This is a genomic window from Lactobacillus kitasatonis DSM 16761 = JCM 1039, from assembly GCF_000615285.1.
Classification (GTDB): domain Bacteria; phylum Bacillota; class Bacilli; order Lactobacillales; family Lactobacillaceae; genus Lactobacillus; species Lactobacillus kitasatonis.
Genome location: NZ_BALU01000013.1, coordinates 1 through 57,671 on the forward strand (window position 1 = coordinate 1; position 57,671 = coordinate 57,671).

Genomic DNA, 57,671 nt, shown 5'->3' on the forward strand with positions numbered 1-57,671 from the left:
CGATGAAAATGCGGTTTTAAATCTTTTAGCTTTGGCAAAATAAAGAAAATAAACAGGGCTGGCTAGGTCCTTAAGCTGTAAGAGCTAGTCAATGTGATTACTCCTATTTGGAATATCAGAATACTAGTGAAGACGATAATAAATGAAACAAAGAAAGGAAAAATATATCTTTCTGATATGTAGGAAATTCATATTCTTCTACATATTTCTATGTTTTATATAGCAGATAAAAACTATGAGTAGAAGACCTAATTTCGGCGGTATGGGCATGGGCGGCATGAACATGCAACAAATGATGAAGCAAGCAAAGAAATTGCAAGCTCAAATGGCAGAAGAACAAGAAAACATTACCGCTCAAGAATTTACCGGTAAGTCAGCAGATGATATGGTAGTTGCTACATTTACTGGTGACCGTAAGCTTAAAGATCTTAAGATTGATAAAGAAGCAATCGACCCAGATGATCCAGATATGTTGCAAGATTTAGTGATCGATGCTGTCAACAAAGGCTTAGCTCAAATCGATGAAGCAACCCAAGCAAGTTTAGGCAAGTACACGAAAGGCTTGATGTAATTGCAATATCCATTACCAATAGCTCATTTAATTGATGCTTATATGAAGCTTCCAGGCATTGGTGAAAAAACTGCTACCAGATTAGCTTTTTACACAATGGATATGCCTCAAGAAGATGTAGAAGATTTTTCTAAAGCATTAATTCAAGTGAAAAAAGATATCCATCAATGTCCAATTTGTGGCAATATTACTGAAAAAGATATCTGTGATATTTGTTCTAACCCTAATCGTGATCAAACAACTATTATGGTGGTTGAACAGCCTAAGGACGTAATGGCTTTCGAAGATATGGGCGAATACAGTGGCTTATATCATGTGCTTCACGGCGTATTATCACCAATGGATGGAATTGGTCCAGAAGAAATTAATATTAAGTCTTTAATTACTCGTTTGCAAAAGCACGATGAAGTTAAAGAAGTAATTCTGGCTCTTAATTCCACTCCTGAAGGTGAATCAACTGCAATGTATATTAGCAAGTTGATTAAACCGGCAGGTATTAAAGTTACTCGTTTGGCTGCAGGTTTATCTGTAGGTAGCGATATTGAATATGCCAATTCAATTACTTTGAAACGGGCAGTACAAGGAAGAACGACTCTATAATGGCTAGAAAAAGAGATAAAATCAAAGAACTCGGCGATCAAAAACTGGTCTCCGAGATTGAAAAATTGCAAAATCAAATTGCTTTAGAGCAAGATTTAGATAAAACTACTTTGGATTTATCAGATGATAATTATATTCAAGGTAAGATTTTAAGAGCCAAGTATACTTTTTTGTATAATGAAGCTCGTCATCGAGGCACAAGATTTAGTGGTATCACTAATGCGATTACTCAATAAAATTAGCTCCAATTTTGGGGCTTTTTTATTTTGCTTAATAAAAAAAGACTGGGGCTGTTAATCTCTATGAAACTTCTGTAAAATAGACCTATGGAGGATTTTATGACAGGTTATTTTGTTAGTTTCGAAGGCCCAGATGGCGCAGGAAAAAGCACAGTTTTAAAGGAAGTATTGGCTAAAATAGGTCCACAGCTTAAACCACAATATCTTGTGACACGTGAACCTGGTGGATCAACGATTGCGGAAAAGATTCGTGATATTATTTTGGATCCAACCAATGATAAAATGGATGCAAAAACTGAAGCACTTTTGTATGCTGCAGCAAGAAGTCAACACGTAGAAGAGATAATCAGACCAGCACTTAAAGCAGGCAAAATTGTTTTTTCAGATCGTTTTGTTGATAGTTCTTTAGCTTATCAAGGTGAAGGACGCGACTTAGGTATTAAAGAAGTAAAGCAAATAAATGATTTTGCTACAAACAAGTTAGATCCAGATTTAACTTTCTTTATCGATGTTGCTCCTGAAATTGGTCTGCGCCGAATTGAAAAATTGCGCCCAGGTCACGAAGATCGCTTAGAGCAAGAAAACTTATCTTTTCACAAGAAAGTCTACCAAGGCTTTTTAAAGGTAAAAGAGATGTATCCAGAACGCTTTGTGACTATTGATGGAACTCAACCAATTGACCAAGTTGTAGATCAAGTAATTGCAACATTAAAGCAGCGAATGCCGGAGATATTTTAAGGACTGATTAGATGAAATTAGTAATCGCTATTGTTCAAAAAGAAGATTCAAATAATTTACAAAGAGCATTTGTCCAAAATGATTTTCGTGCTACTAAACTAGCAACTTCCGGTGGCTTCCTGAGTCAAGGAAACACAACTTTTTTAATTGGTTGTGAAGATGAAAAAGTAGACGATGTTTTAAAGATAATTAAGCAAGAATCTCGGGCAAGAGAAGAGATTGCAACACCACACATGCTTTCTACTGGATATGAGATTACTCAACCATTAAAGATTACGGTTGGTGGTGCAACTTGCTTTGTTGTCCCAGTTGATGAGTTTAAACGATTCTAATGATTGATATTACAAATGTGGGTACTAAACAAACCCAGTTTTTACGCCGAGCATATGAGCAAAAGAGATTAGCTCATAGTTATCTTTTTGTTGATAGTGATGAAAGTCGTGCACTTAACACAGCTTATTGGTTAGCATGCTTGTTTAACTGCACTGGTGAGAATAAACCTGATGGTACTTGCCAAAATTGTAGACAGATATTGTCAGGTAATCACCCAGATGTTTTGCTTGTGGGTCCTGAGGGTAAACAAACTCTAGGAATAGATCAAGTAAGACCGCTGAAAGAAGAACTAGCTAAGAGTCCAGTTGAAAGCAGTCGTCGTTTCTTCTTTATTAATGAAGCACAAAAATTAACTTTATCTGCTGCTAACGGCTTGCTTAATCTGCTAGAAGAGCCAGTTGCACCGGTTGTTACGATTTTAATTACTAATAATAGTGACCAAATCTTACCAACGGTTCGTTCAAGAACACAAATCATCAATTTTGATAATGGTGAAAAGCCTAGTGGCAAAACTGCAATGTTACTTGAAAATGGTTTTTCTAAAGATGAAATTGATGAATTAGGCAATTTAGAAAAAAGAGATCAGGAAATCAAATATTTCTATCAAGAAATGCTTGAGCATAATAGCTTAGCGTTAGTTAGCGCGCATAAATTATCCGAAAATGCTAAGCTGGGATCAGAGCAACGTTACATTTTGGTCAGGTTAAAGCTGCTGGCTGAACACGATCTGAACGATCCACGAAAGATGGAAATGGCTGCTCAGATGCTCAAGAATTTAATTGAGGTAGACAAAATGCGGTTGAGTAATGTTAGTCTACGTAATTCGTTAGATTATCTTGCTCTAGAATGGAAGTAGGTGTTTTAAGTTGGATCCATATTCAAAATTAAAAAAGGTAAAAGAAACTACAGAAAATATGGCTAAGACTATTGCAAGTCTTGAAAATGATATTTTAGATACATTAAAAGAAAATACTGAGCTGAAGGTTGAAAATCAACTATTGCATGAAAAGTTAGATAAATTAACCGCAAATCAAGCAGCACCTGAAACTAAAACGCAAAGTGGATTAGAATCACTGAAGAAGATTTATGATTCAGGCTATCATATCTGCAATATGTATTATGGTTCTCACCGTGATCCTAGTGCAGATTGTATGTTCTGTCTTGATATCTTAGACAATTTTGGCGAAAAAAAGGGTATTAAAAAGGACGGTAGATAAATGAAACGTCAAAGCAGCTATGCCAAAGATGAAGGAAAACTTTATTTAGTACCTACACCAATTGGTAATTTGAAAGATATTACTATTCGAGCAAAAAAGGTATTAACCGATGCCGATTATATTGCTGCAGAAGATACGAGAACGAGTGGCATTTTGCTAGAAAAAATTGGTGTCCACAATAAAATGATCTCGTTTCACAAATATAACTCTAAAGAACGTGCTCCTGAATTAATCAAGTTGATGAAGGATGGGGCCGTAATTGCGGAAATTAGTGATGCGGGGATGCCGGTAATTTCTGATCCAGGCTATATTTTGGTTCAAGAATGTATTAAAAATGATATTCCAGTAGTACCTCTTCCAGGTCCATCTGCCTTTGCAACAGCTTTGATTGCTTCAGGCTTTGATGCTCAGCCATTTACTTACTACGGCTTTTTACCAAGAAAATCATCCGAACAAAAGCCATACTTTAAACAAATGGAAGAAGCTAAGGCTACCTCAATCTTTTATGAAGCACCTCACCGTTTAGCTAAGACCTTAAAGAATTTAAGCACTGTTTTACCAGCGGATCGACAAATTGTGGCGGCACGAGAATTAACTAAAATTCACGAAGAATTTATTCGTGGCACGGTTAAAGAAGTAACTGAGTATTTCAGTGAAAATGCACCACGAGGCGAATTCGTTATCTTGATTTCACCAAATACTGAAGCACTTAAACAATTATCTTGGCCAGAATTGATTGATTTAGTAAACGATTTAGTAGACAAGGGCGAATCCAAAAAAGATGCGATTAAGCAAGTTGCCAAGGAGCACAGCGTTTCTAAGAATGAATTGTATGACCAATATCATCAAAGGTAATTACTAATGAAATATACTGAAGACTATCAAATCGAATTTAAAGATTGTGATGAAAATCGTCGCTTGAAGATACCGGCCTTAGTAGATCTCTTAATGCAGACTTCAGAACACCAATTAGATCAAAGTGGTGCCGGTACAGACGATTTATTAAAGCGCGGATTAGGCTGGGTAGTTACGCAATACCGCTTTGATATTAACCAATTGCCTAAGCCCGAAGACAAGGTGAAATTGAGTACGATAGCTAGCGGCTATAATCGCTTTTTTGAATATCGTGATTTTGGCGTAGACGATGAAGCAGGTAATTCGTTAGCTGATGTAAAGAGCCAATGGGTGATGCTAGATTTGAAGAAACGTCACATGGTTCCTACTGATTTAAAAATGATGGAAGATTGGGGGGTGCCGCTACTTAAAAAGATGCCCCGTTTTCCTCGCCTGCGACCACAAGAAGAATACGATCATGAGCGAGTATACCGTGCGCGTTACGATGATTTAGACACTAACCATCATGTAACTAACAGTCATTACTTCAGTTGGTTTATTGATATGCTGGACCGTGATTTTTTGAAAGATCATGAAATTAGTGCCATTGATATTAAATTTGATAAAGAAGTACATTACGGAAAAAATGTGCATTCTTGCATGACTTTAGTTCAGGATGATGAGATTACCTCATATCATGCCATCAAGACTGATGATGGAACTGAGCAAGCGGTTTGTGAATTAAAATGGCGTAAGATATAATAGATAAAAACATGACACTTGGGTCATGCTTTTTTTGTCGAGGGAGGACAGCAAATGAGTGTTAAGAAAATTTTACGAACTAATTTACAACAAATGATCTTTTTAGGGATCGTTGTGGCAATGAAAATTATCCTTGGACAATTTTCATTTGGACCAATTACTGTTAAGGTAGGCCTAGGTTTTATTGGGAGTGTATTACTAGGCTACTTTTTTGGCCCAGTTTGGGGAACTATTGGAGGCGGAATTAGCGACTTAGTTAGTTCAGCAATTTTTGGTAATCAAGGTGGCTTCTTTATTGGTTTTACTCTAACTGCTATGGCTGGACCATTGATTTATGCTTTGTTTTTGTATGATAAGCCAGTTAAAATTTGGCGGATAATCGCTTCAACCATTTTGGTTACACTTATCGTAAACATTGGCATGAATACATTATGGCTGCACATTATGTACAATCTAGATTTTAAAGCGGCTTTGATTCAGCGCTTACCTAAAGAAACGATCGTACCATGGATTCAAATGGTAGTAATCTACTTTGTATTGCAAGCTGTTTCTCGTGTTAAAGTAAAAAAATGATTTAAAGCGGAAAGAGAATAATAGTAATGAAAATCTTAAGTGTTTCTACAGCTACTAATCATTTGAGCATAGCTTTAAATGAAGGTCAACAAGTAATTGTTGAAAAAAATGAACGAGATGAACGCAATCACAGTGAACATCTTGATCCATTAATTGACGAAATTTTAAAAGAAAACAAATTAACTTTAAAAGATATTGATCGCTTTGCAGTCGCAATTGGACCTGGTTCATATACTGGATTAAGAATTGGGATTACAACTGTTAAGATGTTTGCCAGTATTTTAGACAAAGAAGTAGTTGGCATTTCAACTTTGCAAGCTTTGGCTAAGGGTGTTGCTGGGGATGCACTCGTCATCGCTGGTCTTGATGCGAGAAACGATAACTACTTTGCTGGTGGTTACAAGAGCGGTGATATTCCAGAAAATGTAATTCCAGATGGTCACTACAACATTGATGCTTTAATTAAGGCTATTCAAGAATATGCCGCTGAAAATGAAGTAAAGAAGATCGTATTCGTAGGATCAGGTCTTGAAAAGCAAGATGAAAAGATCAAGGCTTTAAATATTTCTTATGAATACGGTGATGATGATCAAAATGTAATTCGTGCCGGTTTAATTGGCAAGTTAGCTGTTTCAGCTACTCCAATTGATCCTGACAAGTTATTGCCACGCTACTTACGCAGAACTCAAGCGGAAGTTGATTGGCATAAGAAGACAGGCAAACCATTCGAGCCTGACAGTCATTATGTTGAAGAAGTTTAATCAATTTTTCCATCCACAAATTAATCGAATTGATATGAGTTTTACGCCATTTATGGCAAACGTGAATGGTAATATTTTGCAGATAATGCAAGCAACAGATGATAATATTCCTGATTTATTGGTTTTGGAAGAACAAGTATATTCGGGTCGAACACCTTGGAATAAATTCTCTTTTGAAACTGAATTAAGAAAAAGACGCAATTCTCTTTATTTAGTTGTTTATCAAGCGTCTACTTTGGTTGCCTTTATCGGGGCACGCTTTAGTCCTGAAGAAACTCATATTACTAATATTGCAGTTGCACCAGCTTATCAACATCAACACATTGGTCGCTATTTAATGCAAATGATGATCGATCGTGCTCGTGAAAATGATAGTGATAGTGTAACTTTAGAAGTTAAAACCGATAATGAAATTGCTCAAAGATTGTATCAATCATTAGGTTTTAAGGGGAATTTTATTCGTAAAGATTATTATCAAGATACGCATACTGATGCCATGAATATGGTGTTATGGTTGAAGCCACATCAGATTAAAAGAAAGAAGTTTACGTTTTGAGTGAAAAGAAAGATGTTCGCATTTTAGCTTACGAAAGTTCATGTGATGAAACTTCCACTGCCGTGATTAAAAATGGACGTGACATTGAGAGTTTGATCGTTGCAACCCAAATCAAAAGTCACCAACGTTTTGGCGGGGTAGTGCCAGAGGTTGCCAGTCGTCACCATATTGAAGTAATTAGCCAAATTACTAAAGAAGCTTTAAGTGAAGCAAATTGTGCTTGGAAAGATATCGATGCAATTGCCGTAACTTATGGTCCAGGCTTAGTTGGTGCACTTTTAATTGGTGTTAGTGCAGCTAAGGCTGCTTCAATGGCTACCGGTATTCCTTTAATCGGTGTTGACCACATTATGGGTCACATTATGGCTGCTCAATTGAAGGATGAGATCGAATACCCAGCCCTTGCTTTGCAAGTATCTGGTGGACATACCGAAATTGTTTTATTGAAAGATCCAGTTCACTTTGAGATTATCGGTGATACTCGTGATGACGCTGCTGGTGAAGCTTACGACAAGATCGGTCGTGTTCTTGGCGTAAATTATCCAGCTGGTAAGACAATTGATGCATGGGCACATGAGGGTAAAGATACCTTTAACTTTCCACGTGCAATGATGGAAGATGATGACTATGACTTCTCATTCTCTGGTCTTAAGTCTGCTTTCATTAATACTTGTCACCATGCAGATCAAATTCATGAAAAGTTGAACAAGTATGATTTGGCCGCAAGTTTCCAAGCCGCAGTTATTGATGTACTTGCTCATAAGACTATCCGTGCAATTAAGCAATACAAACCTAAGACCTTCATTATGGGCGGTGGGGTTGCCGCAAACCATGGTTTACGTGACCGCATGAGTGCTGAAATTGCTAAGTTGCCTAAGCAAGACCAACCTAAGGTTATCTTGCCTGACATTAAGCTTTGTGGTGATAATGCCGCAATGATCGGTGCTGCCGCATATAACCTTTACAACGATGGTCAATTTGCTGATTTGACTTTGAATGCTGATCCATCATTGGAATTACCATATGCTAAAAGCATGTTAAATTAATTTAGAAAACAAAAGCAAAAAATAGAACTGTTCAACGAACAGTTCTATTTTCTACGTAAAGTCAAGTACCATAAGGTATTTGGCTTTTATTTTTGAAAAGCAAATAATTATTAAAATAATCTTTTAATAAGCTAGAAGAGTATAATAAATTTGATCGATTAATTACGATAAAAGTCTTTTTTGATTATGTTTGGCTACGTCGTAATCATATAGTTGATCATTACTGATCAGCGCATACATAGTCCTGATTAGTTTGTGTATAGAGGCAATAGCTATCTTTTTGAACCCTTTGGTTTGAGAGGATAGCTTTTTGTTTTCATAGTAATCAGCTATATAACAGTGCTGTGTTTTAGCTGCCTGGTCGATTTGGCCGATAGCCCGATAAAGAATCTTACGTGCTACGGTATTACCATGCTTAGTAATGCTTAAACTGGCGTCCATTTCACCAGATTGATAACGTCCCGGATTAATTCCAATAAAAGCATTGATTTTGTTAGGATTACTAAATCTACGCAAGTCTCCTAATTCTCCCAGTATCCTTACTGCAGTAGTTTGAGCAATACCTGGAATACTTTCTAATATCTCCAAGTCACGATTAGGCAAGCTTTTAGCTAGCCTTACCATCTGATTTACTAGGTTTTGTCTTCGCTTATTCAAATCTATTAAACGTTGAGTATAGTATCTTACCTTATCAGATTCAACGCTTTTACAGGGAGCTACAGGATAAGTCTTTTGAGATAGAGCAATTAACTTTAAAGTAAATTTATTAGCCTTTTTAACTTGAAATCCTGGCAATTTTATAAGTTTGGTGTAGATTTCAAGTTCTGTTAGATCATTTACTATCTCACAGTGAGGATACATTTTAACAATTGACCAATAATTGAAGCCTTTAGCCGTGTTAAATAATTGTTCAAGCTCTGGAAAAGTAAATTGTAAAACTTTATGAAGCCGGTTTTTAGCCATTACAATATCACTGGTCAATTGATCATAAAAACGACTTAGAGCATTTAATTGATGATATTGCTCAGCTTGCAGTTGACTAACTGGATGATGATATAGCCTTTGAATTAAAGCTAAGTGATAAGCATCCGTTCTATCAGTTTTATTATGTCTAAGCCCTAAATCCATCTCTTTCTTAGCCTTTAATGGATTCAGAACTACATATTCGTAGCCATAATCATCTAAGAAAGTCTGCAGTCTTCTTGAATATACGCCGGTGGCTTCGAAAATAATTTGAGGATGTTGAGTGAAAGCTTTCAGATCATTGAGCAGTTCTAAGAAACCAGGCCGATCATTAGTAATTGTTGTAATAGATTTACTATCATTGATTAATTCACAAACAGTTGATGTACTCTTGCTTACATCAATGCCAAAGATAACTTTCATTTATAAAACCTCCTAAATATAGCAGTAAAGCTATTTTACTTAAGAAATCAGGATCTAATTTTTCTACTTTAATTCAAGTATTATCAACGTTTAATTTAGATATTTTCTTAAAAATAATGGTGCGAATAAAGCTGAAAAGATTAAATAAAAGTTTAGTGCATATTTATTAGGTAACACAAAGAAGCCTATGAATTCTTGTAGTTTTTTCATAGGTTGTTATACTGAAAGTGATTATTTGATTTCAACTAAAGTCTTTGATTCCTAGTGGCTACGTTGTAATCATATAATTGATTCTTTGTAACCAGTGCATACATGGTTCGAATTAGTTTATGTACTGATGCAATGGCAATCTTCTTGAAGCCGCGGCTTTGAGAAGATTTTTTTCTATCATAATAGTCAGTAATATGACAGGGCTGGGTAGTCTTTACTGATTCCATTTGACCGATACTTAAATACATGATCTTTCTGGCAATTGAATTGCCGTGTTTGGTAATACTTAAATGACTGTCTAATTCACCAGACTGATAGATGCCAGGATCAATGCCGATAAAAGCATCAATTTGGTTAGGACTGTCAAATCGTCTTAAATCACCTAATTCAGCCAATAATCTTAAGGCTGTTGTTTTGGCAATACCAGGAATGCTTTGATAAATGGTTAATATACGGGTATCAGCCTGATTTTTACTGGCTAATTTATACAGGTAGGCCAGTGCTTCCTTTTTCTCCTGATCAAGAGAAAAAAGACTGGCAATATTTCTTTGAATAGCACGGATAACAATACTATCCTTATTGTCATAGGCACAAGTTAATCGAGCCAAAGAGATTAAGCGTTGCGTAAGGTATTCGGCTTTTTTCTGGCTTAATCCCGATATAGTTTCTAATTCGCCCAAAATATGTTCCTTGTTACTATCTAAAACAGCTTGTGCATGCGGAAATAAGGCAACTACTGACCAATAAATTTTACCTGTAGGATGACACATGAGATTTTCAATTTGTGGGAAAGTTGTCTGCAGATTACGATGAAGCTGATTCTTGGCAACAACCATAGCTTTATTCAATTCTTCATAGTATCTGCTTGCATTTTGCATTTCATGGTATGCCCGAGACTGAGGCTTAAGTAGCTTCTGTGGAGCATTAAACTGTATCAGAGCTAGACGATAAGCGTCAACTTGATCGGTCTTATTATGACGAAGGTTATTATCCATCAGCTTTTTAGCTTTCAAAGGATTAAGCTTTAGATATTGAATATGCTTCTTCTCTAAAAAAGCCTGCAAGCTCAAAGAATATACTCCTGTTGATTCAAAGACTATCAAAGGAATGACAGAGTAAAGACGTAATCTTTTATAAAGCTGCTGGAAGCCGACCATGTCATTGCTTATTTTAAATGTCTTACCCTGCCTAACTTTATCCATTAGAACGCAGACAGTAGAGTCCTTACTGCTAACATCAATGCCAACAATCACTTTACAATTTTCCATGATTGAACCTCCCAAAGTTTTAAAGATAAAATACCTTATCGAACTATTTAATTCTTATTTTCTAAACCCGGCATCAAGTGCCTGCATACTTCGAAGAGACTTCTAAATAGTCGGTAAAGCAGCCTGTTTCTAAAACGACATTTTTTGCCTTAAATTAGATATGACTTTATGCTTTATCTTCACCTTTATTTTAGATAAAAATAAAGTATTTGATTAAAGTTCCGTCGAACTTCAACCCAATACTTAGGTTAGTATGTTTCTAAACCCGACATTAAATGTCCACATTCTTCGAAGAGATTGCATAATTTCTCAGTGAAACTGCCAGTTTTTTTATACGACGTCAAGCATCTAAAAGCCCGTGACATATAGTTTTACTACTATTTCAAATTCTACGGCTAGAACAAAAAATAGTGAATCAGCTATCCCGTCGGATAGGCAATTCACTATTAAGCTTAGAATGTTTTTTATATCGTTTATTCGAAATTATCTAACTCTTCAATAGCCTTTTCCCAATTATTATTGGCAGTATCCAATTTCTTTTGAATCTCGTCCAGCTGTTCTTGAAGAGGTCCTAATTTATCAAAGTTAGAAGCAATTTCTGGATTGGCCATTTCATTTTGAATGTCTTTTTCTTGAGCTTCTAAATCTTCAATTTCTTTTTCTGCTTGATCAATGGCGCGTTGCAACTTTCTCTTTTGCGAATCACGTTGTTTTTGTTCTTGATAAGAAAGCTTTTGTTCACTGACTGCCTTTACAGGTTCTGCATCTTCAGTCTCTGCATTGGCAGCACTTGCTTGTTTTGCTTTTTCATCAAGATAGTAAGAATAGTTACCATTATAAATTTTGGCATGACCATCTCTGACTGAAACGATCTTGTTAGCAAGTTGGTTAATGAAGTAACGATCGTGGGATACGAAGAGCAAAGTACCATCAAAGTCTTTCAATGCTTTTTCAAGAACTTCTTTTGCTTCAATGTCCAAATGGTTGGTTGGTTCGTCCATTAGTAAGAAGTTGTCGTGTTCAAGTGACAAGACAGTCAAAGTTAGACGAGCTTTTTGACCACCGGATAATTGACCAACTGTTTTATCGATATCCTTAGCTGTGAATAGGAAACTAGCTAAAATTGAACGGACATCACGTTCTGGCATAGTCTTGTGACGATCCCAAACGGTATCCAAAACAGTCTTGGATGGATCTAGTCCTTGTAATTCCTGGTCATAGTAACCAATATCCAAAGAAGCACCGTATTTGATTGAACCACCTTGGGGCTTAAGTTGCTTCATGATTGTCTTAAGCAAAGTAGACTTACCAATTCCGTTTGGTCCAATGACGGCAACACGATCTCCCTTGTTTACTTGAAAAGAGATATCGTTAACCATTGTTTTATCAGGATAACCAATGGTTAAATCGTTAAGAATCAAAACTTCCTTACCTGATGGACGTTCGCTACTAAAATGAATGCGTACCTTGTTTTTATGCTTAGGTGGTTTGATTCGGTCGATCTTTTCTAGCTTCTTGCGTCGACTTTGTGCTCTCTTAGTAGTTGTGGCACGAACCAAGTTCTTTTGGATAAATTCCTCGTCCTTTTTGATTTCGGCTTGTTGCTTTTCGTAAGCAGCTTCTTGATCCTTATCACGCTGTTCACGCTGCATTACGTAGCAGAATAATTGCCTTTGAAGGTAGTAAGTTTGCCGAATTGCAATTCAAAAATTTGCGTTGCCAAATGATCCAAGAAGTACTGGTCGTGGGATACTACTAAAATGGCGCCGCTGTAATTCTTTAAAAAGCCTTCCAGCCAATCAAGCGTATCTAGATCCAAGTAGTTAGTAGGTTCGTCTAGCAAGAGCAGGGCAGGTTTACGTAAAAGCAATTTAACGAAGGCTAATCTAGTTTTTTCACCACCAGATAAACTGCCAATGCGCTTTTGCCAGGTATCTTCAGGAAACTTAAAACCGTTAAGAATACTCTTGATATCTGATTGGTAAGTGTAGCCGCCTTTTTGTTCAAAGTTGAATTGTTTTTGATCGTATTGCTTTAGTAATTCTTGATCTTCAGGATGGTCTGCAATTTGTTGTTGCATATTGGTTAATGTTTTGCCTTCCTTGATTAAAGAGGCAAAAACGGATTCCATTTCATCCCAAATGGTTTTGGCTTCATCTAAAGCATTTTCCTGGGCGATATAACCTACATCGATACCTTTATTAACAGTAAATTCACCACGAGTAGGTTCTTGTTCACCTGTCATAATTTTTAATAGGGTAGTTTTACCAACCCCATTAGGGCCAACTAAGCCGATTCTTGCATTTGAATCGATTGAAAAAGTAACGTTCTTAAATAACGTGTTGGCACCAAATTGTTGTTCTAAATCGTGTCCTTGTGCAATAATCATAATTTTTCACCTAATCATTATTTTACCATACGCTTCAAGTCTAATATTACTTGTTTTCTCAAGCTCAATATGTGAAAAAGTATATATTTGTGAAAAAGATACTTGCGCAAATGGTATAATAACAGTTATGATAGTAGTGCTTGATTGTACATTCACAAACATGAAATAAGTTTGGAGGGCTTCAAATGGAAAAAATAAAGATTCCAAAGGCAACAGCCAAAAGATTACCATTATATTACCGTTATTTACTTATCTTGAATGAAGAAGGCAAAGATAAGGTTTCATCAACTGAATTGTCAGAAGCTGTTCAAGTTGATAGTGCCTCAATTAGAAGAGACTTTTCATATTTTGGCGCATTAGGTAAGCGTGGCTATGGATACGACGTTAAGAACTTACTTACATTCTTTAAGAAGATTTTGAACCAAGATACTTTAACTAACGTTGCTTTGATCGGTGTAGGTAACTTAGGCCGTGCCTTGTTAAATTACAACTTTAAACGTAGTAACAATATCAGAATTTCATGTGCTTTTGATATTAACAAAAAGATTACTGGTCGTATCTTAAGCGGCGTTCCCGTTTATGATATGGACGATTTGAAACAACAATTGAGTGACCAACAAATCACAATTGCAATTTTAACTGTTCCTTCAACTGCAGCACAAAAGACAACTGATGAAATGGTAGATGCAGGGGTAAAGGGGATTATGAACTTTACTCCAATTAGATTGTCCGCTCCAGCTGATGTTCGTATACAAAACGTGGATTTAGCAACTGAATTGCAAACGCTGATTTACTTCTTAGACAGCGATAAAGAAAATTAATGCCAAAACAAAAACGACTGAGATTCAACTCAGTCGTTTTTTTATGCGGTCGTTTCACTTTTAATTAGTTTTACAGGCAATGTGTAGTTCATTTGCTTTAGCTCTTCGTCGGGATGTGCAATTCGCTTTAAAAGCAAATCCACTAATAATGTAGCAATATCGTGAATAGGTTGGGCGATGGTGGTTAATTCAGAATGATAAGTCTGAATCAATTTAGTGCCATCAAAGCCGATTACTTTTAATTCCTTAGGGACTTTAATACCTAATTTTTTAGCTTCTTGTAAAACCAAGATAGCAGTTAAATCGTCAGTGCAAACTACGCCATCAGGATGTTTTTCAACTAACATGTCATGAATTTGCATATTTTTAATGTTAGAAGAATCAGAAAAGGCGACAGAACGAATATGTGGTTTTAAGTCATGCTTTTTCACTTCATCGAGATAGGCATCCAATCGTTCATCGGTAGGATTGCCTTTTTTATGTTCATTACCCAAAAAGTAAATCTTTTTACAGCCGGCTTGAATTAAATCATGCATGGCTAATTTGATACCTTGGTAGTTATCACAACTTATGATAGGGACATTATCAGATAACTTACGGTCAAAAGAAACAATTGGCAAACCTAATTGCTTATATTCTTCAATCCCCAAGTTGTGTGCACCTGCGATAATACCATCAACTTGATTGGCTTGGAGCATGCGTAAATATTCATGCTCTTTTTCTTTATCACGACCAGCGTTGCACATGATAACTTTGTAGCCTTTTTTGAATAATTCTTCTTCGATGTTTTGCACTAGTTCCGCAAAAAATGGATTAATAATACCGGGGAAAATCAATCCAACTAGATTCATTCTTTTGCCTTGAAGAGAGCGGGCAACAGAATTGGGTTGATAATTTAGCTTTCGCATTGCCGCAAAAACTTTATCTTTGGTTTTTTGACTTAGATAGCCATGGTTGTTGATTACACGTGAAACCGTAGTAATTGAACAACCTGCTTCTTTGGCAACATCGCTTAATTTAGCTGCCATCTATATCACCTTAATCTAAAGAATAGTTTTCATTTGCCATAATTTACCATTATAGTGTGTCTTTTGTGCAAATGCGAGTTTAGTATTGTTTTGATCTGCAAAATAACGACCGGTTAAAACTTCTTCGCCGTCGTTCACGAAAATTTCAATTAATGAATGATCAATAAAGATGTTTAACTTTAAGTCAGTGTTAGCTTCAAAGTTAGCTTGTCTAGTTTCACCATAATCGACAGAAACTTTTTGACCAGTGTTAGAACGATCAAGAATTAAAGTCCCGTTTTCAGTGTCGAAATCAAGTTTAAGACCGCTAGTTAAATTATCGTTTGCGGCAAGGTAAAGACTGCCTTTTTGACCAGCTTTAATTGTGAGTTCAGCTTCATATTGTTGACTAGCTTTGTTTTCGTCTGAAATTTCTTTTTCATTGTAACGAAGTGCTTGCATAGCAGAAACAGGTTTTTGCATTAACTTACCATCTTTGATAGATAATTCTTTGACTTGACTAAGGCAGTTGGCCCAGTTTTCATTATCGGTTGGGTAAGTGGTATCTGGTAAACCAACCCAGCTGATTTCATAGACTTTGCCATTAGGTGCGTTAAATGCTTGGGTAGCGTAAACGTCGAAGCCTTTGTCCAAATTGTGCAATTTACCAGGATTGATTAATTTATGATTTTCAAAATCAATGTCGTCGGCAATGATGTACATGTTAGGGTAGATGTCATCGTAGTCGGCAATCTTCTTGTCTAAGCCTTGAGGGCAGAAAATTACAACAACGTGGCCATCGACTCTAACAATGTTAGGACATTCGATCATGTAACCTAAGTCATCTGTGCCCATGTCTAAGAAGCCTAGTTCTTCCCAATTCTTTAGATCCTTTGATTTCCACACATCAATATGACCATGTTTTTCAGCTTTGTCTTGTGCACCCAAAATAGCGTAGTAGGTGTCGTCTTGCTTTAAAATTTGTGGGTCGCGGAAGTGTTCAGTAATGTGGTCAGGATTCTTAAATAAGATAGTTTTATCAGCAACCTTCCCATTTTTGTCCATCCAAGCACTAACTTGGTAAGGGATGCGAACCCAATTTTCATCGCGGTGGTTACCTGTGTACATTAGGAATAATTTGCCGTCAATTTCACGAGCAGAACCTGAGTATGCCCCGTGAGAATCAGCCATTGTATCGGGTTCAACAGCTAAGCCTAGGCTTTCCCAGTTAACTAAATCTGATGATTTAAAGTGAACCCATGACTTTAAGCCGTGAACAGCACCAAATGGATATGATTGATAGAAAAGATGATATTCACCATTAAAGTAAGAAAAGCCATTTGGATCGTTGATTAACCCGGAAATTGGATGTAAGTGATAGTGCATTTGGTAAGGGGAATTGGCTGCTTGTGCTTGCAAATGAAGTAAAGTATCGGCATCCCATTTACTATAAGGTAAGTAACGTTTTTCTCTTGTCCATTCCATAATAAAAGCCTCCATGTAAGCGTTGTCTTTATATGATATTTTAGTAGATTATAAAAAAGGTGTCAAACGATTATCATATTTTTGCATATTGGTATTTACCATAATACTGCCTTATTTATCCATAATAAAAACTATAAGTAAAAATAAAATATAGAAATTTATGTCAAACGATTGACATATTTTTTGAATGCGTTATCATAATTAGTGAAATGATAATAAAGCGTTTACATGGGAGGAAATGAATATGGACCACAGAAAGGTGGCTGAACGAGTAATTAAAGACGTGGGCCGCGACAATATTATCGCTGGTGCTCACTGTGCTACTCGTTTGCGTTTAGTTTTAAAAGATGACTCAAAGGTTGACCAAAAAGCATTGGACAACGATCCAGATGTTAAAGGCACCTTTAAGACTAATGGCCAATATCAAGTTATTATTGGGCCAGGGGATGTTAATGACGTTTACGACGAATTCATTAAAATCACAGGTCTTAAGGAATTATCAACCGATGATTTAAAGAAGGTAGCAGCTGAAGGCCAAAAGAAGAATCCAATCATGGACTTCATTAAGCTTTTGTCTGACATCTTCGTTCCAATTATTCCAGCCTTAGTTGCTGGTGGTTTGTTGATGGCTTTGAACAACTTCTTGACTTCACCAGGACTATTTGGTCCTAAGTCAGTTGTTCAAATGGCTCCAAACATTGCCGGAATGTCAGAAATGATTCAGGTAATGTCAGCCGCTCCATTTATCTTCATGCCAATTCTAGTTGGTATGTCGGCGGCTAAACGGTTTGGTGCCAACCAATTCTTAGGTGCAACAATCGGTATGATTATGACTACACCTGGACTTCAAGGTGCTAACCACTTCTGGAACATCTTCGGTTTGCACGTTGCTCAAACCAACTACCAATACCAAGTTATTCCAGTTTTAGTAGCCGTTTGGGTATTATCAATTTTTGAAAAATTCTTCCACAAGCACTTACCATCTGCAGTTGACTTTACCTTTACGCCACTTCTTTCAATTATGATTACTGGTTTCTTGACTTTCACAATCATTGGACCAGTATTCAAGGGCGTATCTGACGCTATTACTAATGCAATCGTATGGCTTTACAACACTACTGGTGCCTTGGGTATGGGTATCTTTGGTCTTACTTACTCAGCAATTGTTACTACTGGCCTTCACCAAAGTTTCCCAGCTGTTGAAACTCAACTTTTGGCAGCCTTTGCTAAGAACCCAGCAAGTTCTGGTGACTTCATCTTCGTTACTGCATGTATGGCTAACGTTGCACAAGGTGCCGCAACTTTCGCAGTTTACTTCTTAACTAAGAACGAAAAGATGAAGGGTTTGGCAAGTTCATCAGGTGTTTCAGCACTTCTTGGTATTACTGAACCAGCACTTTTCGGTGTTAACTTGAAGTACAAGTTCCCATTCTTCTGTGCCTTAATTGGTTCAGGTGTGGCTGCTGCATTTGCTGGCTTGATGCACGTAACTGCTGCAGCTCTTGGTTCAGCTGGTTTCTTAGGATTCCTTTCAATTTATCCAAAGACTATCCCAATGTGGGTTGTCTCAGTTGCAATCAGTTTTGCAGTTGCATTCATTCTTACTTATGTTTACGGTAAGGGGCACTTGAAGGAAGAAGTTGCAAGTCAAGACGTACCAGTAAATGACGCAACTACTCAAGCTGAAGAAAATCAAAAAGCAGAAAAAGTTTCAAAAGAACAATTATCATTAAAGGATGAAGTTATTGCTTCACCAGTTGACGGTACTCCAGAAAGCTTAACTAAGGTTAACGATCCAGTATTCTCAGCTAAGTTGATGGGTGACGGTGCTGCAGTTATTCCAAGTAATGGTACTATTTACGCACCAGTAACTGGTACTGTAACTATTGCTTACGAAACTAAGCACGCATATGGTATTAAGTCAGATGATGGTGCTGAAGTTTTAATCCACATCGGTCTTGATACTGTAAACCTTAAGGGTGAATACTTCGAAAGCTTTGTAAAGCAAGGCCAACGTGTTCAAAAGGGTGACAAACTTGGTAGTGTTGACTTAGATGCTGTCAAGAAGGCAGGCTACGATACTACTGTAATGGTAGTAATTACTAACACTGCCAACTATGCAAATGTTCAACGTATTACTGATGCAGGCGACAAGCATGGTGATAAGTTAATCGCTGTTACTGCTCATAATTAATTGTTGATATCTTATTCCTTCTCTATGAATAAAAACAAATAGATCAAAATAAAGAAAATCACTCAAGAAATAATCTTGGGCGATTTTTCGTGCTATTCTAAAAAATAAAAAAAGAAGGGGGAAAGATATGAACGTAAAGAAAAACAGATCCTGGCTACTATTAATATTATCTATTATCTTGAGCATTATTTTTATTTTTTGGAGTGGAGTGAAAAACATCTCAGGAATTTATGGCATTGCCTTACTAATTTTTTCAGTTTTACCCATAATTCCAGCGATTTTGTTAACTGCAAAAGTTAGAATCTCAAATTTTTTCTCTAGCGGTAAAATTTTTATTATGTATCTAATTTGGATAGCCGCTTTAGGATTCAATTACAAACTCCAGAGCTGGGTAGGAATATTATTTGTAATCGCGATAATTATTCCGTTTTTCCTTTTAGGAATGATTGTCGCTTTACTTAGAACTTTACGCAGTCGAAAAAACGGTAAGTATTACTTTACTGAGGAAGAGCACAATAAGATTTCTGAATACGATAGTTTTGGCAAAGCATACAAAAAGTATTTGTCCTATACCTTAGTTGAAGGAATGTGGGATGCACTGGTTACTGTGTTAATTCCATGATAGAAAATGACTGCTTACTTCAATTTTGTGACCTCTTAGTTAAATTGGCTAGTTTTTCGTAATAAAACGCGGTCTAATAGGATTATAGAAATGAAGGGGATGAAAAAATTGAAGGTTAAATTAGAAACTGATCCTGATAACCAGGAATCGGAAGTAATTATCAAAGCTAATAAAATTACTCCAGAACTAGAGCGAATTTATCGTAAATTGTAAGATGAATCATCTAATCTTGATCAAATTACTGGAGTAAAGGATGACAAAGCATATTATCTCGATATAAATCAGATTCTATTCTTTGAAACTGCTGATAAACAGGTAATGGCACATACTATAAATCATAGCTATGCTGTGAAATATAAGTTGTATGAATTAGAAAATTTGTTTGGCGGACAATTTATGCGAGTATCTAAATCAACAATTCTTAACTTAGATCAGATTTATGCTTTGACTAAATCAATTTCTAATTGCCAGATTCAATTTCATCATTCTTACAAAACCGTTTATGTTTCTAGACGTTACTACCGCGAATTAAAAGATAAATTAAACGAAAGAAGGACTTACTGATGAAAGCTAAGTGGAGTCGAATTTTCTGGGGCGTTGGGTTAATTGCAGCTGCCGTGTTCTTAGTAATTGACCAGTTACATTTATTACCATTTACGATAGGTTTCTGGGCGATCTTTTGGACAGTAGTTTTTGTAGCTAGTTTAATTACCTCGGTAATCAATAAGAATTTATACGGAGCTATTTTCTCAATTGTCTTTTTGGTAATTGTCTACGCTAAGCCACTTCATATTGCAGCACTATCTCCTTGGACCATTTTGCTTGTGGCAATTCTGTTTTCTGCCGGAATTAGTTTGATTTTTAGAAATGGTTTTAAGCCCACGATCATCATTAATGGGAAAAAGGGTAATGCAAATTTGTCGGACTTGATAAATAAGAATTTTAAAGCAGATAATGTCATCACTGATAATAGTTTTGGCGTTGATAACGATAATGTTGTAATTAGTGGTAAGATGACTGAAGCTTCACGTTACATTCATTCGCAAAATTTGAAAACAGTTACTATTGATTCTTCAATGGGAGACGTTAGCGTTTATTTAGATGATGCCAAAGCTGCGGGGGATGAAGTAATTATGAATATTAATACTTCGATGTGTGATGTTGATGTTTATATTCCAAGTGATTGGCAAGTTGAAAATAATATGCAAAATAGTTTGAGCGATGTCGATATTGATCACAGCAAAGGAACTGGCACAAAGTTGATCTTACAGGGTAGAAATACCATGGGAGATTTAACTGTTAAACATGTAAAAGATTAAGAAAATTCAAAATTAGCACTCATTATAAAGAAGTAACGCTAGTATATTGAGTTAATGTAAGAACGCCTAAATGCTTATTTATCAATGTTTTGGCGCTATGTGATTAAAGAAAATTATTTGAAATTACAATTAAAAGGAACAAAATAAGGAGCAATATTTGTTTCGACGCAGACGAGTTTATCAAAGGATTTTAATGATATAATTAAATAGATATCACTATTCATAGTCTTGGCTTATCTCAATTACGAGGTAAGCCATTTTTAGTTATAGGGATGCCTCTATTGAGCGCTCTAAGACGTTTTAATAATTTGAGTATGATTATACATATTTACCTTTAAAACTCGCTAGAATCAAAATAACTCACCTCATTGGCTCAATAACGAAAAGTTATCCAGTATCAGGTAAAATATTCTTATATGAAAAGCGAGGTTAAGAAGCAATGAGTAATACAACTGTTGTAGTGAGTGCTTACAAGTTTTTTAATAAATATTTTGATCGAATATTGAGCATTTCAGGATTATTGCCGTTGGACTTGATGCCCGAAAATCTTAGTAATATAAAGCCATCCGATGATGAGAGCTATCCTCAAAGAATCATACAAGCTGAAACTATCGCATATTGCATAGCATCGGCAATCAATGAATGCAAAGACGAGCCTAGAAAGCCATATAAGACAATATTGATTGATGTTTATTTGAAAGAAATAAGCAATATTGAAACCATGAAAGAGGTTGGCTATGAGCATTCCAGATATGCAGTATTGAAGAGACAAGCCGTCGATGAGTTTGCGGGGCGCTTCAATGTCTATGCTATTAAGTCGGGCGTTGGTTCGATAATCGAACTAAGCCAAACTTAGCCCGTTGCATCTCGTCAAGATTGAAGATATTAATTCTCACTATGTAAAATTGCATAGTGAGTTTTTTATTATCTTGATGCTTGTTGATGAGTGGTTTTGTGGTGGTTCTTTTGTTGATTCGATACGGGATAAAATGGGGGCAATCGGAGTATTTGCAAGTGTATCCATAGATACGGTCGTCGCTTACCGTCGTGCCTGTTTTGCATCCGACGCTTAACGGCACATAATCGGCTAATTTCGTGTCATTTTGCACCTTGCCTGTTGTACACGGAATGTATACATCGATTTCACTGCCCAATTTTCAATAGTCAGTTGATGAGGGTGTCGTGTTTTGCTACTGCCTTTTGACTGCTGAATTTTAAACAGTGAGTTATTGCATGCATGTCCCCAAAATTGGGGGCATCTGTCTAATAAAATGAGTTTCACTACTCTTGCAAGGTGTACTCATAAGTACGCCCTCATTGTATTGCTTAAATTTCGTACGGAATTTAAGCGGGTATCACTGTTTCAATGATGCCCTTATTCAATAGATACCAGCGTACTTGCTTCAAGTACGGAGCTAGAAACAACCGTACTTTAGGTACGCTTGTATCTTATCTTCGACTGCGCAAAATTGCGTAGTCGCTTTTTGTCTTCATGCTTGATTATCGAGCTTTTTTGGCTAATTATGCTTGATTTCTCCGTCGTTGGAAAAACCGCCATGATGGTAGTTAATTACGAATCATAGTTCAGGTTTTTTCAGGTTCAGGACAGGTTTTGACAGGTTGATAAGAGCATATAGTACGGCTTAACATCTATCCAAAATTGGACGCATCTTTGGGCACGTCCGTAGCTATAGCTACGCTGGTAATCTGTCTCTGTTGTTAAATTGCCTTTCTGCTTATCGTGCTAGCTTGTATCTTGCTTTCAAGTTGACCATAAGCGACAAAATTGCATGATTTAGAAATTGAGCTTGCTATCTTAGTTTCTTGCCATTTAGCAGACACGGTAAAACAAACTAAGCAAAGAAATTAATGAAAGCATGGCAGGTGCGTCCAATAAAACTATCGTAAGAAACTAAGAAATAAAAATAAGCGTGCCCAGTTGGTACGCTTATCTTGAATAATGTATTTTACTTGCATGGCATTTTAGTATAATGGCTACAAGAATGAATTTATTTCTTTTTGAATATCGTTTTTCCTGTTTTGAAGCACCTCCATTGCTAACTTGATTCTAGTTGGAGTGCTTTTTTTATGTAATTCTCTTATCTTCTTTCTGTATTTTGCTCTTGTCTTTGATGAGACGTTTTGGAACTCGTCGGGGTGGTGTAAGAGTTGGTTTATCATTGCTCGCTCTCGGATATCGGGCACCGCTAGCCTAGTTACTTCGGGCAAGGATAAGCAATTCAGCATCTTGACCACTCTGTCGCCCCAATCTTGCACCGTGTTATATGTCTTTGTCTGTCGTAGTTGAAGCTCTGCACGTTCCCAATTCTTTATATAATCGGGCACTGTTACTCGTTTTTGTTGTAACTCGACCAACTTGTCATAGTATCGATAAACCTGCCTCGACTTACGTACTCCTGCTGTAATTGATTCCAGCTTACCATTTGCGCCAATCGTGAAAAACGTCTTGGTGTGAGGTCTATAGAGCGTGTAAATCATTCCTGCATCGTCAAAATTAATGAAGTCGACAGCTATATCAATTCGTGTTATGCGTGGTTTATTGAATATCTTGGTTATATTAGTTATCTGCCGTTTCTCCTGCGCTGTCAGGTGGTTGGATGTATCGATGCGCCAACTATCAGAGTAATATTTATTCTTTGATAGCGTGGCAATGCTGTCAGCATCTCTAAACAGGTTGTATGTAGTAGGTTGACCATCAATTCTACTTACAGACGTCAGAATCCAATTATTTTCTCTTAATCTGTCTTTACACTTGTCGATATTGATGTCTCCTGATACTGTAATTTCGTCTAAACTAATTTCACAATCGTTGGCAGTATTTTCATCAGAAAGTGTAAAAAGTAAAGGGCTAGCGGGGTATTTACATAAGACGCTCGAATTTTTATTTTGACTTAGTGAAATTGCCATTTTTATCTTTCTTTCGTTAATAAAAAAGCGCTCCATAGTGGAACGCCAATAACAAGAAATTATGGTTAAAATCTTTCGACAAACTCGTCTGCGCCAACAAACTGTTATAATCTTAAATGTAAAAATTATTCGGATGATTTTTACTTACCGCTCGTAGCTACGCCAATAGTTACGAGCTTTTTTTCTTGCCCTTGTAATCGTGTCTCGTGAGCTTTTAGCCATTGAGTTATAGATTGCTTGCCATAGAGCTTGCGACCGTCTACGACAGCGACAGGCATGCCCAGACTTGCCCAATAACTGATAGTTGATTCAGCAACGCCAAAATACTTTGCAATGTCTTTGCGATTCAAGTAGGGACGTTGGTTTTCAACTTGTTTAATGCTGTCCTGAACAACAGCAAACACCGCTTTTCTTATTTCTGTTATCTGTTCATCATCCAATACAAATTGCATTGTCTTAGTCCTCCTTAAACGTTGCATAACTCATTAAATCTACTGTATCTGAAACCTTTTCCATTGATGTGGTAAGAATTTTTAGTACCGCTCTAATAGAATCGGCTTCGCTTGTCATGTCGTCTTTGTAATTACTACCGATAGACATATTCTTTTCTAAAAGATCTAAGACACCATAAGCCTCGCAAATGCTACCAACGGCATCATTTAAGTTATTGCCTAATTGAGTTAAGTAAGAACCTAATTCAGGATTACTGCTTGCCAATTCTTTGACTTTTGGATTTGACTTTAACGCATTCTCGATTGATGCATTTAATTTAAGATTATTGCTTTTCTCCATGTTGATTTTCCTTTCTACGCTGTCCGATTGGTTTCAATTACTATCTGTCGTGCCATTGGAGTAAGTCTCATAGCCTCCATGACTTGCTTACTTCGAGCTAGTTCTTTTGAAAGTTTGTTCATGAACTCTGAATATTCCATTGGAGTTTGAAATTGGTAATAGCCTCCGTCGGTAGTACTGCCAACGTCGTAATGTTTGAGCCTTAATTCTCTTATCAGTTTCTTGACGTGGCGTGTACAGATATCCAATGCATTGGCAATATAAGCGCATGTCAGCATATTTTCTTTACCCAATGGAATTAGACTAAGCAGTCGTTTCTCTAACTCACTTAGTTTGTTTTCTCGATTAGGAGAAATTAAGCCATGAAAATCAAGTCCACTTTGTACAATAGCCATTTGATTGGTATCAATGGTTATTTTTTGTGCCATCGGAGTAAACCTCATAGCCTCTATAACTTGCTCACTACGTGTCAATTCTCTTGAAAGCATATTCATGAACTTTAAGTATTCCGTTGGATTCAGAAAGCGATAATAGCCATCGTATGTAGTACTGCCAACGTCGTAATGTTTGAGCCTTAATCTTCTTGCTTGATCTGTAAGATGTCGTGAGCTGATATCTAGCAGATTGCAAATATAAGAGCCTGATACCGCATTTTCTTTGCCCAATGGAATCAGATTAAGCACCTTTTTTTCAGGCTCTGTCAGTCCAATTTCTTGTTCAGGGAACGTTAAGCCGTAAAGGTTTAACTCTGTTTGAATTGATTCCAATTTAGTTCACCTCCTTTACAAGATCATGGTTATATTCTTTGACTAGCCAATCATTTAATCGCTTAAAAGTGATTGAAGTAACGTTTCTATGGTCATGCTTGAAGATGTCGATTAACGTCCATTTGCTAACACCAGTAATGCTTGCAAGGTTAGTGATAGATAAGTCTAACTCACCTCGTTTGCGCTTGATGGCAGTAACTTGTTGCTCTGATAATTTCATATTCTCGCCTCTTTTTGCTCACAAACTGTTATCAATTTACATTTAGATTATATGCTAACATAATGTGAACGTCAATAATATTTTTCACATTTTGTTAGCATATGTGATAACATAAATAAAAGAAAAGAAGTGAATAATATAAAATGAACCGAATAAAAGAACTACGGCAAAAGAATAACCTAACTTTAAGAGGGCTAGGCAATAAGATAAATATGAGTAGTAGCCGTATTAGCCAATATGAAACAGGTAAACGAGAGCCTAAACTAGAAACGTGGCAAAAATTAGCCGATTTTTTCGGGGTTTCTGTACCATATTTGCAAGGAATTGAGCCAGAAGTTAGTCCTGAAAATATGATAAAGAAGATAATCCCTAAACTTCATAAAGAATATTTTGATAATTATTTGCTATTAAACGGTGAATTGCCTAGAGGGACATTTAGTATTAATCCATATATCACAACTACACTAGATGAATTAATAAAAGTTAATGGGGAAAAGAAAAAGCCAATAGATTTCTATTTCAAGAATGATAAAGAATTTAAGATAAATCCTAAAATAGAAAAATATTGGTTTAATCTTCTATTACCTTTTGCAAAAGACATATGTAATAGTACGTGGTGGTTATATGATAACAATATATCAGTTAATACTTTCATCCATTTTATAGATATGAAATTAGTTGATCGCAAACCCGATAAGATAAGTATATTAGAAAGCTATTTAATCGATTGCCATTATTTTGCTTTTGATGTTCCTTTGCATCATTTAATGAATACAAGTATTAAATATTCTGATTTTAAAACGGCTAAAAAAGATTTTTATAAGTATTTCGACTTTTTGAAAGAAGTAAGAGATAAAATTTTTTCTAAGAGTGAAACAGAAATATTAAAAAAAGCGTTTGAAAGCCGCTTAAAAATGGAAGAAAGATACGATGATGAAGAACTTATTCAGAAAATAAAAAAACAGGTTAACGATGGAGATACAAAATTAGCACGTTTCTTGGTAGAAAACCCTTCAAACTGGCATACAGCATATAAAGAATATTCAACTAAATGATGTTATAAGTGCATCCCAATAATGTGGGAATAATATTACAAGTTCATGGTTAGAATCCTTTGACAAGCTCGTCTGCGCCGATGTGCTAAAAGAAGGCAATGACTATGAATAACGATATTAAGGAATACAGGACACCTAACGGGCAAATACGTTACAGATTTTCTATTTACGCTGGTAAAAATGCTACTACTGGTAACTCTGTTCAAATTAGAAAGCAAGGAATGAAGAGCCTTGCAATAGCTGAAAAAACTTACCAAAAGATTCAAGAAAAAATTGAGAATGGCGAGTACAGTGGCTATGCTAAATCGCATTACAAAGTTAGCAAGTTCTATGAACTATGGTTTGCTAATTATAAGCAGACGGTTAAAGAATCGACATGGAATAATGTTAATCAATATTTTGAGAATCACATTCTTAAAGATTTAGGAAATATTTATCTTGATAAGCTAACACCAATTCAATGCCAAAAAATTGTCAATCAATGGTTTGCATCATGCGGGTATGCTACTTTTAATGCTTTATGTACTTATTCAAAAAAGATGTTAGACTATGCGGTTCAGATTGATGCAATAAAGAAAAATCCGATGCGTAAGGTCTACAAGCCAAAAAAGAAAAGCATTGAGCGAGATTTTACAGATTTTTATTCAAAGAATGAATTAATAAATTTCTTGAATGTTTGTAAGAAGTATAAGCCATTGAAAGTTTATACAATGTTTCATCTTTTAGCATATACAGGGCTAAGAGTTGGCGAGGCATTGGCATTGCAATGGTCTGATATCAATTTAAAGGATGGCACTTTGAAAGTGAGTAAGACATTATCAAAGGGCAAGCATAATACTTTAAAAATTAATCCGCCAAAAACTCAAAATGGCTATAGATGCATCGACCTAGCACCGCAAACAGTCGATATTTTAACAGAATGGCAATTTCAGCAAAGAAGAGACTTATTCAAGTTGGGACTGAATCCAATGAATGTAGATCAATTAGTATTCAGCAACAAGGATAATGACTATTTGCGAGAAAACGTCGTTAATTATTGGAATGTTTCTTTATGCAAGAAACGTGGTTTACGACATATCAAGTTACACGGATTCAGACATACGCATGCTAGCTTACTTTTTGAGGCAGGCGCATCAATGGAAGACGTAAAGGAGCGTATGGGTCATAGTTCAATTACAACTACCATGAATATTTATACTCACGTAACTAGATCTAGGAAGAAAGAAACCGCCGATATTTTTGGCAATTTTATGCAAATTTAGGTCAAAAAGAGCAATATTCGGAGTAATATTTGAAGTTTAAGCTCTGAATCCTTGCTACTGTAAGGCTAGAATTAAAATTAGCACTCTTTATAAAAAAGTGCTAATTTTTTCTTGCTTTTTTTTAGTAAACGGGTTATTATCATATTTGTAAGCTAGCACTTGATAAATAAGAGTGCTAATCACTAATAATGATAATAAACTTTTAAAAGAAAAAAATAAGTTATAAGGGGGACTAAACGTGTTACAACCAATCGGTGATCGTGTAATCGTTAAAGTTAAAGAAGAAGAAGAAAAGACAGTTGGCGGCATCGTTTTAGCATCAAATGCTAAGAAGAAGCCAATTGAAGGCGAAGTTGTAGCTGTCGGTGAAGGTGCTTACGCATCAAACGGCGAAAAGATTCCTATGGTCGTTAAGAAGGGCGACGTAGTTATCTACGACAGATATTCAGGCACTAACGTTGAATACGAAGGCGAAAAGTATTTAGTTCTTCACGAAAAAGATATTTTAGCAATTGAAAAGTAATTAAAGGAGCGGATATAGAATATGGCAAAAGATATTAAATTCTCAGAAAATGCAAGACGTTCTCTTTTAAAGGGTGTTGACAAGTTAGCTGATACTGTTAAGACTACTATTGGTCCTAAGGGTAGAAACGTTGTTTTGGAACAAAGCTACGGCAACCCAGATATTACTAACGATGGTGTTACTATTGCTAAGTCAATTGAATTAAAAGACCACTACGAAAACATGGGTGCTAAGCTTGTTGCTGAAGCTGCGCAAAAGACTAACGACATTGCCGGTGACGGTACTACTACTGCAACTGTTTTAACTCAAGCAATTGCTCGTGAAGGTATGAAGAACGTTACTGCTGGTGCTAACCCTGTAGGTATTCGTCGCGGTATTGAAAAGGCTACTCAAGCTGCCGTTGATGAATTACACAAGATCAGCCACAAGGTTGAATCAAAGGACCAAATCGCTAACGTAGCTGCTGTTTCATCAGCATCTAAAGAAGTTGGTGACTTAATCGCTGACGCTATGGAAAAGGTTGGTCACGATGGTGTTATCACTATTGAAGATTCACGTGGTATCAACACTGAACTTTCAGTAGTTGAAGGTATGCAATTCGATCGTGGTTACTTATCACAATACATGGTAACTGACAACGACAAGATGGAAGCAGACCTTGACAACCCATACATCTTGATCACTGACAAGAAGATTTCTAACATCCAAGACATTTTGCCACTTCTTCAAGAAATCGTTCAACAAGGTAAGGCTTTGTTAATCATTGCTGACGATGTTTCTGGTGAAGCTCTTCCAACTCTTGTATTGAACAAGATCCGTGGTACTTTCAACGTTGTTGCTGTTAAGGCTCCTGGCTTTGGTGACCGTCGTAAGGCTCAATTACAAGATATTGCTGCTTTGACTGGTGGTACAGTAATTACTGACGACTTAGGCCTTGAATTAAAGGACACTAAGATTGATCAATTAGGTCAAGCTCGTCGTGTAACTGTAACCAAGGACTCAACTACTATTGTTGACGGTGCTGGTTCAAAGGACGCTATTCAAGAACGTGAAGATTCAATCAGAAAGCAAATTGATGAATCAACTTCAGACTTCGACAAGAAGAAGTTACAAGAACGTCTTGCTAAGTTAACTGGTGGTGTAGCTGTTATCCACGTTGGTGCTGCTACTGAAACTGAACTTAAGGAACGTCGTTACAGAATCGAAGATGCCTTGAACTCAACCCGTGCTGCTGTTGACGAAGGTTACGTTGCTGGTGGTGGTACTGCTTTGGTAGACGTAGAAAAGGCTATCAAGGACCTTAAGGGTGAAACTCCAGATGAACAAACTGGTATCAACATTGTTTTAAGAGCTTTGTCAGCACCTGTACGTCAAATTGCTGAAAACGCAGGTAAAGACGGTGCCGTTGTATTGAACAAGCTTGAAAACCAAGAAAACGAAGTTGGTTACAACGCTGCTACTGACAAGTGGGAAAACATGGTTGACGCAGGTATCATTGACCCAACTAAGGTAACTCGTACCGCTTTACAAAACGCTGCTTCAATTGCTGCATTACTCCTTACTACTGAAGCTGTTGTCGCAGAAATTCCTGAAGACAAGCCAGCTGCTCCACAAGGTGGTAACCCAGCAGGTGCACCAGGAATGGGTATGTAATTTAGACACTAATTTCTGATAAATAGAATAAAACTCTCACTCTAGTTCAAATCCAAATAGATATTTTGTAGACTTCGAAGTTGAACAAAAAAGTTCAGCTTCGAAGTTTTTCTTTTATCTTCCTTTATAGCGTATAATATTTATCAGTAATTCTAGATGTCTAGATAAAAGTAGAAAAGAGATTACATGGCGAAATCAAGTACGACTCCTATGATGGAGCAATATTACGAAATTAAAAAGCAATATCCTGATGCCTTTCTTTTTTATCGCGTCGGAGATTTCTATGAACTTTTCGAAGATGATGCGGTTAAGGGTGCTCAGATTCTTGAATTAACTTTAACGCACCGTTCAAATAAAACTAAGAATCCAATTCCTATGGCTGGTGTACCCCACCTTGCTGTAGATACTTATGTGAATACTTTGGTTGAAAAAGGATACAAAGTAGCACTTTGCGAGCAGCTTGAAGATCCTAAAAAGGCTAAGGGTATGGTCAAGCGTGGCATCATTCAATTGGTAACCCCAGGTACCATGATGAATGAAGGGCCAAATGATGCCAAGGATTCAAACTACTTAACTTCAGTAGTAACGACTAAGAGTGGTTTTGGTTTAGCCTACAGTGATTTATCAACCGGTGAAATTTACGCTACTCATTTGAAGAGTTTTGAAGCAGTTTCTAATGAACTTTTGTCATTAAGAACGCGTGAAGTTGTGTACAATGGTCCTTTGACTGAGCAAAACAAGGACTTTATGCATAAGGCTAATATCACTGTTTCTGCACCTACGCCAATTGAAGGTGAACATGCTGAAATTTCTTATGTTGAACAGAATTTAACTAACAAGGCAGAAAAAGAAGCTACACGTCAATTGGTAGGTTATCTTTTGTCTACGCAAAAGAGAAGTTTGGCTCACTTGCAGATTGCTAAAAGCTATGAAGTAAACCAATACTTGCAGATGTCTCATACTGTCCAAAATAATTTGGAATTAATTTCATCTGCTAAAACCGGTAAAAAGATGGGCTCGCTTTTCTGGGTATTGGATAAGACTCATACAGCGATGGGCGGTCGTTTGCTTAAGCAATGGTTAGCTCGACCACTTCTTAATGTTGATGAAATTAACCACCGTGAAGAAATGGTCCAAGCTTTGCTTGATGGCTACTTTACTCGTGAAAATGCAGTTGATGCTTTAAAGGGTGTTTACGACTTGGAACGTTTAACTGGTCGTATTGCCTTTGGTAACGTCAATGCACGTGAATTATTGCAATTATCACGTTCTCTTCAAGCTGTACCTGTAATTTTGGATGCTTTAAATCAATCAGATAGCCAAGTGTTAGAAGCTTTCGCTAAAAAGATTGATCCATTAAAGGGCGTAGCGGAAATGATCTCATCGACTTTGGTTAAAGATCCACCAATTTTGACTACAGAGGGTGGTTTGATTCGTGAAGGCGTTGATAAGCAACTTGATCGTTACAAGGATGCCATGAATAACGGTAAAAAGTGGCTGGCTCAAATGGAAGCCGATGAACGTCAAAAGACTGGTATTGAAAACTTGAAAGTTGGCTACAACAAAGTCTTTGGCTATTACATTCAAGTATCTAACGGCAATAAGAGCAAGGTACCACTAGATCGTTATACGCGTAAACAAACTTTAACTAATGCAGAACGTTACATTACCCCAGAATTAAAAGAACACGAAAACTTGATTTTGGAGGCACAAACTCGTTCAACCGATTTGGAATACGACTTGTTTGTCAAATTGCGTGAAGAAGTTAAGAAGTACATTCCGGCCTTACAAAAGTTGGGTAGTCAACTGGCAGCTTTAGATGTTTATTGCGGCTTTGCGACCGTAGCTGAACAAAATAATTATTGCAGACCACACTTCCATACAGATAATCAAGATATTGATGTAGTTAATGGTCGTCACCCAGTAGTAGAAAAGGTAATGACTGCAGGTTCTTACATCCCTAACGATGTCAAAATGGATTCAGCCACCAATATTTTCTTGATCACTGGTCCTAACATGTCTGGTAAGAGTACCTACATGAGACAAATGGCCTTAATTGCGATTATGGCGCAAGTAGGTTCATTTGTTCCGGCTGATAGTGCTGATTTGCCAATATTTGATCAAATCTTTACTAGAATTGGTGCAGCCGATGACTTGATTTCTGGACAAAGTACATTCATGGTCGAAATGAGTGAAGCCAACGATGCTTTGCAATATGCAACTAAGCGTAGTCTGGTCTTATTTGACGAAATTGGTCGAGGTACTGCAACTTATGACGGTATGGCCTTAGCTGGTGCGATTGTTAAGTATTTGCATGATAAGGTTGGTGCTAAAGCACTATTTGCGACTCACTATCATGAATTAACTGCTCTTGATGAAACGCTGGATCACTTAAAGAACATTCACGTTGGAGCAACTGAAGAAAATGGTAAGTTGATCTTTTTGCACAAGATTTTGCCAGGACCAGCTGATCAAAGTTATGGTATTCACGTCGCACAACTAGCTGGTTTGCCACGTGCTGTTTTGCGTGAAGCAACTAAATTGTTGAAACGACTTGAAGCGCAAGGTAGTGAACTTACTCCAGTTAGTCAACAATTAGATTTGTTCTCAGAGCCTGTGGATAGTTCAGATGATGAAGAACAAGTACAAAATGACAAGCCGGCAATGACTGACGCTGAACAAGATGTGCTTGACGATATTTCTAACCTTTACTTGGCCGATAAGACACCACTTCAAATTATGCAAATGGTAGCGGATTGGCAAAAAGACTTAAAGGATGATAACTAATTATGCCTAAAATTCATGAATTATCTGAAACTTTAACCAATCAAATAGCAGCAGGGGAAGTTATTGAGCGTCCTGCCAGCGTAGTTAAAGAATTGGTGGAAAACTCTCTTGATGCTGGAGCTACACGAATCAGAGTAGACTTCGTGGATGCAGGTTTAAAGCAAATTGTAGTGCAAGACAACGGTACAGGAATTGAGCGTGATCAGGTTGATCTCGCTTTTACCCGTCATGCGACCAGTAAAATTAGCAATGAACATGATTTGTTTAAAGTTTCTACTTTAGGCTTTAGAGGGGAAGCTTTAGCTTCAATTTCTGCGGTAAGTCACGTTGAAATTTTAACGGCTACTGATGGCGCGATTGGTACTAGAGCTACTTTTAGTGGTGGTAGTAAAAAAGGTCAAGAAGATGCCGCAGCACGTAAAGGTACCAAAATCACCGTCCAGGACCTCTTTTTTAACACGCCTGCCAGATTAAAGTATCTGCGCAGTCCACGGACAGAAATCATGAAGATTGTGGATATTATTAACCGTTTAGCATTAGGTTATCCACAAGTGTCTTTTACTTTGTCGAATACTGGCAAAATTTTGCTTAGAACAACAGGCAACGGCAATTTAAAGCAAACAGTTGCCAATGTGTATGGCCGTCATATTGCAGAACAAATGGAAAATATTGAAGCAAAAGATAATGATTTTAAGGTTACAGGTTTAATTTCTAAGCCAGAATTGACTCGTTCAACACGTAACTTTATGTCGATTTTGCTTAATGGTCGTTATATCAGAAACTTCCAACTAAATACAGCGATTATGGATGGTTATGGTTCAAAGCTGACAGCGCGCCATTATCCAATTGCGATTGTTTCTATTAAAGTTGACCCATTGTTGGTTGATGTTAACGTGCATCCCACCAAGCAAGAGGTACGTTTATCTAAAGAAAAAGAGCTTAGTCGTTTGATCACAACTGCGATAAGTAATGCACTTGTGGAAAAAGTTGAGCAGACTAGTGCCTTTACCAATTTAGAAAATAAGCGTGAAACATTAGTAGACCAATTACAATTTAATTTAAACCAAGATCTTGTAAATACAGAACGTAAAGAAGTACCAGAAATTCATGATCAGGAAGAAAAGCCAGAATTTAATGCTACAAAAGAAACTGAAAAAGAAGATAAGCATGAAAATGGCCAATACGTTGATTTAAATATTCCACGTGAAGATGATAAATACATCATTACAAAAACTTGGGATCAAAATGTAGCTGAGCAGCAAAAACTCACCCCATTTGGTTCATCTTCTGCTAACCAAGAAGTTATCTCTAGTGGGGATGAAGTTTTAGCAAATAATTTGCCGCGTCTAGCTTATGTTGGGCAAACTGATACTTACATCATCGCGGAAAATGAAGGCGATCTTTTCTTAGTCGATCAGGTTGCTGCCAGAAGAAGATTGCAGTTTGAAAAAACATATCAGATTCTTACTTCTAAGAAAATTGTCCAACAAGGCTTACTTACACCGATCGTCTTAGAATTTGGTAATCTCGATTTTATTCAAGTTAAAGATAAGACTGAGCAAATCAAACAGATTGGAATTTATTTGGAAGACTTTGGTCAAAATAGTTTTATTGTGCGGTCATATCCAACCTGGATTCATGAAAATATCGAAGAAACGATTCGTCAGATCTTGGATAGTTACTTGAATGTAGATAAGGGAAGCTCTGAAAATCTGTTTAAACGCGTAGCTGAAATGGAAGCAAAACATGCGGTAAAAGGAAAGATAAATTTATCCGCTGCAGAGGCTAAACAAATCATTAGCGATTTACGTAAAACAGCTGATCCGTATTATGATGCTTCTGGCCGCTTAGTTTTGGTCCGCATGAGTCAAAATGAATTAAAAAAGATGTTCAAAAGGGATGAATAATAATGTACGAATACTTTGAAGGAATAATTTCTGTCATTACACCAAGCTACATCGTAGTAGATGTTAATGGAGTAGGCTACAAGGTGTATAGTCCAACGCCATTTGCTTATACCCAAGGACAAAAGGCTAAGGTGTATATTGAGCAAGTTGTACGTGACACTGGCATTACTTTGTACGGCTTTCAAAGCCAAGATGATAAAGGGCTTTTCCTTAAGCTGCTTAGCGTAAGTGGTATTGGTCCAAAGAGTGCCATGGCAATTATGGCGGCTGAAGACAGTAATTCCTTAGCCGAAGCGATTGAACAAGGTGAGGTTAAGTACTTAACTCGTTTCCCTGGCGTGGGTAAAAAGACCGCGTCACAGATCGTGCTTGACTTGAAAGGTAAGTTAGGCGATTATGTTGCTCGTCTTGATCGCAAGGACAATGATGAAGAAATTTCCTCAGCTCTAAACGATGCATTATTAGCTTTGATTGCTTTAGCTATACTCAAAAAGAAGTGGATCGAATTACGCCTAAGTTAATTGAATTTGATGCGGATACAGCAGATCAATATATTAAAAAAGGTTTAGCATTGCTGCTTAAGAAGTAGTTCTTGTTATAATAGTAAAGATAAAAAAGCAGTGGATTTTTAATAAGGAAGTGAAACTGGTGGCAGAAAACGATGATGCAGTAACTTCAGGACATGTTGAAGGTTCCGAAGAAGAAGCAATGGAATTATCTTTGAGACCGCAAACTTTAGACCAGTATTTGGGACAAGAGCGTGTTAAAAAAGAGATGTCCATTTATATTAAGGCCGCAAAACAGCGTGATGAAGCATTAGATCATGTTTTGCTGTACGGGCCACCGGGTTTAGGTAAGACGACTTTAGCTTTTGTAATTGCAAATGAATTAGGCGTTCATTTGAAGAGTACTAGTGGTCCAGCAATTGAAAAAGCTGGCGATCTGGTGGCATTGCTATCTGATCTTGATCCAGGCGATGTCTTATTTATTGATGAAATTCATCGTCTTGCTAAACCGGTTGAAGAAGTTCTTTATTCCGCAATGGAGGACTACTATATTGATATCGTAATCGGGGAAGGACAAACTACGCACGCTGTACACGTGCCACTTCCACCATTTACTTTGATTGGGGCAACGACACTTGCAGGGCAGTTATCAGCTCCTTTGCGTGATCGTTTCGGTATTGTTGAACATATGCAATACTACACTGTTGATGAATTGAAAAAGATCGTCCAACGTTCAAGCGATGTTTTCCATACGTCAATTGCGCCAGAAGCTGCACACGAATTGGCCCGTCGTTCTCGTGGTACGCCACGTGTAGCTAACCGTTTGTTAAAGCGTGTGCGTGATTTTGCGGAAGTAAAAGGTGAAAAGACTATTTCGCTTGCTACTACCGAAAGTGCATTGAAGCAATTGCAGGTTGATGATGAAGGTTTGGATCAAACTGATCGTAAATTGCTAAGAACCATGATTGAAGGTTACAACGGTGGTCCTGTTGGAATTAGAACTTTAGCCGCAAATATTGGTGAAGATATGGAAACCATTGAATCGCTGTATGAACCATATTTGCTCCAACATGGTTTTATTTTATTAACGCCACGTGGCCGAATGGTAACGGATAAAGCATATTTACAACTAGGTTTGCCTATTCCGGGTGATAAATAGATAAATTTTCTGTATAATGGATATATTGTATTGAAAAATTTAATAGTTTTATGAGGTGAAAGATTTGAATACTGTATTTTTAGCAAACGCTGGCGGTGCTGCCAGCAACAACTGGATGATGATCATCTTATTCATTATTTTGATTGGTTTTACTTACTTCGGTATGATCCGTCCACAAAAGAAGCAACAACAACAAAGATTGCAAATGATGGATAAGTTGAAGAAGGGCGACGAAGTTGTTTTGGTAGACGGCTTGCACGCCAAGATCGACAAGATCAACAGTGACAAGACTGTTGTTGTTGATGCCGATGGTATTTACTTAACTTTTGAAAGAATGGCTATTCGTCGTGTATTGCCAGCAGCTGCTAAGACTGAAGCAGCTCCAGCAAAACCAGCAGAACCTGCTTCTTTAGATGATACTAAAAAAGAAGATAAATAATTAATAACTCAAAAAGCGCAATATTTTGCGCTTTTTATTTTGCCTAAAAATTGGTTGTTGTAAAATAGATTATGAGTGAAGTAACAAGTTAAAGAAAAGGATTTAGTTATGAAAAATATTCCAGTTATAATGATTATTTTTGGTGGTAGTGGTGACCTGGCTCACCGTAAGCTTTATCCATCCTTGTTTAATTTATATGAACAGGGTTTGATTCACGACAACTTTGCAGTCATTGGTACTGCACGCCGTCCATGGTCACACGAATATTTGCGTGGACAAGTTTCAGATGCTATTCATGAAACTCATGATCAGGTTGATGAAAATGAAGTAAAAGACTTTGCTAGTCACTTCTATTATCAATCTCACGATGTTACTAATGTTGAACACTATGAAACATTGAAGAAATTGGCTCAAGAACTTGATGATCGTTACTCAGCACAAGGCAATCGTCTATTTTACATGGCAATGGCTCCAAGATTCTTCGGCACTATTGCTACCCACATCAATGACCAACATTTAACCGGTAGTGGCTTCAACCGTATCGTCGTTGAAAAGCCATTTGGTCATGATTTAGCTTCAGCTGAAGAACTTAATAAAGAAATTACTGCATCATTTGATGAAAATGATATTTTCAGAATCGACCACTATTTGGGCAAGGAAATGATTCAAAATATCATGCCAATGCGTTTTACTAACCCATTGATCAAGAATATTTGGTCAGGCGATTACATTAAAAATATTCAAATCACTTTGGCAGAACGTTTGGGTGTAGAAGCACGTGGAGGTTACTACGATACTTCAGGTGCTTTACGCGATATGGTGCAAAACCACATTTTCCAAATCATCACTTTGCTTGCTATGCCAGAACCTAAAGATTTGTCATCAGATAGTGTTCACCAAGCTAAGCAAGACTTGCTTAAGAGTTTAATTATTCCAACTCCAGAAGAAGTTAAGAATGACTTTGTAAGAGGTCAATACTTAGGTAGCGACACTACTTTCGCTTACAAGAAAGAACCAAACGTTGATCCTAACTCAACTACAGAAACTTTTGTGGCTGGTAAAGCTAAGTTTACTAGTGGTCCACTTGCTGGTGTACCAATTTACTTCAGAACTGGTAAGGAATTTAAGGAAAAGAAGACCAGAATTGATATTGTTTTAAAGCATATCAATAACCCATATGGTCAAGCTCATTCAAACAACATTACGATTGAAGTTGATCCTGAAAGTAAGATCTACATTACCATCAATGGTAAGAAGATCGATGAACCAGGAATTCGTCGTGAAGATTTAACTTATGCCTTTTCAAAAGAAGAAATGGCTAAGGTGCCGGATGGTTATGAACGTTTGCTTCACGATGTATTTGTTAACGATTCAACTAACTTCACTCACTGGAGTGAATTGAAGCGTTACTGGGAATTTATTGATGCCGTTGAAAATGCATGGCAAAAAGAAAATGAAGCAGGCAACCCAGAAATTACTCAATACTTGCCATACAGAATGGGTCCAAAGGAATCAAACGATATCTTTGAATCACCAACTGAACATTGGATTTATGAATAAAGAAAATTTATTGCCGCAAAATGACATCCATCGCCGGATTATTCATCTGGATATGGATGCTTTTTACGCTTCAGTAGAAACTAGAAGACATCCTGAATACAAGGATAAGGCATTAGTTGTGGGGCAAGATCCGCGTAAAAATCATGGCCATGGTGTGGTAGCAACTTGCAATTACGTGGCTCGTAAGTATGGCGTTCACTCAGCGATGGCGGGTATTCAGGCAGTGCGTTTAGTTCCAAAAGATAAACTAGTTTTTGTGCCGCCTGATTTTAAAACCTATCGCAGCGTTTCTGCCCAAATTCACTCTTTCATGCATGATATTACGGATAGAGTGGAATCTGTTGCTCTTGATGAAGCATATCTTGATGTAACTAATAATAAATTAGGAGAAGAATCAACTGTTAAGTTAGCACTGAATTTACAAAAAAGAATTAGAACAGAAGTAGGCTTAAATTCATCTTTTGGCGTTTCGTATAATAAGTTTTTAGCCAAAATGGGTTCAGAATATGCGAAGCCGTTTGGGCGTACAGTTATTTTGCCTAGTGAGGCTAAGCAATTTTTAGGGATGCAGAAAATAGAAAAGTTTCCTGGCATTGGTCCTAAGACTCAAGAACAACTACATGAGATGGATGTTTATACCGGCGCTGACCTGCAAAAAGTTGATATAATAGTTCTGCTTAAAAAGTTTAAAAAGATGGGCTATATTTTGGCTCAACATGCGCGTGGTATTGATTTAAGTCCGGTTGTAACCGACTCAGAGATTAATCGAAAATCAATTGGGATTGAACGTACCTATGAACCAGCAATTTTTTCACAAGATGAAGCTTTGAGCAAAATTCGTGCTTATTGTGATTATTTAGAGAAAGAGTTAAAAAAGCGCAATTTTCGGGCATCTACAATCATGTTGAAAATTCGCAATAATGACTTTGAGACGGCCACCAAACGCAGAAAATTGTCTAAACCATCAGATGATCATCTTGATTTTTATGAGGTGGCAAGAGAATTATTTGAGAGCACGCATGGCTTTTTGGAAGATGGTATTCGATTGCTCGGCGTAACAGCAACGGATTTTGAAAAAGAAAATTATCAGGCAATTAATTTGTTCGATTATTAATCAAGGACTTTTTTCTGTTAAACTAGATACAGATATTTTTAGAAGATGAGGAAAAAATAATGAGTAGTTTTGATGACATTTACGAAAAAATCTTACAATATCCAACTATTATCTTGCACCGTCACACTAGTCCAGACCCAGACGCAATTGGTTCACAAGCTGGATTAGCTCGTGCAATTATGGAAAAGTTTCCAGACAAGCGCGTACTTTGTGCTGGTGAAAACGATGAAGGCGACCTTGCTTGGATTAACCGCATGGACCAAGTTAAAGCAACTGACTACGAAGGTGCATTGGTAATTACTACTGATACTGCTAATACACCAAGAATTTCTAATAAGCTTTACGAAAAAGGTGACTTCTTAATCAAGATTGACCACCACCCAGATGTTGATCCATACGCAGATATGAGCTATGTTGATCCAGATGCTCCTGCAGCTTGCCAAATCATCGTTGATTTCTTGAACGCTGAAGACTTCAAGATTACTAAAGAAATTGCCTACCCACTTTACGCAGGTATTGTTGGTGACACTGGTCGTTTCATGTACCCTGAAACTTCAGAACACACCTTTAAGGTAGCTGCACAACTTGCTTCAACTGGTATTAACATTACTGAAATTGCTAGAAACATTGCTGATGTAACTTTTGATGAAGCTAAGCTTCAAGCACTTGCAATGGACAAGATGGAAATTAACCCAGTTGGTGCAGCTTACACTATTTTGACTCAAGACGACCTTAAGAAATTAGGTTTAGCTGATGATCAAGCAAATGTCGCAGTATCAACTCCAGGTCGTATTAAAGATGTTTTGGCTTGGAACGTCTTTGTAGAAAAGCCAGATGGCACTTATCGTGTACATTACCGTTCAAAGGGTCCAGTTATTAATGAACTCGCAGCTAAGCACGATGGTGGTGGTCACGCTCTTGCAAGTGGTGCCAATGCCAAGGATTTAAACGAAGTAAAGCAAATATTTGCGGAAGTCGTTGAAGTAACTAAGAAGTATAAAGAAGATCATGAATAATATTTTTGAAGATTCCAGAATTAAGTCAGCTGTTCAAGATGGCTTAAAGAAGATCCACTTTGAAAAGCCAACCAAGGTGCAGGAAAAGGTAATCCCTGCCATGCTTTCTGGCTTAAGCGTAGTAGTTCAAGCTGCTACCGGGTCAGGCAAGACTCATGCATATTTAGTGCCAATTTTTAATGAAATTGACGAAGATTTACATGCAGTTCAAGCAATCATTACTTTGCCAAGTAGAGAGCTTGCTGACCAACTTTATCAAGTAGCACGTGAACTCAGAAAAGCTTCAGGTATGCACTTTTCAATTGCTCATTTGGCTGGAGGAACTGATAGAGAACGTCAACTCGAAAAATATAAGAATAATACGCCACAGTTAGTAATTGCGACACCTGGTCGACTTTTAGACTTCGTTCAAAAGAAAGTTTTTGCAGTAGATCAAGTAAAAACTTTCGTCATTGACGAAGCTGATATGACGCTGGACATGGGCTTTTTAGCAGATATTGATCAAGTAGCAGCTAAATTGCCTAAGGATGTTCAAATTGCAGCCTTCTCAGCTACAATTCCAGTAAAACTTTCTAACTTCTTGCGTAAATACATGGCTCACCCTGACCAAATCGTCATTGATAATCCAAGTGTAATCGCACCTACGATTAAGAATGATTTGATTGATATTGGTTCTAAGAACCGTAAGAGCGTCCTGTATAAGTTGCTTACGATGGGTCAACCATATTTGGCTTTGGTTTTTGCCAATACTAAGCAAACTGTTGATGAATTGACCAAGTACTTGCAAGATCAGGGCTTAAAGGTAGCCAAGATCCACGGTGGAGTTACCGAAAGAGAAAGAAAGAGAACTCTACGTCAAGTTGAACAAGGCCAATATCAATACGTTGTAGCTAGTGACTTAGCAGCTCGCGGTCTTGATATCGATGGCGTTAGCTTGGTCATTAACTATGAAATTCCACGTGATATTGAATTTGTGATTCACCGAATCGGTAGAACCGGTCGAAATGGTTTATCAGGTCATGCCATTACTTTGATTCGTGAAGAAGAAATGAATCGCATCGAAGATCTTGAAAAGATGGGCGTTCACTTTGATTTCGTTGAAATTAAAAATGGTAAACTTATACCACGTAAGCACTATCGCAGTCGTGAAAATCGTCAAAGCAAGAACCGCAAGCTTGATACTAAATTAGTTGGCTACGTTAAAAAAGAAAAGAGAAAGCGTAAACCAGGCTACAAGAAGAAGATCAAGCGTGCAATTCAAGAAGATAATCGTCAAAAGCGTAAGCTTGAACAACGCCATGAAATTAGAAAAGCTAAGCGACAAAGAAAACGTCGTAGAGAGCAAGGGCGTTGACAGACGTTAATTTTGTAGTACAATTATTTTCAGCTTAAGATATGTTTTTTGATTAATTATTTCATAGAGAGAGCCGAAGGATGGGAAGGCTTAGTAATGGTCAAGAAATGCTCCTTTAAGTTTAATAATTAAGAATATTAAGAGGTAACAAACACTGTTGCAATCAAGGTGGTACCGCGCGCGGAGCGTCCTTGAATAACTGCAATGGTGTTTTTTATTTGTTTTAGGGAGAAATTATTCAATGAAGAAACTAAATAGTTCAGAGTTTCGTCAAATGTTCTTAGACTTCTTCAAAGAACATGGTCACATGATTATGCCAAGTGCATCACTTATTCCACAAGACGACCCAACTCTTTTGTGGATCAACTCAGGTGTTGCTACTATGAAGAAATACTTCGATGGTTCAGTTGTACCAAAGAACCACAGAATTACTTCTTCACAAAAATCTATCAGAACTAACGATATTGAAAACGTTGGTAAGACTGCTCGTCATCAAACTTTCTTTGAAATGCTTGGTAACTTCTCAGTAGGTGACTACTTCAGAGATGAAGCTATTCCTTGGGCATGGGAATTCTTAACTAGTCCTAAGTGGTTAGGTTTACCAAAGGAAAAGTTATACTGTACTGTTTATCCCAAAGATGAAGATTCATTCAAGGTTTGGGTAAAGGCAGGTATGCCAGCAGACCACATTGTAAAGCTTGAAGATAACTTCTGGGATATTGGTGAAGGTCCATGTGGTCCTGATACTGAAATCTTCTACGACCGTGGTCAAGAAAACAACGACGTTGCTGAAGACGATCCAGAAAACTTCCCTGGTGGTGAAAATGCTCGTTACCTTGAAATTTGGAACATCGTATTTTCACAATACAACCACTTGCCAAATGGTAAGTATGTTGATCAACCACACAAGAACATCGATACTGGTATGGGTCTTGAACGTGTACTTTCAATTTTGCAAGATGCACCAACTAACTTCGAAACTGACTTGTTCTTGCCAATTATTCATGCTACTGAAGAAATGACTCCAGGTAAGAAGTACGGTGAAAACAAAGAAGACACTACTGCATTTAAGATTATTGCCGACCACGTTCGTGCCGTAAGTTTTGCTATTGCTGACGGTGCTCTTCCATCAAACTCAGGTCGTGGTTACGTTTTACGTCGTTTGATCCGTCGTGCTGACTTGAACGGTCAACGTTTGGGCATCAAGGGTGCTTTCCTTTATAAGCTTGTTCCAGTTGTAGGTAAGATTATGGAAAGTCACTACCCAGAAGTAATGGACCAACGTGGCTTTATCGAAAACGTAATCCAAAACGAAGAAGAAAGATTCCAATCAACTCTTGATACTGGTTTGACTTTGCTTGATGACTTGATTGACAAGGCTAAGAAGTCAAAGGACAAGACTATCTCAGGTAAGGATGCCTTCAAGATGTTCGATACTTACGGCTTCCCATATGAATTAACCTTCGAATCAGCACAAGATGCTGGCCTTAAGGTTGACAAGAAGGGCTTTGATGCTGAAATGCAAGCTCAAAAGGAACGTGCACGTAAAGCTCGTGGTGACCTTCAATCAATGGGTCGTCAAGATGTAACTTTGATGAACATTAAGGATAAATCAGTATTTGAACGTGATACTTACGAAGAACCACATGCTAAGTTGCTTGACATCGTTGTTGATGACAAGTTAGTAGACAAGGCTGATGGCGAACACGCAACTTTAGTATTTGATAAGACTCCATTCTACGCAGAACGTGGTGGTCAAGTTGCCGACCATGGTGATATTTACAGCCAAGATGGTGAACTAGTAGCTAAGGTTACTGACGTTCAACACGCACCTAACGACCAAAACTTACACTTTGTTGACCTTATTTTGCCTGTAGAAAAGGGTAAGGAATACGTATTGAAGCTTGATAAGGAACGTCGTGAAGGTCTTCGTCACTCTCACTCAGCTACTCACTTGCTTCACGCAGCACTTCGTCAAGTTTTAGGTGAACATACTCACCAAGCAGGTTCATTAGTTGATCCTGACTACTTGAGATTCGACTTCACTGCTATGGAACCAATGACTCCACGTGAAATCAAGACTGTTGAAGAATTAGTAAACCAAAAGATTTGGGAAGCTATTCAAGTTAAGACTACTATCACTACACCTGAAGAAGGTGAAAAGATGGGTGCCTTAGCATTGTTCAACGGTAAATACGGTGACAAGGTTCGTGTCGTACAAATGGGCGACTTCTCATCAGAATTCTGTGGTGGTACTCACGTAGACAACACTAACCAAATCGGTATCTTCAAGATCACTTCTGAATCAGCTGTTGGTGCAGGTATGCGTAGAATTGAAGCCGTAACTTCAAAGAGGGCTTACGAATACTTGGCAGAACGTTCAAGCTTGCTTGATAACATTCAAGAAGATGTTAAGGCAACTAAGCCAGACAACATCATTGATAAGATCGACTCACTTGAAAGTGACCTTCACGATAGTCAAAAGCAAGTTGAAGCTTTGACTAAGAAGATTAACGAAGCTAAGGCTGGTCAAATCTTTGACGATGTAAAGCAAGCTGGCGATTTGACTGTAATCGCAACTATTGCAGATGTAAACAACATGAACGACTTGCGTGAACTTGCTGATAACTGGAAGAGCAGCAACAAGTCAGATGTATTAGTATTGGCTGCTAATAACAACGGCAAGGCTAACATGATCATCAGCTTAGACCAAAAGGCATTAGACAAGGGTCTTAAAGCCGGCGAATTGATCAAGATTGCTGCCCCAATCTTTGGTGGTGGCGGTGGTGGTCGTCCAAACATGGCTCAAGCCGGTGGTAAGAAACCAGAAGGTTTGAATGACGCTATTAAAGCTGTTATTGACGAAATTTCTAAGAACTAAGCATTAATTAATTGTGTTTGAGCTTTTTTTCAAGTAAAATTGTTGACAGGAGGAATAAATATGAGTTCGCTAGATAAGACTATGCATTTTGACTTTAACCAGAATAAAGGAAAAAATGTTTATGATACTCTGCAAGATGTTTACAATGCGCTTGAAGAAAAGGGCTATAATCCTATCAACCAGATTGTAGGTTACTTACTTTCTGGCGATCCTGCTTATATTCCACGGCACAATGATGCTCGTAATTTGATTCTTAAGCACGAACGTGACGAGATTATTGAAGAACTTGTTAAGAGTTATCTTGGTAAGAATAAATAATGCGATTAATAGGTCTAGATGTAGGTTCTAAAACCGTTGGGGTTGCTGTTAGCGATGAGCTCGGCATTACTGCACAAAAGTTAGAAACTATTAAAATCGATGAAACCAAATATAATTTTGGTATGCGTCCCTTAAAGAAAATAGTAAGACAATATGATCCTGATGGATTCGTATTGGGTTTACCTAAAAATATGGATGGGACGTCAGGATCTTCAGTTGCACGAAGCAAAGCATATGGTAAAAGACTTGAAGAAAAGTTTGGTTTACCTGTGCATTATTCTGATGAAAGATTAACAACGATTGAGTCACGGCGGGTACTTGTAGAAGATGCTGGTATTCATGACCGTAAGAAACGTAAACAAGTGATTGATCAGATGGCAGCGGTGCTCATCTTGCAAAATTATTTAGATTTACACCGAAAGGATTAAAATGGCAGCACAAGTTAATGGTGACGATGAAGATCGTCAAATTACCTTAGTCGATGATCAAGGTAATGAAGAATTATATGAGATATTGTTTACTTTTCATTCTGATGATTACGACAAATCATATGTGCTTCTTTATCCAGCCGCTGTTGGCGATGATGAAGACATTGAAGTGCAAGCTTTTAGTTACGATGCAGATGATGCAGGAGATGTAACAAGCAATGATTTGCACGAAATCGAATCCGATGATGAGTGGGACATGGTTCAAGGAGTTTTAAATACTTTCTTAGACGATGACCGCTTGAGTGGTAAGTAAATAAAAAGGACTGGCTGTGGCTGGTCCTTTTTGTTAGTTTGAAGAAAAATAAATAGCTATGAATAAAAAGATTTTAAAAATTTTAGAATTTGGCGAAATTACCAAACGATTAAGTGAACTAGCTATTACTGAACCAGCTAAAAATGAAGCTGAAAAACTAGTACCAAGTGGTGATTTTGACCAAGTACAAACGGAATTGAAACAAACTTTGGCATTAGCTGATTTACTTAGAATCAAAGGACAGCTTCCTTTAACTGATTTTAAGGATGTTCGTCCAAGTACTAAGCGTTTGGGCGTTAAAGCTAATTTGAATGCTAAAGAACTTGGCAACATATTGCTTGTTTTAAGCTTGGCTAATGAGATCAATAGTTTTTTGGAAGATCTTGATGATGAAAAAATAAATTTAACAGCTATTGATTCAATTTTGGATCAATTAGATGTACCAGATCTTCTTTTTAGAGAATTAAAGAGATCTCTTGATTATGATGGTGAAGTACTTGATACTGCTTCAAGTGCTTTGGCACGCTTACGTCACGATATTGCAAGTAATGAAGAAGAAATCAAGGATAAGATGAATGCTTATACTAAAGGTAACAGTAGTAAGTACTTATCTGAACAAATTGTAACCATTCGTGATGATCGTTACGTTGTTCCTGTTAAGCAAGAATATAGAGCAAAATTTGGTGGAGTAGTTCACGATCAAAGTGCCAGTGGTCAAACTTTGTTTATTGAACCTGAGGCAGTTCTTAACTTGAATAACCGCCAACAAAATTTGATTGCCAAGGAAAAGCAAGAAATTCGCAATATTTTAAAACACTTATCTGGTCTAGCTAGAGAAGAAATTGAAAGTTTAAATAATATCGCGACTGCTTTAACGCAACTGGACTTCCTGCAAGCCAAGGCTAAATTAGCTAAAAACATGAAGCTAGTGAGCCAATTTTAACTAAGGATCATTCAATTAATTTGCGTAATGCACGTCACCCATTGATTGATCCTGAAAAGGTTGTTCCAAATGACATTCGTTTAGGCGATGACTTTGATACGATGTTAATTACTGGTCCTAACACTGGTGGTAAGACTATCACGTTGAAGACGGCAGGGCTTTTACAATTAATGGCACAATCCGGTTTGTTTATCCCAGCCGAAGAGGGCAGTAAAGTTGGTGTATTTGAAGAAGTTTATGCCGATATTGGTGATGAACAATCAATTGAACAATCATTGAGTACTTTCTCATCACACATCAATGATATTGTGGCCATTATGAAAAATGTGAACAAAGAGACATTGGTTCTAATCGATGAAATTGGTGCAGGTACCGACCCAGAAGAAGGTGCTAGTTTGGCCATCAGTATTTTGGACTTTTTGCGTAAAAAAGATGCCAAGATTATGGTTACTACGCACTATCCTGAATTGAAATTGTACGGCTACAACCGTCCGCGTACTACAAATGCATCAATGGAATTTGATTTGAAGACTTTGTCACCAACTTATCATTTACAAATTGGTATTCCAGGTCACAGTAACGCTTTTGCGATTGCCCGTCGTTTGGGGATGCGCGAAGACGTGGTTAAAAATGCGCAGAACTTAATGTCAGATGAAGATTCCGACATTAACAAGATGATTTCTAAGTTAAATGCTCAAACTAAAGCTGCTACTACTGCACGCAACCGTTTGGAGACTAGCTTAGATCGCAGTCAAAAACTTGAACAAAAATTGCAACAAGCACTTGATTGGTATAATCAACGTGTACAGAAGCAACTTGATTTTGCTCAAGAAAGAGCTAATGAAGTTATTGCCAAGCGTCGTAAAAAGGCAGATCAAATTATTGAGCAACTTGAAAAGCAAAAGAATGCCGGCGTAAAAGAAAATAAGATCATTGAAGCTAAAGGTGAGTTAAACAGCTTGGAACGTCAGGCTAATAATTTGGCCCATAATAAAGTCTTACAGCGTGAAAAACGTCGTCACCATGTAAACGTAGGTGATCGTGTCAAAGTCCTCTCATATGGTCAAACTGGGACTATTACTAAGAAACTATCTGAACATGAATATGAAGTTCAAATGGGTATTATTAAGGTAAAAGTTAGTGACCGTGACATTGAACGAATTGAAAAGAACGAATCTACTAAACCTAAACGTTTAGTCAGAGCTACTAGTGCTGTTAGAAGAAGTAATGCTCATAGTGAATTAGACTTGCGTGGTCAACGCTATGATGAGGCAATGACTAACCTTGATCGCTATATCGATTCTGTTTTATTAGCCGGTCTTAGCACAGTCACAATTATTCACGGAATTGGTACTGGTGCAATCCGTAAGGGTGTATGGCAATATTTGCGTAACAGCAGACACGTCAAGAGTTTCAATTATGCGCCAGCTAACGAAGGCGGTAACGGAGCAACGATTGTTGAATTGAAATAAGCAATTAACTTGCAAAAAGTAAGTAAGATGAATATACTAATAATATAAACTTTAGAATTTAATTAGTGAGGTATATATTATGGTTGATGCAATTAACGATCAAAACTTCGATGAAGAAACTAAGAATGGTGTAGCTTTAGTTGACTTTTGGGCAACTTGGTGTGGTCCATGTAAGATGCAATCACCAGTAATTGAACAATTGTCAGAAGAACGCCAAGACGTTAACTTCTACAAGATGGATGTTGATCAAAACCAAGATACTGCTAAGAACCTTGGTATTATGGCTATTCCAACTTTGATTATCAAGAAGGATGGCAACATTGTTGATCGAATTACCGGTTACACTCCAAAGGAAAAGTTAGACGATATTTTAGATCAATACACTGACTAACAGAATAGCAAAAAAGCTTGGGGCCAAGTTAGCCTCAAGCTTTTTTATTATGCTTCTTTTTCTTTAAGCAAATCACGAATCTCTTTTAAGTAATCTGCTTCAGTTGGTGCAGCAGATGCTTCTTTTTCCTCTTTTTTGGTAAATTTGTTAACAGCTTTAACAATCAGAAATACGACAAAGGCAATAATCAGGAAGTTAATTACTGAGTTTAAAAAGCTGCCGTATTTAAATTTAGCATCCCCAACTTGAAGAACTAAGTTGGAAAGATCGATTTTGCCTACGAATAATCCAATTAATGGATTAATTAAATTCGTAACAAGTGATCGCACAATGGCAGTAAAAGCTGCACCAATAATTACACCAACTGCTAGATCAATTACGTTTCCACGGGCAATAAACTGTTTAAATTCTTTAAGCATTTCAATTACTCCTATATCTATACCTAGTTGCAATATGATTACACTTAAAGTATATAGGAGACTTAATTTATAGTCTAGTATATATTTTAAAATCTAGCAGTGATTTCTACTTTCTTTTCTTTAGACAAAATGTTGATTTCACTTTCAGTAGTCTTGCCGGTAGCCTTTTGGACGGCTTCTGCAATCATGCCACTTTCAAGTGAAAATTCTTTGCTATCGCTGTCTAAACGGTCTTCTACTGTTTGACCGCTTAGTTCAAAGGTAGTAGAGGAGCGTCTTTCTTTGGTCTTTTCGAGCTTGCCAAATTCAGCCATTGCAAAAAATTCAGCCAAATCGTCAAAGTCGGTTAGATCGTATTTACGCGCAACTCGTTTGCCTGCCCAGTAAAGAATAGATGCATTATCGTCGCCTAAAACAGTTGGCAAAAGAAAGTCGCGATAAAGCTGATTAATAAAATATACGTGTTCGTTAGAGTGTTCTGTATTTTCTGTCATAAACTTGTTCATCCCTTTTATTCTTTTTTATTTTACCGTAAACTAGTAGGAGTAGAAAATAATTTTTTTCTTAAATAAGAGGTTTTTTATCATGGATAATCGTCCAATTGGACTACTAGATTCAGGTCTAGGCGGCCTGTCTATCGCTAAAAAAGTAGTTGAGAAACTGCCTAATGAATCCACCGTTTTTATTGGGGATAACGCACATATGCCATATGGCAATCGAACTAAAGAAGATATTATTGATTTAACACGTAAGTCGGTTAAATTTTTACTTAATAATGATGTAAAACTAGTAATTTTTGCCTGCAATACAGCCACGGCTGCAGCTATGAGTACAATTGAAAAAGAAATTGATCCTCAAATCATTGGGGTCATTCAATCAGGTGCATTGGATGCTGCTAGAACTACTAAAAATAAAAAGGTGGCAGTTGTAGCTACTAGTGTGACTGTAGATTCACACGCTTATGAAAAAGAGATTCACTTCCGTGATCCAGAAATTGAAGTTACAGAATTGGCTACGCCAAAACTAGCACCACTTGTTGAAGCACAAGAAGATCATGCTACAAATTTGAAGGTGGTAAAAGAAAGCTTGGCACCTTTAAAAGATAAAGATTTTGATACTTTGGTTTTGGGTTGTACGCACTACCCATTAATTGAACAAGAATTTAAAGAAGCAATTGATGATCCTAGTGTAACTATTTTGGATCCTGCTGATCAAGTAGCTCAATATACATTCAATGTGATGCGTCGTGATGGTTTATTTAGCGAGGAAAATCATAAAGCGGTTCATGAATATTACACTACTGGCAATCCAGCAAGCTTTGATAAGTTGGCTCGTACGTTTATGGACGATGCTACTTTAACTTCTAAGCACGTAGATACGGAGAACGAATAATGGTTAAAGAAATTTTATTTGCAACTAGCAATCAAGGCAAGGCACGTGAATTAAAAGAGGCTTTCAAAAAAGCTGGTGTTGATGTGGTTATTAAGACGAATGCGGATTTAGATAATCCACCACATCCAATTGAAAGTGGTCATACTTTTGAAGCAAACGCTAAAATTAAGGCACATGAATTAGCTGATTTTAGTAAGATGCCAACAATTGCAGATGACTCTGGCTTGATGGTTGATGCATTAAATGGTGAACCTGGCGTGAGAAGTGCACGTTATGCTGGTGAAGCCCACAATGATGCTAAAAACAATGCCAAATTATTAGCTGAACTTGGTGGTGTGCCAAAAGAAAAGAGAACTGCTAAATTCTGGACTACGATTGTAGTTTCTATGCCAGGTGAATTCGATAAAGATTTAGTTGTTTCAGGTACATGTGCAGGTCGTATTTTACCATTGCCACAAGGTGAAGATGGTTTCGGTTATGATCCATTGTTTTATGTGCCAGAAAAAGAAAAAACTTTTGCGCAAATGACTACTGATGAAAAGAATGAAATTTCCCACCGTGGTCGTGCAGTAGAAAAATTATTGCAAGAATTGCCTGCTTGGCTTGAACAATTTGAATAATATGAAAAAGGTGTTCATTGGGAACACCTTTTTTATATTGATAAGTATTAGTAATGGAGACCTCTGTGAAAGAAAAAATAATAAAAGATAATATCTATGGTTCAAAATTTAGAAAGATGCGGGTAGCTCATCATATTAATTTGGTAGATGCAGCAAAAGGCATTACCAACAAATCCACGTTGGCTGAATGGGAGAAGGGTAAGGATAATTTATCTTGGTGTAAAGTTATTGCATTGCTCTTTAATATCCATATTCAACCAATAGAATTCTTAGAAGATACGGTAAGTTCACATTTATATTTTTCAATCCAAGATATTGCTAATGCATATGGAACAAATGATATAGAACAGCTTAAGGCAATTTCATTGAAATACTTAAAACAGTCTCAAAATGAGCCATTGAACAAGGACTTATTATTAAAAGCTGCTATGGCCTGTAACTTTTACGAAGATTTAACTGGGAAAGATATTTTTCCATCATTAGCGTCGGAAAAACTCGTGATGTATTTTTCTAATGTAGTTAATAACGACAATTGTTGGTATTATGAAAATATTTTTTATTTTAATTCGGTTACTCAATTATTGAGTCCTACACATTTGTATGGTTTTTCTTTGAAATTGCTAGAGTACGTTAAAAAAGAAAAGATTGATTCGAAAATTTGGTATGACTTGAGTTTGAATGCTTTATTGAATGTCGTTTTTTCTTTAATAAAAAAGGATCTGCAAAAAGCCGAAAACTTGTTAGAAAAGTTAGATACGCTAGAAATAATGGATTTGTATGCAGAAGAAACTATTCGTGAAAAATTTATGAATAGTTTGATTTGTTACGCTAAGAATAATGACAGCACTGAGATGATTAATCTGTTTAAATATTTGGATTTCTTAGGACTTAAAAAGATGAAGTCAGATTTTCAGGTTGCATTCACACAAATTGCAGAAATCTATGACAGATAAATTCGTTTCCGATATTTCGGAAATACGTAAATAGTTACCTTTAAAAACATGATAATGAAAATATAGAAATAAATCATTGCTTTGAAAGAGGCGCAATCATGGCATTATGGATAATCGGAATCTTGGCAATTCTTGCGATAGTTGCGACATGTTTACCAGTAACTACAAAATATTATTCACGCTATTTGGTCAAATTAAGATATTGGAATATTTTAATTATCTTTTTGATTTACGTTTTATTTGATGTCTGGTTTTTAACTGCAATTTCTATGACAGATGAAAAAGTTTGGTGGATATTTATTCTGATCAATATCTCAGGAATTACTGCCATTTATAGAACTTACAAAGAAATCAAAAATATCAATAAAAAATAAAAATGCCCAGTTTTTTACAACTGGACATTTTTTACTTGCTTTGCGTTGCTTTAGGAGTAGGCACACTAGCAAATTTAATGCCGTTTTCCTGTAACGTTTGAATGTATTTAGTTAAATAAAGATTTCTAACCGCACTTTGTTTTCCTGGCTTAACTTGGAAGTGGATGCTGTAAACAAACTTATTACCAGTTTGCTCCGTAATTCCTGTAATTGTTGGACCTTGGACAATTGTCTTTTTCTCAGGTTGAATGGTTTGATTGCATTGCTTGATGAGGCGATTAACTTCTGTAACATCATTTTCAGCATCAAGGTCAAGGTTAATATCAAGTGCCACACCACCGTGAGCTAAGTTTTGCACGATTGTAATATTGCGGTTAGGGATGTAGATAATTGAGCCATCTGAACCTTTTAATCTAGTAGTTCTAAGGCCTAGTTGAACCACAGTACCAACATTAGTGCCAATTTGAACTAAATCGCCAACGTCGAATTGATCTTCACTCAAGATGAAAAAGCCGTTGACTAAATCACTGACAAAGCCTTGAGCTCCCATCCCTAAAGCTAGGGAGAAAATTCCGGCACTAGCAAGTAGTGTACCAACTGGAACACCTAAAATTGATAAAACGCCAAATAAATAAAAGAAGATCAACGTGTATTGGAATAAACTATTGATCAAAGCAGCAATCGTTTTGGAACGCTTATTTTTTAATGTATTGTGTTTGGCTAAATAATTGTTAATTAATTTATGTCCAAAGTGAGATAATAGATAAAAGATCAAAGTCGTGATTGCTAACTGCCAAATGGTAGAAAGTAAATTCTGACCGATTTTTCCCCAATCTATTTTTAGTTTTGGGATATTTAATTGTGAGGGAAGCTTCATATCTGGTCCTTTCTTTACATTATGATTCTATAAAATAATAACAATACATAGATTGAGAATAAAGGATTTTCATGCTAGACTTTTTTTAGATAATAATGGAGGTTAAAAATGACAATTTCTTATGGTGCTTTAGCTGGTTTGATTGCGGCTATTGCTTTCTTAATTTTGGTATTATTTACAATTCCAATGCTTACTAGAACCGCAAAATTATTAAGAGAAACCAGTACAACTATTCAAACAACTAACGAATCATTAAAAAAGATGACAGAAGACATGGATAGTTTAATGAATCAAACAAATGATTTGTTGGATAAAACTAATGATCTTATGGTCGACGTTAATGGTAAAATGAAGACGTTAGATCCAGTAGTTCAAGCCGCTGCAGATTTAGGCGAAAGCGTATCAGAATTAAACGATTCATCTAAAAAGATCGCTAAACGCTTTAGCAGCAATCATTTAAGCCGTACGGGTCTTATTTCTTCAATAGCTGCGACGGCATTTGCAAGACGCAAGCGTCGCAGAGGTGAAAATTAATAAAGGAGGAATTCACCATGAAAAAATTCGCAAGTTTCTTATTAGGTGCCGTTGCAGGATGTGCAGCAGGTTTTCTCGCAGGTTCACTTCTTGTTAGTGATGAACAAGTTGATGACGTTAAGAACAAGATTAAAGATAATGACAAGCTTCAAGATTTGAAGAAGAAATACGATAATGGTACTGAAATTGTCAAGAATCAATTAGCTTCATTCCCAAAGAATGTTGAAGATGATTCAGAATTAAAAGACTTCGATGACATCGTAATCGATGATTCAGATAAGGATGACAATGTTGCTGCAGGTGACAATGCTCAAGAATCTATTGATGATTTAAACAATGCAGAAGAAGAACATAACACTGAAGATACAACTGCAGATGAAACTAAGCCAGAAGCTTAATCGAATCTATTAAAAAAGGCCGATTTTAATCGGCCTTTTTCTTTTTGCCTTAATCTTTTAATGGCAAAATCTTTAAGTCTTTGTCAGTGTGAGTAAATGGCTTGAAACCATCCTTGGTAACAACACCACAATCTTCGATTCTAACACCAGCAAAGCCAGGGATGTAAATACCTGGTTCAATTGAGAAGCACATGCCTTCTTCAAGTACTAAGTCATTGCCTTGAACAATTGATGGGTATTCGTGTACGTTTTTACCAATACCGTGACCTAAACGGTGGATGAAGTATTCGCCATATCCGGCTTTAGTGATGATATCACGAGCAACACTATCAAGCTCTTCTGCTGTAATACCAGGCTTTGCGGCTTCTATTGCTGCTTGTTGAGCTTCGCGGTCAACTTCGTAAATTTCACGTTGCTTATCACTTGGAGTGCCGTAAGCAACAGTTCTACTTGAATCTGATGCGTAGCCATCGTGCATAGTACCTAAGTCAAATAGAACTAATTCGTTAGGTTGAACCTGGTTCATGGTTGGGCCTAAGTGTGGGTTAGCCGCATTTTTACCAGCTTGCACGATAGTTTCAAAACTTTCATGCATAACGCCTTTTTGAATCTTTAATTGGTAATCGATTTGGCCAGCAATACTTCTCTCAGTAACGCCAGTTCTAATTGCATCAAAACCAATCTTGAAGGCAAAGTCGGCTTCTGCACCAGCACCTTGAAGTTTTTTGATTTCTTCAGGAGTCTTGTATAAGCGAAGTTTTTCGATGAAAGGAGAAACGTCGTTAGTAAAGCTAGAGTTGGCAAATTCTCCGCGCAGGCGTTGGTAATGGGCAACAGACAAATCATCTTTTTCAATAGCCCAGTTATGATGTTCTTTTGCTCTCTTTCTAACGTTGTCAGCAATAATTCCCCATGGATCTTCTGAATCAAGGTAGCCGATAACATCACCATCCCATTCAGAATCTTTTGCTTCTTCCACATTTAAAGCAGGACAGAATACGAATGGTTCTGCATCTTTAAATACGACCAAAGCAAAAATTCTTTCGTGAGGATCCATTGAATAGCCGGTGAAGTATGAAATGGTAATCGGGTTGGAAATAAAGGCAACATCATTGCCAGAATCTTGCAACCATTGTTGTAATTTATCTAAGTTCATAGTTTTCCTCTTTTCTTGAATTTATTGCAAGTATATCATGATTTATTCATGAAAGAATGAAAGAAAAACTGTAAACGTTTGCACTTCGTGCTAGATAATGATACATTATTAGGGCGAAGGATTTTTGGGAAGGACTGAGATGAAAATGCATAAGCAAGACGTTACAATTTACGATGTTGCTCGAGAAGCTAAAGTTTCAATGGCTACTGTTTCTCGTGTTGTTAATGGAAATAATAATGTTAGAAAAGAAACTCGTGATCGCGTATTAGAGGTTATTAAGAGATTACACTACCAACCAAATGCCGTAGCACAAGGTTTAGCTTCTAAGCGTACCACTACTGTCGGTTTAATCGTTCCAGATTTAACCAATTTATATTTCGCAGAATTATCAAAAGGTATCGATGATATTGCACTCTTGTACAAGTACAACATTATCATTACCAGTATTGAAAACCGTTTAATGAAGGAAGATCAAGTTATCCAAAGTTTACTTAATAAGCAAGTTGACGGTGTAATTTACATGTCAAACCGTTTGCCAGATGAAGCTGCAGAAGCATTTAAGCGGACAGAAACACCTGTAGTTTTGGCAGGAACCAAGGATAATCGTGAAGAATTTGCTTCAGTTGCGATTGATTACAAGAAAGCCGATACAGAAGCATTGAACTTGCTTATGCACGATGGCAAGAGAAACTTGGCTATTGTGGTTGGTGACCAAGATGCTGTAGTTAACGGTGAAAATAGAATTCCTGCTTACGAAGACTTTATTAAGGCAAATAATTTAGGTGAACCACATATTTACACTGGTATTAAAGATTACTCAGATGGTTACAACTTATATCCTCAACTCGTTAAAGATGGAATTAATGGTGTAATTGTAACTCGTGATATTTCTTCAGTAGGTATTTTGAATTCTGCAATGGATGCAGGTACAAAGGTTCCAGAAGAGTTTGAAATCGTTACTGCTAGTGCTACACAATTAGCTTCTGTTGTTCGTCCAGCTTTGACTACAATTAAGCAACCACTTTACGATATAGGTGCCGTAGCCATGAGAATGCTTACTAAGTTGATGAACAATGAAGAAGTTGACGATACTCACATTGAATTGCCATATGAATTGGTTAAGAAGCAGAGTACTTTAAACCAATAATAAAAATCAGCAAATTAAAAAGATCAGTTCTTTGGAACTGGTCTTTTTTTGTCGTTAATAGATAATTCGATTAATAGCTTTTTGTTTTTCACTAAAGGTTTGTTCTTTAATTTGGCTGTTTGGATTATATGTTAATAAAGCGAGGTTAGTATAGTGACTAACTCTTGGCAATTTTTTATAATCTTTAAAAGCTTGTTTGTTGAAGAAGCCGTAGAATAAAATTTGATTTGCCTTAACCCAGCCTAACTTGGTGTAAAGCCACATGTTTTTAGGACTGCCGTTAAAGTTTTGAATTTTGAACAATTTATTGGCAGGCAACAATTTATTAGTCTTTGCTTGGTTATCAGGGTAACTGTATAACGCAACCTGAGTGTCAGGCTTAGCCATAATCTTTTTATTTTGATATGGAGCAATATCTTGCTTACGCAAATCTAAATTAACAAATTCAGCAGAAATAAAAGTCTTTTCTGCAATTTGGTAGTAGAGGCGATCATCAACTCGCACGCCATAAGTTACATTAATTTTTTGTCCTGGATAAACAAATTTCTTTTCTTTGATTCGAACATAGGGATTCATCATCGTTGCAGTTTTAGTTTTACCAAAATAAATTCCTGAACGATTGATGGCGTATTTTTTAGTACCACTTTTAGCTAATTTATATTTAAAACCAGTAGCAGGAAAGTTGGTTACAACTCCATCGACATTACGGTTAATCAGCCAATGCCATAACGCAGGTGACTCGTCCATTTCGGCCCAAACGTAGAGCTGTTTATGTAATTTGTGGAGCCAATGAATTAAGAAGGGATGCTCTTGAACAATATCCGATGAGGCGTTAACTGCATTAACTTGTGGCAAAATACTAAAGTTAATTCTTCTTAAACTACCAACGATTAATATCAAATATGCATGCGGCATTGATTCTCTTAGATGAAATAAACTGGCGGCGGAAAAAGAATGGATCATGATTCTGTTTTCCATATGATATTCTTTAACTACTTGAGCAATTTTATCTTCTAGTTCATAAGAAGGGTTAATACTGTGATCAATTTTTGTCTCTAAAACAAACTTAGTATTAGGTCTAT

General features: G+C 36.9%; 55 protein-coding genes and 5 pseudogenes (1 of these 60 running past the window's edge). 45 read left to right on the forward strand and 15 right to left on the reverse strand.

Annotated elements, in window-relative coordinates:
• The first annotated feature begins 235 nt into the window (after positions 1-235).
• The 13 genes from JCM1039_RS08305 (at position 236) to tsaD (ending at position 8,230) form a co-directional block, all read left to right on the forward strand.
• Positions 236-571: a YbaB/EbfC family nucleoid-associated protein gene (locus tag JCM1039_RS08305; protein ID WP_025015396.1), complete on the forward strand. Its 336-nt coding sequence runs from the start codon at positions 236-238 to the stop codon at positions 569-571.
• On the forward strand, positions 572-1,171 hold the full coding sequence (gene recR / locus JCM1039_RS08310) for a recombination mediator RecR (RefSeq protein WP_025015397.1): 600 nt from the start codon (positions 572-574) through the stop codon (positions 1,169-1,171). It begins immediately after the preceding gene.
• Entirely contained in the window at positions 1,171-1,407 is a 237-nt protein-coding gene (locus JCM1039_RS08315) for a YaaL family protein (protein WP_025015398.1), read from the forward strand. Before recR ends, JCM1039_RS08315 begins: the two co-directional genes overlap by 1 nt.
• A gap of 102 nt (positions 1,408-1,509) precedes the next feature.
• On the forward strand, positions 1,510-2,148 hold the full coding sequence (gene tmk / locus JCM1039_RS08320; RefSeq protein WP_025015399.1) for a dTMP kinase: 639 nt from the start codon (positions 1,510-1,512) through the stop codon (positions 2,146-2,148).
• Positions 2,149-2,159: 11 nt separating this feature from the next.
• Positions 2,160-2,480 carry a cyclic di-AMP receptor DarA gene (gene darA, locus JCM1039_RS08325; RefSeq protein WP_025015400.1) on the forward strand — a complete coding sequence of 107 codons (321 nt, stop codon included), beginning with the start codon at positions 2,160-2,162 and terminating at the stop codon, positions 2,478-2,480.
• Positions 2,480-3,337, forward strand: a complete 858-nt coding sequence (locus tag JCM1039_RS08330) for a DNA polymerase III delta subunit-related protein (protein WP_025015401.1) — start codon at positions 2,480-2,482, stop codon at positions 3,335-3,337. The genes darA and JCM1039_RS08330 overlap by 1 nt, the downstream gene beginning before the upstream one ends.
• Positions 3,338-3,347: 10 nt before the next feature.
• Positions 3,348-3,698 (forward strand): DNA replication initiation control protein YabA, encoded by a 351-nt coding sequence (yabA, locus tag JCM1039_RS08335; RefSeq protein ID WP_013437203.1) that lies wholly within the window; start codon positions 3,348-3,350, stop codon positions 3,696-3,698.
• Positions 3,699-4,553, forward strand: coding sequence for a 16S rRNA (cytidine(1402)-2'-O)-methyltransferase (rsmI, locus tag JCM1039_RS08340; protein WP_025015402.1), 855 nt, complete (start codon positions 3,699-3,701; stop codon positions 4,551-4,553).
• A 6-nt stretch (positions 4,554-4,559) separates the two neighbouring features.
• A complete protein-coding gene (locus tag JCM1039_RS08345; protein ID WP_025015403.1) occupies positions 4,560-5,294 on the forward strand; it encodes an acyl-[acyl-carrier-protein] thioesterase in 735 nt (244 codons plus the stop codon).
• Positions 5,295-5,348: 54 nt separating this feature from the next.
• Positions 5,349-5,867: a folate family ECF transporter S component gene (locus JCM1039_RS08350; RefSeq protein WP_025015404.1), complete on the forward strand. Its 519-nt coding sequence runs from the start codon at positions 5,349-5,351 to the stop codon at positions 5,865-5,867.
• Between the two features lie 26 nt (positions 5,868-5,893).
• Positions 5,894-6,628, forward strand: coding sequence for a tRNA (adenosine(37)-N6)-threonylcarbamoyltransferase complex dimerization subunit type 1 TsaB (tsaB, locus tag JCM1039_RS08355; protein ID WP_025015405.1), 735 nt, complete (start codon positions 5,894-5,896; stop codon positions 6,626-6,628).
• The gene (rimI, locus tag JCM1039_RS08360; RefSeq protein WP_013437208.1) at positions 6,612-7,184 is read left to right on the forward strand and encodes a ribosomal protein S18-alanine N-acetyltransferase; all 573 of its coding nucleotides are present in this window, start codon (positions 6,612-6,614) and stop codon (positions 7,182-7,184) included. The genes tsaB and rimI overlap by 17 nt, the downstream gene beginning before the upstream one ends.
• Positions 7,181-8,230 carry a tRNA (adenosine(37)-N6)-threonylcarbamoyltransferase complex transferase subunit TsaD gene (gene tsaD, locus JCM1039_RS08365; RefSeq protein WP_025015406.1) on the forward strand — a complete coding sequence of 350 codons (1,050 nt, stop codon included), beginning with the start codon at positions 7,181-7,183 and terminating at the stop codon, positions 8,228-8,230. Before rimI ends, tsaD begins: the two co-directional genes overlap by 4 nt.
• Positions 8,231-8,392: 162 nt before the next feature.
• Here tsaD and JCM1039_RS08370 read toward each other — a convergent pair whose 3' ends face one another.
• The 3 genes and pseudogenes from JCM1039_RS08370 to JCM1039_RS11330 form a co-directional block, all read right to left on the reverse strand.
• Positions 8,393-9,616: an IS110 family RNA-guided transposase gene (locus JCM1039_RS08370; RefSeq protein ID WP_025015407.1), complete on the reverse strand. Its 1,224-nt coding sequence runs from the start codon at positions 9,614-9,616 to the stop codon at positions 8,393-8,395.
• Between the two features lie 245 nt (positions 9,617-9,861).
• Complete coding sequence (locus JCM1039_RS08375; RefSeq protein WP_025015408.1) at positions 9,862-11,094, reverse strand: IS110 family RNA-guided transposase; 1,233 nt, start codon at positions 11,092-11,094, stop codon at positions 9,862-9,864.
• Positions 11,095-11,567: 473 nt separating this feature from the next.
• A pseudogene (locus JCM1039_RS11330) lies at positions 11,568-13,483 on the reverse strand (ABC-F family ATP-binding cassette domain-containing protein).
• 185 nt (positions 13,484-13,668) lie between these two features.
• Here JCM1039_RS11330 and JCM1039_RS08385 point away from each other — a divergent pair.
• Positions 13,669-14,304 carry a redox-sensing transcriptional repressor Rex gene (locus JCM1039_RS08385; RefSeq protein ID WP_025015409.1) on the forward strand — a complete coding sequence of 212 codons (636 nt, stop codon included), beginning with the start codon at positions 13,669-13,671 and terminating at the stop codon, positions 14,302-14,304.
• Positions 14,305-14,345: 41 nt separating this feature from the next.
• Here the strand turns inward: JCM1039_RS08385 and JCM1039_RS08390 are convergent, their stop codons facing one another.
• Positions 14,346-15,332: a LacI family DNA-binding transcriptional regulator gene (locus tag JCM1039_RS08390; RefSeq protein WP_025015410.1), complete on the reverse strand. Its 987-nt coding sequence runs from the start codon at positions 15,330-15,332 to the stop codon at positions 14,346-14,348.
• A 15-nt stretch (positions 15,333-15,347) separates the two neighbouring features.
• Complete coding sequence (locus tag JCM1039_RS08395) at positions 15,348-16,796, reverse strand: sucrose-6-phosphate hydrolase (protein WP_025015411.1); 1,449 nt, start codon at positions 16,794-16,796, stop codon at positions 15,348-15,350.
• A gap of 244 nt (positions 16,797-17,040) precedes the next feature.
• On the opposite strand from JCM1039_RS08395, the gene JCM1039_RS08400 reads away from it, so the two are divergent.
• From JCM1039_RS08400 to JCM1039_RS08425, 5 genes and pseudogenes are all read left to right on the forward strand, one after another.
• Positions 17,041-18,990 (forward strand): sucrose-specific PTS transporter subunit IIBC, encoded by a 1,950-nt coding sequence (locus JCM1039_RS08400; RefSeq protein WP_025015412.1) that lies wholly within the window; start codon positions 17,041-17,043, stop codon positions 18,988-18,990.
• A 127-nt stretch (positions 18,991-19,117) separates the two neighbouring features.
• Positions 19,118-19,612, forward strand: a complete 495-nt coding sequence (locus JCM1039_RS11335; RefSeq protein ID WP_034533175.1) for a hypothetical protein — start codon at positions 19,118-19,120, stop codon at positions 19,610-19,612.
• Positions 19,613-19,711: 99 nt separating this feature from the next.
• Positions 19,712-20,176, forward strand: a pseudogene (locus JCM1039_RS11340) (LytTR family DNA-binding domain-containing protein).
• Positions 20,176-20,931 carry a LiaF transmembrane domain-containing protein gene (locus JCM1039_RS08420; RefSeq protein ID WP_034533176.1) on the forward strand — a complete coding sequence of 252 codons (756 nt, stop codon included), beginning with the start codon at positions 20,176-20,178 and terminating at the stop codon, positions 20,929-20,931. The pseudogene JCM1039_RS11340 and the gene JCM1039_RS08420 overlap by 1 nt, the downstream one beginning before the upstream one ends.
• A gap of 439 nt (positions 20,932-21,370) precedes the next feature.
• A complete protein-coding gene (locus tag JCM1039_RS08425) occupies positions 21,371-21,787 on the forward strand; it encodes an ArpU family phage packaging/lysis transcriptional regulator (protein ID WP_025015414.1) in 417 nt (138 codons plus the stop codon).
• 1,139 nt (positions 21,788-22,926) lie between these two features.
• Here JCM1039_RS08425 and JCM1039_RS08430 read toward each other — a convergent pair.
• The 5 genes from JCM1039_RS08430 to JCM1039_RS08450 all read right to left on the reverse strand — a co-directional run bounded on the left by JCM1039_RS08430 (position 22,927) and on the right by JCM1039_RS08450 (position 25,638).
• Complete coding sequence (locus tag JCM1039_RS08430; RefSeq protein ID WP_056938223.1) at positions 22,927-23,859, reverse strand: hypothetical protein; 933 nt, start codon at positions 23,857-23,859, stop codon at positions 22,927-22,929.
• Positions 23,860-23,999: 140 nt separating this feature from the next.
• On the reverse strand, positions 24,000-24,311 hold the full coding sequence (locus tag JCM1039_RS08435) for a DNA-packaging protein (RefSeq protein WP_025015416.1): 312 nt from the start codon (positions 24,309-24,311) through the stop codon (positions 24,000-24,002).
• A 4-nt stretch (positions 24,312-24,315) separates the two neighbouring features.
• Positions 24,316-24,651: a hypothetical protein gene (locus JCM1039_RS08440; protein WP_025015417.1), complete on the reverse strand. Its 336-nt coding sequence runs from the start codon at positions 24,649-24,651 to the stop codon at positions 24,316-24,318.
• 14 nt (positions 24,652-24,665) lie between these two features.
• Complete coding sequence (locus JCM1039_RS08445; RefSeq protein ID WP_025015418.1) at positions 24,666-25,418, reverse strand: hypothetical protein; 753 nt, start codon at positions 25,416-25,418, stop codon at positions 24,666-24,668.
• A 1-nt stretch (position 25,419) separates the two neighbouring features.
• Positions 25,420-25,638, reverse strand: coding sequence for a helix-turn-helix domain-containing protein (locus JCM1039_RS08450; protein WP_025015419.1), 219 nt, complete (start codon positions 25,636-25,638; stop codon positions 25,420-25,422).
• A gap of 143 nt (positions 25,639-25,781) precedes the next feature.
• Here JCM1039_RS08450 and JCM1039_RS12055 point away from each other — a divergent pair, with 143 nt between their 5' ends.
• From JCM1039_RS12055 to trxA, 19 genes and pseudogenes are all read left to right on the forward strand, one after another.
• Positions 25,782-26,693, forward strand: a complete 912-nt coding sequence (locus JCM1039_RS12055; RefSeq protein ID WP_025015420.1) for a helix-turn-helix domain-containing protein — start codon at positions 25,782-25,784, stop codon at positions 26,691-26,693.
• A 104-nt stretch (positions 26,694-26,797) separates the two neighbouring features.
• Entirely contained in the window at positions 26,798-27,955 is a 1,158-nt protein-coding gene (locus JCM1039_RS08460) for a tyrosine-type recombinase/integrase (RefSeq protein WP_025015421.1), read from the forward strand.
• Between the two features lie 238 nt (positions 27,956-28,193).
• Positions 28,194-28,478, forward strand: coding sequence for a co-chaperone GroES (groES, locus tag JCM1039_RS08465; protein ID WP_013437226.1), 285 nt, complete (start codon positions 28,194-28,196; stop codon positions 28,476-28,478).
• Positions 28,479-28,499: 21 nt separating this feature from the next.
• A complete protein-coding gene (gene groL, locus JCM1039_RS08470; protein ID WP_025015422.1) occupies positions 28,500-30,131 on the forward strand; it encodes a chaperonin GroEL in 1,632 nt (543 codons plus the stop codon).
• 210 nt (positions 30,132-30,341) lie between these two features.
• Entirely contained in the window at positions 30,342-32,918 is a 2,577-nt protein-coding gene (gene mutS / locus JCM1039_RS08475; RefSeq protein ID WP_155831170.1) for a DNA mismatch repair protein MutS, read from the forward strand.
• 2 nt (positions 32,919-32,920) lie between these two features.
• Positions 32,921-34,825 (forward strand): DNA mismatch repair endonuclease MutL, encoded by a 1,905-nt coding sequence (gene mutL / locus JCM1039_RS08480; RefSeq protein WP_025015424.1) that lies wholly within the window; start codon positions 32,921-32,923, stop codon positions 34,823-34,825.
• A 2-nt stretch (positions 34,826-34,827) separates the two neighbouring features.
• Positions 34,828-35,414, forward strand: a pseudogene (gene ruvA, locus JCM1039_RS11350) (Holliday junction branch migration protein RuvA).
• Between the two features lie 59 nt (positions 35,415-35,473).
• Positions 35,474-36,490: a Holliday junction branch migration DNA helicase RuvB gene (gene ruvB / locus JCM1039_RS08490; RefSeq protein WP_025015425.1), complete on the forward strand. Its 1,017-nt coding sequence runs from the start codon at positions 35,474-35,476 to the stop codon at positions 36,488-36,490.
• Between the two features lie 64 nt (positions 36,491-36,554).
• Positions 36,555-36,929, forward strand: a complete 375-nt coding sequence (gene yajC / locus JCM1039_RS08495; RefSeq protein WP_025015426.1) for a preprotein translocase subunit YajC — start codon at positions 36,555-36,557, stop codon at positions 36,927-36,929.
• Positions 36,930-37,037: 108 nt separating this feature from the next.
• Positions 37,038-38,489, forward strand: coding sequence for a glucose-6-phosphate dehydrogenase (zwf, locus tag JCM1039_RS08500; protein ID WP_025015427.1), 1,452 nt, complete (start codon positions 37,038-37,040; stop codon positions 38,487-38,489).
• Positions 38,482-39,603, forward strand: a complete 1,122-nt coding sequence (gene dinB / locus JCM1039_RS08505; protein WP_201780312.1) for a DNA polymerase IV — start codon at positions 38,482-38,484, stop codon at positions 39,601-39,603. The genes zwf and dinB overlap by 8 nt, the downstream gene beginning before the upstream one ends.
• Positions 39,604-39,662: 59 nt before the next feature.
• Positions 39,663-40,619: a DHH family phosphoesterase gene (locus JCM1039_RS08510; protein ID WP_025015429.1), complete on the forward strand. Its 957-nt coding sequence runs from the start codon at positions 39,663-39,665 to the stop codon at positions 40,617-40,619.
• A complete protein-coding gene (locus tag JCM1039_RS08515) occupies positions 40,612-41,973 on the forward strand; it encodes a DEAD/DEAH box helicase (protein ID WP_025015430.1) in 1,362 nt (453 codons plus the stop codon). Before JCM1039_RS08510 ends, JCM1039_RS08515 begins: the two co-directional genes overlap by 8 nt.
• A gap of 241 nt (positions 41,974-42,214) precedes the next feature.
• On the forward strand, positions 42,215-44,854 hold the full coding sequence (gene alaS, locus JCM1039_RS08520; RefSeq protein ID WP_025015431.1) for an alanine--tRNA ligase: 2,640 nt from the start codon (positions 42,215-42,217) through the stop codon (positions 44,852-44,854).
• Positions 44,855-44,914: 60 nt separating this feature from the next.
• A complete protein-coding gene (locus JCM1039_RS08525; RefSeq protein WP_003549189.1) occupies positions 44,915-45,172 on the forward strand; it encodes an IreB family regulatory phosphoprotein in 258 nt (85 codons plus the stop codon).
• Positions 45,172-45,600, forward strand: coding sequence for a Holliday junction resolvase RuvX (ruvX, locus tag JCM1039_RS08530; protein WP_025015432.1), 429 nt, complete (start codon positions 45,172-45,174; stop codon positions 45,598-45,600). The genes JCM1039_RS08525 and ruvX overlap by 1 nt, the downstream gene beginning before the upstream one ends.
• 1 nt (position 45,601) lies before the next feature.
• Positions 45,602-45,913: a DUF1292 domain-containing protein gene (locus JCM1039_RS08535; protein ID WP_025015433.1), complete on the forward strand. Its 312-nt coding sequence runs from the start codon at positions 45,602-45,604 to the stop codon at positions 45,911-45,913.
• A gap of 58 nt (positions 45,914-45,971) precedes the next feature.
• Positions 45,972-48,328, forward strand: a pseudogene (locus JCM1039_RS11355) (endonuclease MutS2).
• Between the two features lie 79 nt (positions 48,329-48,407).
• Positions 48,408-48,719, forward strand: coding sequence for a thioredoxin (gene trxA, locus JCM1039_RS08545; protein WP_025015434.1), 312 nt, complete (start codon positions 48,408-48,410; stop codon positions 48,717-48,719).
• 47 nt (positions 48,720-48,766) lie between these two features.
• Here the strand turns inward: trxA and mscL are convergent, their stop codons facing one another.
• A complete protein-coding gene (gene mscL / locus JCM1039_RS08550) occupies positions 48,767-49,138 on the reverse strand; it encodes a large-conductance mechanosensitive channel protein MscL (RefSeq protein ID WP_025015435.1) in 372 nt (123 codons plus the stop codon).
• Between the two features lie 86 nt (positions 49,139-49,224).
• The gene (locus JCM1039_RS08555; protein WP_025015436.1) at positions 49,225-49,644 is read right to left on the reverse strand and encodes a YslB family protein; all 420 of its coding nucleotides are present in this window, start codon (positions 49,642-49,644) and stop codon (positions 49,225-49,227) included.
• 79 nt (positions 49,645-49,723) lie between these two features.
• On the opposite strand from JCM1039_RS08555, the gene murI reads away from it, so the two are divergent.
• The 4 genes from murI (at position 49,724) to JCM1039_RS08575 (ending at position 52,477) form a co-directional block, all read left to right on the forward strand.
• Complete coding sequence (murI, locus tag JCM1039_RS08560; protein WP_025015437.1) at positions 49,724-50,530, forward strand: glutamate racemase; 807 nt, start codon at positions 49,724-49,726, stop codon at positions 50,528-50,530.
• Positions 50,530-51,150 carry an XTP/dITP diphosphatase gene (locus JCM1039_RS08565; RefSeq protein WP_025015438.1) on the forward strand — a complete coding sequence of 207 codons (621 nt, stop codon included), beginning with the start codon at positions 50,530-50,532 and terminating at the stop codon, positions 51,148-51,150. The genes murI and JCM1039_RS08565 overlap by 1 nt, the downstream gene beginning before the upstream one ends.
• Positions 51,151-51,215: 65 nt before the next feature.
• Complete coding sequence (locus JCM1039_RS08570; protein ID WP_236692588.1) at positions 51,216-52,103, forward strand: Rgg/GadR/MutR family transcriptional regulator; 888 nt, start codon at positions 51,216-51,218, stop codon at positions 52,101-52,103.
• Between the two features lie 98 nt (positions 52,104-52,201).
• A complete protein-coding gene (locus tag JCM1039_RS08575; RefSeq protein WP_025015440.1) occupies positions 52,202-52,477 on the forward strand; it encodes a hypothetical protein in 276 nt (91 codons plus the stop codon).
• A gap of 31 nt (positions 52,478-52,508) precedes the next feature.
• Here the strand turns inward: JCM1039_RS08575 and JCM1039_RS08580 are convergent, their stop codons facing one another.
• On the reverse strand, positions 52,509-53,354 hold the full coding sequence (locus JCM1039_RS08580) for a mechanosensitive ion channel family protein (protein ID WP_025015441.1): 846 nt from the start codon (positions 53,352-53,354) through the stop codon (positions 52,509-52,511).
• A gap of 108 nt (positions 53,355-53,462) precedes the next feature.
• Between JCM1039_RS08580 and JCM1039_RS08585 the strand changes: the two genes are divergently transcribed.
• Together JCM1039_RS08585 and JCM1039_RS08590 are read left to right on the forward strand one after the other, a co-directional pair.
• Entirely contained in the window at positions 53,463-53,888 is a 426-nt protein-coding gene (locus JCM1039_RS08585) for a DUF948 domain-containing protein (RefSeq protein ID WP_025015442.1), read from the forward strand.
• A 17-nt stretch (positions 53,889-53,905) separates the two neighbouring features.
• Positions 53,906-54,286 (forward strand): hypothetical protein, encoded by a 381-nt coding sequence (locus JCM1039_RS08590; RefSeq protein WP_025015443.1) that lies wholly within the window; start codon positions 53,906-53,908, stop codon positions 54,284-54,286.
• Positions 54,287-54,335: 49 nt separating this feature from the next.
• On the opposite strand, the gene JCM1039_RS08595 is transcribed toward JCM1039_RS08590, so the two are convergent.
• A complete protein-coding gene (locus tag JCM1039_RS08595) occupies positions 54,336-55,442 on the reverse strand; it encodes a M24 family metallopeptidase (RefSeq protein ID WP_025015444.1) in 1,107 nt (368 codons plus the stop codon).
• 145 nt (positions 55,443-55,587) lie between these two features.
• On the opposite strand from JCM1039_RS08595, the gene JCM1039_RS08600 reads away from it, so the two are divergent.
• Entirely contained in the window at positions 55,588-56,589 is a 1,002-nt protein-coding gene (locus JCM1039_RS08600; RefSeq protein WP_025015445.1) for a substrate-binding domain-containing protein, read from the forward strand.
• 54 nt (positions 56,590-56,643) lie between these two features.
• On the opposite strand, the pseudogene JCM1039_RS11360 reads toward JCM1039_RS08600, so the two are convergent.
• Positions 56,644-57,671: pseudogene (locus tag JCM1039_RS11360) on the reverse strand (glycerophosphodiester phosphodiesterase) (it continues 342 nt past the right edge of the window).

Coding starts and splice junctions, on each gene's coding strand:
- JCM1039_RS08305 (WP_025015396.1), top strand. CDS start 236: ATGAGTAGAAGACCTAATTTCGGCGGTATGGGCATGGGCGGCATGAAC.
- JCM1039_RS08535 (WP_025015433.1), top strand. CDS start 45,602: ATGGCAGCACAAGTTAATGGTGACGATGAAGATCGTCAAATTACCTTA.
- JCM1039_RS08510 (WP_025015429.1), top strand. CDS start 39,663: ATGAGTAGTTTTGATGACATTTACGAAAAAATCTTACAATATCCAACT.
- JCM1039_RS08595 (WP_025015444.1), bottom strand. CDS start 55,442: ATGAACTTAGATAAATTACAACAATGGTTGCAAGATTCTGGCAATGAT.
- JCM1039_RS08515 (WP_025015430.1), top strand. CDS start 40,612: ATGAATAATATTTTTGAAGATTCCAGAATTAAGTCAGCTGTTCAAGAT.
- mutL (WP_025015424.1), top strand. CDS start 32,921: ATGCCTAAAATTCATGAATTATCTGAAACTTTAACCAATCAAATAGCA.
- JCM1039_RS08420 (WP_034533176.1), top strand. CDS start 20,176: ATGAAAGCTAAGTGGAGTCGAATTTTCTGGGGCGTTGGGTTAATTGCA.
- JCM1039_RS08525 (WP_003549189.1), top strand. CDS start 44,915: ATGAGTTCGCTAGATAAGACTATGCATTTTGACTTTAACCAGAATAAA.
- JCM1039_RS08600 (WP_025015445.1), top strand. CDS start 55,588: ATGCATAAGCAAGACGTTACAATTTACGATGTTGCTCGAGAAGCTAAA.
- JCM1039_RS08450 (WP_025015419.1), bottom strand. CDS start 25,638: ATGAAATTATCAGAGCAACAAGTTACTGCCATCAAGCGCAAACGAGGT.
- JCM1039_RS08330 (WP_025015401.1), top strand. CDS start 2,480: ATGATTGATATTACAAATGTGGGTACTAAACAAACCCAGTTTTTACGC.
- rimI (WP_013437208.1), top strand. CDS start 6,612: ATGTTGAAGAAGTTTAATCAATTTTTCCATCCACAAATTAATCGAATT.
- JCM1039_RS08590 (WP_025015443.1), top strand. CDS start 53,906: ATGAAAAAATTCGCAAGTTTCTTATTAGGTGCCGTTGCAGGATGTGCA.
- murI (WP_025015437.1), top strand. CDS start 49,724: ATGGATAATCGTCCAATTGGACTACTAGATTCAGGTCTAGGCGGCCTG.
- mutS (WP_155831170.1), top strand. CDS start 30,342: ATGATGGAGCAATATTACGAAATTAAAAAGCAATATCCTGATGCCTTT.
- JCM1039_RS08400 (WP_025015412.1), top strand. CDS start 17,041: ATGGACCACAGAAAGGTGGCTGAACGAGTAATTAAAGACGTGGGCCGC.
- mscL (WP_025015435.1), bottom strand. CDS start 49,138: ATGCTTAAAGAATTTAAACAGTTTATTGCCCGTGGAAACGTAATTGAT.
- JCM1039_RS08385 (WP_025015409.1), top strand. CDS start 13,669: ATGGAAAAAATAAAGATTCCAAAGGCAACAGCCAAAAGATTACCATTA.
- JCM1039_RS08345 (WP_025015403.1), top strand. CDS start 4,560: ATGAAATATACTGAAGACTATCAAATCGAATTTAAAGATTGTGATGAA.
- JCM1039_RS08370 (WP_025015407.1), bottom strand. CDS start 9,616: ATGAAAGTTATCTTTGGCATTGATGTAAGCAAGAGTACATCAACTGTT.
- tsaB (WP_025015405.1), top strand. CDS start 5,894: ATGAAAATCTTAAGTGTTTCTACAGCTACTAATCATTTGAGCATAGCT.
- JCM1039_RS08575 (WP_025015440.1), top strand. CDS start 52,202: ATGGCATTATGGATAATCGGAATCTTGGCAATTCTTGCGATAGTTGCG.
- JCM1039_RS08390 (WP_025015410.1), bottom strand. CDS start 15,332: ATGGCAGCTAAATTAAGCGATGTTGCCAAAGAAGCAGGTTGTTCAATT.
- rsmI (WP_025015402.1), top strand. CDS start 3,699: ATGAAACGTCAAAGCAGCTATGCCAAAGATGAAGGAAAACTTTATTTA.
- zwf (WP_025015427.1), top strand. CDS start 37,038: ATGAAAAATATTCCAGTTATAATGATTATTTTTGGTGGTAGTGGTGAC.
- JCM1039_RS11335 (WP_034533175.1), top strand. CDS start 19,118: ATGAACGTAAAGAAAAACAGATCCTGGCTACTATTAATATTATCTATT.
- JCM1039_RS08350 (WP_025015404.1), top strand. CDS start 5,349: ATGAGTGTTAAGAAAATTTTACGAACTAATTTACAACAAATGATCTTT.
- JCM1039_RS08580 (WP_025015441.1), bottom strand. CDS start 53,354: ATGAAGCTTCCCTCACAATTAAATATCCCAAAACTAAAAATAGATTGG.
- ruvX (WP_025015432.1), top strand. CDS start 45,172: ATGCGATTAATAGGTCTAGATGTAGGTTCTAAAACCGTTGGGGTTGCT.
- darA (WP_025015400.1), top strand. CDS start 2,160: ATGAAATTAGTAATCGCTATTGTTCAAAAAGAAGATTCAAATAATTTA.
- alaS (WP_025015431.1), top strand. CDS start 42,215: ATGAAGAAACTAAATAGTTCAGAGTTTCGTCAAATGTTCTTAGACTTC.
- JCM1039_RS12055 (WP_025015420.1), top strand. CDS start 25,782: ATGAACCGAATAAAAGAACTACGGCAAAAGAATAACCTAACTTTAAGA.
- dinB (WP_201780312.1), top strand. CDS start 38,482: ATGAATAAAGAAAATTTATTGCCGCAAAATGACATCCATCGCCGGATT.
- JCM1039_RS08375 (WP_025015408.1), bottom strand. CDS start 11,094: ATGGAAAATTGTAAAGTGATTGTTGGCATTGATGTTAGCAGTAAGGAC.
- JCM1039_RS08555 (WP_025015436.1), bottom strand. CDS start 49,644: ATGAACAAGTTTATGACAGAAAATACAGAACACTCTAACGAACACGTA.
- JCM1039_RS08585 (WP_025015442.1), top strand. CDS start 53,463: ATGACAATTTCTTATGGTGCTTTAGCTGGTTTGATTGCGGCTATTGCT.
- JCM1039_RS08440 (WP_025015417.1), bottom strand. CDS start 24,651: ATGGAGAAAAGCAATAATCTTAAATTAAATGCATCAATCGAGAATGCG.
- tmk (WP_025015399.1), top strand. CDS start 1,510: ATGACAGGTTATTTTGTTAGTTTCGAAGGCCCAGATGGCGCAGGAAAA.
- JCM1039_RS08430 (WP_056938223.1), bottom strand. CDS start 23,859: ATGGCAATTTCACTAAGTCAAAATAAAAATTCGAGCGTCTTATGTAAA.
- JCM1039_RS08315 (WP_025015398.1), top strand. CDS start 1,171: ATGGCTAGAAAAAGAGATAAAATCAAAGAACTCGGCGATCAAAAACTG.
- JCM1039_RS08460 (WP_025015421.1), top strand. CDS start 26,798: ATGAATAACGATATTAAGGAATACAGGACACCTAACGGGCAAATACGT.
- JCM1039_RS08395 (WP_025015411.1), bottom strand. CDS start 16,796: ATGGAATGGACAAGAGAAAAACGTTACTTACCTTATAGTAAATGGGAT.
- trxA (WP_025015434.1), top strand. CDS start 48,408: ATGGTTGATGCAATTAACGATCAAAACTTCGATGAAGAAACTAAGAAT.
- JCM1039_RS08565 (WP_025015438.1), top strand. CDS start 50,530: ATGGTTAAAGAAATTTTATTTGCAACTAGCAATCAAGGCAAGGCACGT.
- JCM1039_RS08425 (WP_025015414.1), top strand. CDS start 21,371: ATGAGTAATACAACTGTTGTAGTGAGTGCTTACAAGTTTTTTAATAAA.
- JCM1039_RS08435 (WP_025015416.1), bottom strand. CDS start 24,311: ATGCAATTTGTATTGGATGATGAACAGATAACAGAAATAAGAAAAGCG.
- groL (WP_025015422.1), top strand. CDS start 28,500: ATGGCAAAAGATATTAAATTCTCAGAAAATGCAAGACGTTCTCTTTTA.